This is a genomic window from Bacillus sp. EB106-04-04-XG123, assembly GCF_058791855.1.
Map to the genome: position 1 here is coordinate 123,806 of NZ_JBYTDZ010000006.1, position 57,671 is coordinate 181,476.

Genomic DNA, 57,671 nt, shown 5'->3' on the forward strand with positions numbered 1-57,671 from the left:
CCCGTTGCTCCTGTTGCTCCGGTTACCCCAGTTGCACCTGTTAAACCCGTGGCGCCAGTGGCTCCGGTCGCTCCTGTTACTCCTGTGACGCCGGTGGCTCCGGTCGCTCCTGTACCCGTGACTCCCGTTGCTCCTGTATCACCCGTTACCCCAGTTGCTCCGGTTACTCCTGTTGCTCCCGTTGCTCCTGTATCACCTGTTACCCCAGTTGCCCCGGTTACTCCTGTTGCTCCGGTAATACCTGCGGCGGCCAATAACGTATAGTCTGGGGACGTATCTGGTGTACCTGTTGGTGGTGTTGTATTCACAACATAGGTTCCACCTTCATATGTCACCACTTGACCTACTGGATAGGTTGGGGCTGTAGCTGGGTCAAACGCCAGGATGCCAGTTAATCCTACACCGGTTACTCCGGTCGCACCAGTATCGCCCGTTACCCCAGTTGCTCCGGTGGCTCCTGTTGCTCCGGTTACCCCGGTGGCTCCCGTATCTCCTGTTGCTCCGGTTACTCCTGTGACTCCAGTCGCTCCTGTTGCTCCGGTGGCTCCGGTCGCTCCTGTACCTGTGACTCCAGTTGCTCCTGTATCACCCGTCACCCCAGTTGCTCCGGTTGCTCCAGTTACTCCTGTGACTCCAGTATCACCGGTTACACCAGTTGCACCTGTTACTCCGGTGGCTCCGGTAACACCTGCGGCTGCTAATAACGTATAGTCTGGAGAAGTATCCGGTGTACCTGTTGGAGGCGCTGTATTGACCAGATATGTTCCGCCTTCATATGTCACTACTTGACCTACTGGATAGGTTGGCGCTACTGCTGGATCAAACGCTGCGACTCCGGATAAACCGACTCCAGTCGCTCCAGTCACTCCTGTTGCCCCGGTTTCACCAGTTACCCCTGTTGCACCTGTTGGTCCTGTGACGCCGGTGGCACCAGTTTCTCCTGTCGCTCCTGTGACCCCTGTTGCACCTGTTTCACCGGTGGCTCCCGTACCAGTAGCTCCCGTTGGACCAATTTCCCCCGTCGCTCCCGTAACACCAGTGGCACCGGTTGGACCAATTTCTCCTGTTGCTCCTGTGACGCCAGTGACTCCGGTTGGACCAACCTCTCCCGTTGGTCCTGTCACTCCTGTTGCGCCGGTGGAACCCGTGACTCCTGTACCGGTTGCTCCTGTAACGCCAGTCGCTCCTGCAGCGGCCAATAACGTATAATCTGGTGACGTATCTGGTGTGCCTGTTGGTGGCGCCGTGTTAACAAGGTAGGTTCCTCCTTCATATGTCACCACTTGACCTACTGGATAAGTTGGCGCTACTGCTGGATCAAACGCTGCGACTCCGGATAAACCGACTCCAGTCGCTCCGGTCACTCCTGTTGCCCCTGTTTCACCAGTTACCCCAGTTAAACCTGTTGGTCCTGTGACGCCGGTTGCTCCTGTTTCACCTGTTGCACCGGTTGCTCCTGTACCAGTGGCGCCGGTTGGACCAATTTCCCCCGTTGCTCCTGTGACGCCAGTCGCTCCCGTTTCACCTGTTGCACCGGTTGCTCCTGTGCCGGTGGCGCCGGTTGGACCAATTTCCCCCGTTGCTCCTGTGACGCCAGTCGCTCCCGTTTCACCTGTGGCTCCGGTTGCTCCTGTTCCAGTGGCGCCGGTTGGACCAATTTCCCCCGTTGCTCCTGTGACGCCGGTCGCTCCTGTTTCACCTGTTGCACCGGTTGCTCCTGTGCCGGTGGCGCCCGTAACTCCTGTCGCTCCTGCAGCAGCTAAAAGCGTATAATCTGGGGAAGTATCGGGTGTACCTGTTGGCGATGCTGTGTTTACAAGATACGTCTCGCCTTCATATGTCACCACTTGACCTACTGGATACCCTGGTGCCGCTGCCGCATCAAACGGAACAACTCCAGTTAGACCTACACCGGTAGCGCCGGTTGCCCCAGTCGGACCGGGATCTCCCGTAACACCTGTTGGTCCTGTACCTGTTGCTCCTGCAGCAGCTAAAAGCGTATAGTCCGGTGATGTATCAGGCGTCCCTAATGGCGGTGCTGAATTGACCACATACGTACTGCCATCGTATGTCACCACTTGCCCTACTGGGTAGGCTGGTGCTACTGCTGGATCAAATGCCAGAATGCCTGTTAAACCTACACCTGTTGGACCGATTGGACCTGCTGGACCTGCTGGGCCCGCTGGACCTGCTGCACCCGCCGGACCTGCTGGGCCTCTTCTTCCTCTGCCGCCTGGCGGACCTTGAATCACACAAACACAAGGATCTTTTCCGCAGCAAGGATTTTTCACTGGTTTTCCTGGCTTCCCTGATCTTCCTTTCTTACAACTATCACATTCCCAGCCATCATCCTTATACGCATCATACCAGCTTCCTTTTTGGTAGTGGTCTGTCGAATGAGTTGGATATGTCTTTCCGCATTGTCTACATCTTCTCATAGAATCACCCCCATCCATCGTATTCATCACGACCAAGAAAGGTGTATGTACATTTTTATTTTTATTTAGAAAGATAAAAAGACCTTGCACGCTATGCACAAGGTCTTTCTTTCATTGAAGTCTCATCGTCATTTTTAAATCTTTTCCTACCATACGATAATCAATATCTACCGGACGGATAGCTTCTTTTAATGTTTTCATCCCTTCTCCTTCAAAGAAAGTAGGCGCATCTTTTCCTCCAATGAATAACGGCGCCATATAAATAATGGCTTCGTTCACAAGTGACGCTTCTAAAAAGGACGCGCTCACACTGCCTCCCGCCTCCACAAGTACCGACATGACAGAACGCTTCTTCAGCATGCGTAACACATCATGGATGTCTGTCCGATTTTCTCCGCTTGTGATAAAGACCTGATGTCCTTTTTGCACCAGTTGATGGTATTTTTTTTGATCGTACTTGTTTGAGGTACAAATAATGGTTTCTGCCATATGATCGTTTAAACATTTCGCATGAAGCGGAATCCTTAATGTGGAATCTAAAATGACGCGAATGGGCTGTGTCACGATTGAATCTTTCACAATAAGACCTGCATCATCTTGAATAATGGTTTCGACGCCTGTTACCACAGCATCTGCTTCTTGACGTAATTGCTGCACTTCTTTTCTTGCTTCTGTTCCCGTAATCCATTTGCTTTCTTGATGAGCTGTTGCAATTTTCCCGTCTAACGAAATGGCTGTTTTTAATATGACATATGGAAGATCTGATTGTATGGAATGAAAAAAAGGAAGATTTAAGCTGTCCGCTTCCCGTTTACATATCCCTTCTTCTACTTCTATCCCTGCTTGTTTCAACATCGTGACCCCTTTACCTGCTACAAGCGGATTTGGGTCCCCAGTGGCAATGACCACACGTTTCACCCCGCTCTTTATTATGGCTTCTGAGCAAGGCCCTGTTTTTCCATGATGCGAACAAGGTTCGAGTGTCACATACATATGAGCTCCCTTCGCCTTTTCTCCTGCCATTTGCAGCGCATGAATTTCAGCATGCGGTTCGCCCGCCTTCATGTGAGCACCAATTCCGACGATCTCACCTTTTTTGACTACTACTGCCCCGACAAGCGGATTTGGTGAGGTTTGTCCTTTCATGGCCTTTGCGTTGGCAATCGCTAGCTTCATATAAAAAACATCGTCTTTCATGTAAGTCTCCTTTCCTCTCTTTCAAGGGAAAGAACTCCTTCAGGGAATGAAGGAGTTCTATTCTCATGTGCTATATTTTTTCCATCCGTTTCTTTTCAGATCGATCATAGTAAGGCAAGGAATAAAAAAGTTTATAAGATGCTCGTTGTTTACAAAAACAGCATTTGCGACATTCATATTTATTAATGAGGAGCACATGCGGACAATTGAGTACAGACAGACCTTTTTTCATATGTTCCTTGCAAACACTTATCATGAGAATCCCCCGCTTACATTCTTTTTCTTAATGAGAGATTACTTCTTTCGGAAATTGTTCGAATAAGCGTAGTACTTCGGTATGCGTCCCATCTTCTCGAACGTGATAAATCCCACCGTCGTATGAGCTTGCGTATACATCATTGCCTAATTGTCTAATGGCACTAATTCCATTTTGGGCAATTCTAATTGGGCCGGTGTTGACATCCAGCTCTGGATTCCACACAACGATATAGCCCCAATAATCACCGCTTACGATATACCCAGAGTCTGTGACTGTGACCGATTTAATCGAATACTGGTGTTCGTTATGCTGGTCTAAAATTCTTCCTGTATGCAAATCAAACAATCTTACATTCTTGTCTCGGCTGACAATGGCGATACGGTCTCGTTTACTATCAATAAAGACATCATTCAACAGCTCTGTCGCACCGATGTATTCGGCTTTTAAGGACAAACTCTTTTTATCTAAAAGACAGATGGTTCCTTCAACCGCTGCTGTGATGATATGATCTCCTTCTACCTTTAATGCTTTAACCGCACAATCGTGTGCTTTGGAACGGCCAATTTCCTTTAAGTGTTCTGTTGAAATGACATGTACATAACCGCCGTAAGTTCCAATATAAAATTGACGATCCTCCTCGTGGAAATACACGCTGTTGACCGGACCTGTGTTGAGATCGAACGAAACCATTTGCTGTAATGACTCGTGAACAATATGCACCTGACTTGCATGGTCTCCCCACGCATAATAGCTTCCATCTCGTGCAACAGCTACTCCATTCGTTAAAACACCCGTCGATTTGGCAATTTCAATTCCATTTTTTCTGAATTTTCCATCATCTGATGCGGTAATAATATCACCTGCATCAGTCAGCGCAATATCATTGATAGATGGTGTCGCCATTTCGATCTCATCTGATATGACTTTGCCCTTTTCAATCGACCATTCACAATATGTTTTTCCAAAGCTGGCTCCTAATATTGACTTCTCATCCTCTGTCCAGACAAGCGAGCGCTCCCACTGATATTTATGAGGCAGCAGCGTATCGACTAAATCACCTGTTTCATAATTCCACAGCTTAATTAAATGGTCGTAGCCTGCTGTGAGCAAGTAATTGCCGCTTGGAGAAAAATTCACGCGCTTGACGCCCTGTAAATGGGCTTTGATGATTTTCTTCTCCTGTAAAGTCGCTGCATCGTAAATAATAACGGTGCCATCATCTCTGCCAAGTGCGAATACTTCTTTTTGATTGCTGCCGCTGATGGTATCCAGCTCATAATCAAACGGGCCGATTTCCCCTACAATTTCTCCGGTCTCATACAGCCATACAAGGACGTATCCATCATCACCTGTTGTGTAAGCTTTATCACCATGTATCCATACAGCTAATACATCTTTGCTATGACCATGGAATTCTCTTAAAATAGCACCCGTTTCGATATCCCAGACTAAGCATCTTCTATCTCTGGACACGGATACAAGCAAAGTATCCTGCTTCGCAAAAGCGACGGCTTCTACATCATCCGCATGACCAAACAACGTGCGAATTCGGGTATTTGTGCCTGTATCATATAACTGAATGGTATAGTCTGACGATGCACTCGCTAAATACTTTCCGTTTTCAGAAAGAGATATTGAGTTAATGATATGCTCGTGACTGCCAATAAACGTTCCTTCTCCCGTCGCCCGGTTCCACTGATAAATACAGCGGTCATAGCCGCCAGTATAAACAATTTGGTCGTGCTGAGTTGATAAAACAGATGTAATTGGTCCTCTATGCATAGTTTTACACTCCCACCTTTATATGTTGTTTTTGACGAGTCACTAAACGAAAACCAGTAAATCGAAAAACGGGATCTGGGTGCTTCCCGTGTCTTCTTGCGACTCTGCATAAATCTCCACCTCTTGCGAAGGAGCCGCCTTTTAAAATGTAGTAGTCACTTCCGAGTGTTTCCGTTAAATCATCGACGACCTCGATGCCGCCTTCATATACGTGATATTTGGTGTTGACCCATTCCTCGACGTTGCCCCCCATATCATAAAGACCAAATAAGGATCTGCCCTTTTCGTAATGACGGACAGGCGTCGTTTTTTCAATATTTGATTCGTGCGTATTGCAGTAAGAAGGATCAAACTCATCTCCCCACGGGTATTGATTTCTCGTGTTTCCCCGGGCAGCATACTCCCATTCTTCTTCCGTAGGAATCGACACATCCATCCCCAGTTTCCCGCTTAGCCACTGACAGAACGAGAAGGCTTCCTCAATGTCCATACCCCAAGCTGGATGATCTTTTCCCCCGCCAAGCTCTTCGTTCGTTAAGCTCTCCGGGTATGTCTGGCCTGTTTCATCACAATAGCTTTGATACAGTTCATTGCTGACGACCGTATCTGAGATAAAAAATTCGTTGATATACGGCTGATAGGATGGAAATTCTTTGTACAGCCATTTTTGAAATTTTTTCTCACGACCGTAGGTTGGATTGAGCAGCTTGTCCTTCCAGTATTCTGATGCCTTTTTCATATCTTCTTCATTACTTCCAATCGTTGCATAGCCGCTTGGAATTTGAATCCAATTGATATCAGGTTTCACGCTTTTCTCCCGCCTTCTTTCAATAAACTCGTCTATTGATTAATTAATTTCTTCTCATCGACCATATGCCCTGAGGCTGCTTTTGCCTTTAAATAGGCTTCATTGTAGAGAGAGGCTTCGACCGTATGATCAAACCGCAAAACAGGAAGACCGTAAGCTGCAATAGAATCGACTTTATCTGGATTGTTCGTTAGTAAATGCAATGGTTTCCCTTTGTTTAAATAGTGCAAAACTGCTGCTGCTTCCTCGTAATGCCGATCATCATCCCCGCAGCCGATCAGACGGTTGGCTTCAAAAGTATCCAGCTGCATTTCCTGTAATTTATACGTCAATGCTTTTGCCATCAGCCCAATAGACCGCCCTTCTTGATTGGCCATATACACCAGCATGCCTTTTCCGTAATCGGTGATTTTCTTCAGCGATAATGCAAGCTGTGGACCACAGTCACATTTCAGTGACCCAAACACATCACCTGTTTGGCAGACACTATGGATTCGCACAAGCGGCGGCAGTTCATTTTCAAAGTCGCCAAATAAGAGACAAGAGGAAAAGGTTTGCTGCGCGGTACTCATTTGGACAATCGATTCAATCGTTGGTTTTGTATCCCGTTCAACACGTGCGAAGGCATACCACTTAAATGGCACTTCTTCATGTTGAATGGAAATTGGCAAATTCACAGGCCCCACGAGCAAATAGTGTTTTTCTTGAAAGGTAAAATGATGAATCATTGATTGTAATTCATCTACAAACTTGTTCATTTGTCTCCCCCCTATTCATCACTGCACCCAAATCGACTCCCATAGCGCAGTGATGGAGTGATGAATATGTGTATGCACTCCCTCTGCCTTTGTGCTCCCGCAGAAGGAAATGAATGTGCAGTGTCTCTCATCGCTTTAGACCTTGTCCATTTCCAGTACAAAGGAGCAGAAATCTTGGTTCATATGCTTTTTTTGTCAGAGCAGCAAACGCCCTTGATTGGCAGACGCTCTTTCTTAACTTGAACACCTCTGCTAGCTTTGAATCACTCACCTTTGTACTAGATTTTGACGGCAATGACATGATGCTGGCATATTCCGGCCTTCGCTTGTAATGGTGATATGGATACAAGCTCAAGACCTGATGTACAAATTTTTTCGCCAAGCTGAGAATCTGAAAACGAAAAATGAAAACGGCCATCTTCTCCGATTAATCCTGTTTTCCACTCTTCTCCCCAGACAACAAGTGAAAAGACACCGCCTTCATGAAGTAAAGAAGAGACCTGTTTTAAATAACGTTCATGATCATCAGGATGTTGATGATGAAAGCAGCCATGATCTAAAATCAAATCAAATTGCATCCCGCGTCCCTGATCCATGGACCATGACATAAAATCTTGATGAACAAAGTCGACAGGAACTGTTTCTCTTTTCTGTAACCCTTCCCACTCCTCATGCTCATACAGGTCGATACCGACATATGCGGAAAGCCCGCTTAAATGTTCAAGTGCACGGCCGTTGCCGCACCCGATATCCAGTACAGAAGCAAGTGCATTCTTTTCCCTTGAACGCCATGCCTTTAATGACATCACTGCTGCGTCTGTTAAGGATGGATCAGTGGACCACATATCTGTTCTTTGCTCATAATGCTCTTGGAATGCCATGCGCATCTTTTCTAAATACAAACCACTGTCTTCATGGTACAAAGCCTTTTTCATCATGAAACCTCCTTCAATTCACAATCGCCTTTTCGGGCAAAGGTGGTTTTCAAGCCAAAAACCTTATGTTAAAATGAAAGATGGATTTTTTAGGAAAATCTGTTTGTCTGAAAAAGGAGAGAAGCATCCCACATGTTCACTCTTCTTTTTCAGCATTCATCCTCCTCATATGCAGCCGTTTGAAGGCCGCCTCGCCTCAGCTTGTTCTCTCTTTTTTTCATATGAGTTCACCTCCTTCACCGTTCGATCAACTCACACTCTTTATTGAAACCGCTTTCTCTTTTGTATAAGGACTTAACGCCTTTTGACTATCTCTTGCAGTGTTCATAGTAGAAAAACCAATCTACTGTTTAGAATGACTATCATTTTTTCTTCAAGTACATGATTCTTTGCTTTATTTTAGTAGACCCTTTTGTAACTTAAAGGCGCTTAGGCCTTGGTTTCTGCCACCCCCTTTCACTAAGTATGCTCCGAATAAACTCGCCAGAAATTTAACAACTAATTCCATAATGACTGGAATAAGCCAAATATATTGTTTTTAGTTTATTTTGTCAACAAATTATTTCCTAAACATTAAAATGAATTTTCTAATTGAAAATACAGGTATTTTTCGTGGTTTTTTGACCTTAAAACAATTATTTCTACATAAAAACACAATTTAAACCAATAGAACTAAGAAATTTATCTACTAAATTACACAAGTTTTTTATTTAATTTTAAATCAAAATAGAAAGATACAATAATTATTTCCCGAATGGTTTTTTGTGATATTTCGACTATTTTTTTCTGATTCCCCATGTTTTTCTTTGGTATAGCGGCATTTTCAATTAGAGCGTTTACTATTTATTCCATACTTATGTATTTATTTATTATCATAAAAAAGATATATGTCTCTCCTTCAGACATGGGGGCATGAAAAAAAGCCCCTTACAAAAGTAAGAGGCTTTTTCAGTTGGCGTTTACGCCCAGTTTTTCACTTTTTCATGATCTGTGACAAAGAGAAGCACTTTCCCTTCATCTAAATGTTCTTCAAATGTCTCAGCTTCTTCTTTGGTGAAACCAATTTCATGAATTTTATTGCGGAGCTCATCTCCCTTTTTACTAAAGATGTTCCCAACCGCATGTTTAAGTCCAACTTCTCTTGAGCCTATCGTATTGGCATCTGCATTATTTGCAATACGCTCTGTTCGATCATCGTCATGGGATAGAACATAAATGTCCTCTCTTGCAACACCGATCGATTTTAATTGCTCTACATCTCTTTGAAGTGTTTCATCATTTGAATACTCTCTTACAACAGGTTTCATTTTATATTCCTCCTTTAACGTCTTACGAATCTTTTACCCGTCACTTTTGACATTAAACCTTACAAGAGCACATCCAATTTGCTTAATGAGCATACCATGCCTATCGACTTATTTTTGACAAAAAGCCTGTTAAAATGACTAAATTTTCTGAAATATCGTGTTCATTCCTGTGGATTTGTTGTACAATTCTTATACTGGAGGCTAGAAATGAGGGAGAGCTGATGTATTACTTTTCAGCGGAGCAGCAGTTTAATGCTTGGGTTGTCAGTGATTTGGTGAAACAGCTTTTTCAAAAGTGGAATCCTGAAGAAGCAAATACAAAGCCGCTTACATTGTTTGCCGAACAGCACTTTCGCATCTCCATTGATTATCTCTTTTCCATCATTATTAACATTGGAGATATCGAGTCAATTGAACAAGATCCACAAGACCTGTTGTCCTCATATTTGAATATCCTTTTTCCTTTTGTGACGCGCGATATGATGAAGGCCTCCATGCAAAATGCAAACGAATATTTGTTAAAAGAACGTGATGCGGATGTGTATCAGCTGTTTGGCTGTCTCCCGCCGCTCCTCTCTGTATCTTTTCAGAAAAAGTAGTCCCCTTCGATGAGATGGTGGCTGCTTTTTTGTATGTGTTTTGAAAAGACCGTATGTTTTGAACGAAAAGAAGCATCATGTTAATGTAAATCTAGGCTGTAAGTGAAAGGGAGGATTTGACATGAGTCAACAAAAGCAAATTCAATTAGCCAAACGTCCAAAAGGATTACCTACAAAAGATGTTTTTCATTTTGAAACAGTAGATATACCTGTACCGCAAGATGGAGAGGTCTTGATTCAAACGAAATATGTTTCTGTAGATCCTTATATGAGAGGGCGAATGCAGGATACAAAATCCTATACACCTCCGTTCAAGCTAAATGAAGTGATTCAGGGCGGTGTCGTTGGAGAAGTCGTTGAATCGAAATCGCCTCAATTTGAAAAAGGTGATTTTGTCCTTGGATTCCTTGGCTGGCAAGAATATTCCACTGCCAAAGCTGAATCTCTGACTAAAATTGATCCGTCCATTGCGCCATTGTCCTATTATTTAGGCATTTTGGGGATGCCAGGGCAAACCGCTTACTTTGGCCTGCTTGCGATTGGCCAGCCAAAAGAAGGCGAGACGGTTGTCATTTCTGGAGCCGCAGGTGCCGTTGGTTCCGTTGTGGGGCAAATCGCTAAGATCAAAGGCGCACACGTCGTGGGTATTGCCGGATCTGATGATAAACTCGCTTATTTAAAAGAATTGGGCTTTGATGAAACGATTAATTATAAAACAACGAATGATTTAGATGATGCGATTGCAAAAGCCTGTCCTAACGGCGTTGATGTGTACTTTGACAATGTAGGCGGCGAGATTTCAGATGCGGTGATGAATCATTTGAACCGTTTTGCACGCATTCCAGTATGCGGTGCCATTTCTTCTTATAATATTAGTGCGAGCGAAGATATCGGACCGCGTGTGCAAACAAAACTCATCAAAACAAGCGCATTGATGCAAGGCTTCATCGTTGCCAACTATTCAGATCGTTTTGGAGAGGCAGCGAAGGATCTCGCACAATGGGTAAAAGAAGACAAACTCACATATAAAGAAACAATCATTGAAGGCTTTGATAACATTCCTGATGCATTCCTTGGATTATTCAAAGGGGAAAATGTCGGAAAACAGCTTGTCAAAATTTCATAACAAAAAAGGCCCCTCCATATGGAAGGGTCCTTTTCTTATGCCTGCTTAGGCGCAAGCTGCAGCTGGCCTTGTTTATATACAATTTCTTCAAGCGAAAGATTCAGCTTTTTCGCCATTCTTTTCAGCATTGATTGCTCTTGAGGTGTAACAAGGCTGATAACTGCGCCTTCTTTTCCAGCGCGTCCGGTTCTGCCTGAACGGTGGATGTAGCCCTCTTCATTTGGCATATCTGCATGAATGACATATGGCAGATCATCAATATCGATTCCTCTTGCTGCAATATCTGTTGCAAGGAGGAGCGGGAATTCACGCTGTTCAAATGATTTTAAAATTACAGCACGCTCAGCTTTTTTTGCTTCACTATGAAGGACACCAAGGTCGACATGGTGATACGCTAATTTCTCTGCATAAATGCTTAAGTTCGTAATGTCACGCACAAAAACGAGCGCCTGCATGTCCTCAAGCCGTGATAGCTTTTGCAGTAGTTTCACTTTGTCACGCTGATCACATAACAGATAATAGTGACCCACTTTCTGCGCTTCTTCCTCGCTTCTAGCAATTTTCAATACTTCTGGTTCAGATGTCATTTCTTTGATCAGCTGAACGGTTTCATCTTTCAACGTGGCAGAAAAACAAAGGATTTGTCTTTCTTTTAATGTGGACTTAATGATCGCTTGGATCGTTTTCATATGCTCTGGCACAAGAAGCTGATCTGCTTCGTCTAATACGATCGTTTTGACTTCATGCATTTTCAGTTTCTTGATTTTGATTAATTCTTGTACTCGGCCAGGTGTCGCCACAACGACGTTCGGGTGTTTCTTTAGCTTTTCTTGCTGCTTCTTGATGTTCGCTCCACCAATCAAGGAAACCGCTTTGATGTCTGATCCTTGTTTGAACTCTTGCACGACATCAAAGATTTGCATCACAAGCTCTCTTGAAGGTGCCAAGATTAAGACTTGCGGATGCTTAATATTGACATCAATTTTATTTAAAAGCGGCAGAACATACGCAAGTGTCTTCCCCGTTCCAGTTGGTGATTCTGCGATCACATCACGCTTCTCCGTAATCCACTCTGCTGTTTTTTCTTGTATAGCTGTTGGTTTTTCGAAGCCAGCCGATTGAAAGTTCTCTTGAATAAATGGCTTTGCTTCTTTCAAAAATGCCCAATTTTCCGTCATGTCGATCTCCTTTATCCTCATTCAATCTATCCTTTAGTATCTCAAAATCAGCTTTGAAACGCAATTTTTCTTTTGATGCTTTTATCGAGCCGGACAGTTCGATATAATCATGAGAGGCACTAGCCGTTTTGAATCTATTTGAGGTGTAAAAAATGATATTATCTGTTAAAGATTTAAGTCATGGCTTTGGCGACAGAGCCATTTTCCACGAAGTGTCCTTCCGTTTATTAAAAGGCGAGCATGTCGGCTTAATCGGCGCCAACGGTGAAGGAAAGTCAACGTTTATGAATATTATTACTGGCAAGCTGGAGCCAGATGCAGGAAAAGTCGAATGGGCGAAAAATGTCCGTGTCGGCTACCTTGATCAGCATACCGTGCTAGAAAAGGGAAGAACGATCCGTGAAGTCCTTCAGGATGCATTCCATTATTTATTTTCAATGGAAGCCGCGATGAATGACATTTATGGCAAAATGGGTGAAGCCGATCCTGATGAGCTGGAAAAGCTGTTAGAGGAAGTGGGCGTCATTCAGGATGCACTGACAAACAATGATTTCTATATCATTGATTCTAAAGTCGAGGAGATTGCAAGAGGTCTTGGCTTAACAGATCTCGGGCTGGACCGTGATGTGACGGAGCTCAGCGGCGGTCAGCGTACGAAGGTGCTGCTAGCGAAATTGCTGTTAGAGAAGCCAGAAATTCTCCTTCTCGATGAGCCGACCAACTATTTGGATGAGCAGCATATTGAGTGGCTGAAGCGTTATTTACAAGAATATGAAAATGCGTTTATCCTCATTTCACATGATATTCCGTTTTTAAACAGTGTCATCAACTTGATTTATCATGTTGAAAATCAAGAGCTCACGCGCTATGTTGGGGATTACGACCAATTTAAACAAGTGTACGAAGTCAAAAAGCAGCAGCTCGAAGCAGCCTATAAAAGACAGCAGCAGGAAGTGGCTGAACTAAAGGATTTTGTCGCAAGAAACAAAGCACGTGTCAGCACAAGAAATATGGCGATGTCCCGCCAAAAGAAACTGGATAAGATGGATATGATTGAACTCGCAGCAGAAAAGCCAAAACCAGAATTCCACTTTAAACAAGCACGTACTTCTGGGAAACTGATTTTTGAAACGAAAGATTTGGTCATCGGTTATGATGAACCACTCTCCCGCCCATTGAATTTGAAAATGGAACGCGGGCAAAAAATTGCGTTGTACGGTGCTAACGGTATCGGTAAAACCACGCTACTCCGAAGCCTTCTTGGGGAAATCACACCTATTTCTGGTGAGGTGGAACGTGGAGAATTCTTGCATATTGGCTACTTTGAGCAAGAAGTAAAAGAGCAAAACAGCAATACTTGTATTGAAGAAGTATGGAGCACCTTCCCTTCTTACACGCAATATGAAGTCAGAGCCGCTCTTGCAAAATGCGGATTAACGACAAAACATATTGAAAGCCGCGTGTCTGTTTTAAGCGGTGGAGAAAAAGCAAAGGTCCGTCTTTGCAAGTTGATCAACGAAGAAACCAACTTACTTGTTCTCGATGAGCCGACAAACCACTTAGATGTCGATGCAAAAGAAGAACTAAAACGCGCGTTAAAAGAATATAAAGGCAGCGTCTTATTGATTTCTCACGAACCTGAATTTTATCAAGATGTGGCAACCGAAACTTGGAATTGCGAATCTTGGACAACAAAAGTATTATAACGACAAAAAAGCCTTATATCTTTAGAAGATATGAGGCTTTTTCTAATTAATGACCTGCTTGGATATTCACCAAATGCTTACGTCCAAGGAGCAGGATGATCATGCCTAAGAGAACCACAGCAGCCCCGACATAATAAGGTGTACTTGCTGTATAGGATTCAGCGAGAACTCCGGCAATCCAAGGAGCAATCGCGCCCCCAATAAATCGTACAGCACTGTATGAGGATGAAGCAATTGAACGTTCAACCGGTGCTGATCCCATCACAGCTGTCGTGAGCACTGTATTGATCATACCGAGAATTCCCCCAGCAATGACAATTCCGCAAATGACTACGACAACATGTGACGTAAATACCCCAATGCCAAGTAAAATCAATGCAAACGAAGCAAACAGAACGACAAGCGAGGTCAATGTCCCCAGTTTACGATGAATGACTGGCGCTGAAAAGACAGAGGTCACTGCCAAGAATAGCCCCCATCCAAAAAAGACATATCCAAGTCCATGCTCATCAAGATGGAGCACAAATGGCGAATACGCTAAAAGCACAAAGAAACCGAAATTGTATAAGAAAGCGGCAGATGCCATCGTTAAAAGTCCTTTATATTTTAACGCCCCGACAGCCTCAAATAATTTCACTTTTTTCTGCGGCTTTTGCATAGGTGGAAGCATAAAGGTAATCGCTAAAAGAGCAATAAGCATTAACACGGCAACGCCAAAGAAAGGCCCGCGCCAAGAAATTGTGCCAAGCTCACCGCCAAGCAGCGGTCCAACCGATATCCCAAGACCTAGTGCTGCCTCGTATAAAATAATGGCCTTCGCACTTCCTCCAACTGATACACCAACAATGACAGAGAGTGCAGTTGAAATAAATAAAGCATTCCCAATGCCCCATCCGCCTCTAAAGCCAATTAATTCATTAATCGTTGAAGAAGTACCACCTAAAGCAGAAAAAACAATAATAAAAATGAGTCCAACTAATAACGTCCATTTCGCACCAATCCGACTAGAAATAAAGCCGGTAAAGAACATCACAAAGCCGGTCACAAGTAAGTAGCTTGTAAATAAAAGAGAGACCTGGCTTGGAGATGCGTGTAATTGCGATGCAATGGCTGGCAGGATCGGGTCGACGAGTCCTATTCCCATAAACGAAATCACACACGCAAAGGCAACAGCCCAAACGGCTTTTGGCTGCCTAAGCAGACTTGTACGCTGTTTCAACACTTCTTCTTCCTTCATTCCATCAGAACCTTTCCTTCAAATGTTGACAAAATAAAATAAACACGCAGAGGTGTTTATTTTTGTAATTGCTCAATTGCATGAACCGCTCTTTCTTTCATCGCTTCAAGATCCTTTTTAAAGGATTGAATCGTTTCAAGCTTTTTTGTTATCAATTGATGCTGTATGTTGAGCTGCGCATCAATATCTAAAAGCTTCTCTAATCGCTCCTTCGGATCAAGCGACAGCAAGTAGCCTTCTTTATTCAGCTCTAGCTGCTTTCCGATTTCCATAAACGATTGAAGCTCCTGTAAAGAAAAGCCGAGTACCTCTTTTGCCTGCATCACTTTCTCTAGCTCTTCCATATCGTCCTCTGAGTAAAGTCTGACACCGCCCTCAGTCCGCTTTGGTGCTGATAATAAACCAATCTCTTCATAGAAACGAATCGTCCGTTTTGTCAGTCCGCTTCTTTTCGCCACTTGATCAATTTTCATCCATTCCATCGCCAGTGCCTCCTGCTCATCAATTCATGTTTTATTATACACCTTTATAACCTTAACGTAAACGTCAAAGTTTTAATACTTGATTTATTCCATATGTTATCGCAAAATAAATAGGAATAATTACGATTTACAGGAGGTACCATATGCGCTCATTTCCACCTAAAGTAGAACGGCACCAGCTATTCGGATCTGTACCGCCAAGTCTTGGCACAAAGCCTTGGCAAAAAGAGGACATGTCTGACATTCAAAAAACAGAGCAGGATTTTTATTTTCATCTTGAACAAGTCGGGGTCTGTCGCATGTCCTATCCCATACATATCGTATCTAAAACAGCACCACAGCGCCAAACAACCACTGCTGAATTCTCACTGAGCACATCCCTGCCAGCCCATCAAAAAGGCATTCATATGAGCCGTCTCACTGAACAGCTGCACTCGTTTTATGAGAGCAGCAAGCCGCTTGATGTGAATACCCTAAAAGAATTGACGGCAGCGCTCGCCCGGAAAATGAATCAATCCTCTGCTTCCATTCAAGTTTCCTTTCCATGGTACATGGAAAAACAAAGTCCAGTCACCGGGCAGTCAGGCTTGATGCATGCAACTGTCAAATATGACGTCCATTTTCATGAAAAGGACGGATGGACCTGTCATGTGGGCTGCGATGCACAGGTCACGACATTATGTCCTTGTTCCAAGGAAATCAGTGAATATGGTGCCCATAATCAGCGCGGGTCTGTTTCCATTCAAGTAGAGTTGTTTGAACAAGCAGCGCTCCCTGACGACATCAAGGCCGTTCTTTTACATATCATTGAGTCCAATGCGAGCGCACCGCTTTATCCCGTGCTCAAAAGACCTGATGAAAAGAAAGTGACAGAAGAGGCTTATGAAAATCCGCGCTTTGTAGAAGATATCACAAGATTAATTGCCATTGAATTATATGAGCAGCCATGGATTAAAGGCTTTCAAGTCGAGTGTCGTAATGAGGAATCCATCCACCAGCATGATGCGTATGCCAAATGCTCCTATCAAAAAAACCTGTAGATCGCTCTACAGGTTTTTTATTTCCACATCTTTATTCATTCATTTCCTCAATCATAAGAGATAGTTCTGTCCAGCGGTCCATTGCTTGTTCTAGTTCTTCCGCAACGGCTTTTTGTTCGTCCATCAGCTCTTGAATTTTCCCAAAATCACTGCCTGCCTCTGCAATGCTGGCTTCGAGCTGCTGATGTTTTTCCTCTAATGCTTGTATCCGGTCTTCAATCCCGTCCCATTCAAGCTGGTCTTTATAAGAAAGTTTTTTTCTCTTTTTAGGTGCAGCTTCTACTTGTTTTTCAGCAGGCTTTGTCTCTGTCCGCTTATGCTCTTTTTCCTGTTCCATATAATCGCTGTAAGCACCTTGGAAGTGTGAGATTCGCCCATTTCCTTCAAAGACAAGCAGTCGGTGAACCACTCGGTCTAAGAAATAACGATCATGGGACACTGTGATGACGACGCCAGGGAACTGCTCTAAATAATCCTCTAAAATACTGAGGGTTTCTGTATCAAGGTCGTTCGTCGGCTCATCTAAAAAGAGAACATTCGGCTCTTCCATTAAGACCTTCAATAAATACAATCTGCGGCGTTCTCCCCCTGACAGCTTACGAATATACGTCCGCTGCATCGATCTTGGGAAAAGGAAGCGCTCCAGCATCTGCTCTGCTGTGACAATGGCGCCATCAGACGTCTTGACAATCTCAGCTGTTTCCTTGATGTACTCAATGATGGTTAGTTCATCATTCATTTCCTTGTGATCCTGCGTGTAATAACCAATACGAACAGTTTGTCCAATGGTCAATTGTCCTGAAGTCGGTTCAATCTTACCTGCTAGACAGTTCAGCAGAGTGGTTTTGCCGACTCCATTCGGTCCGATAAATCCGATACGATCGCCTGGCACGACTAAATCTGTAAACCGATCCACAAGGGTCTGACCAGCAAATGAAATCGATAAGTCTTCTGCCTCTATCACTTGTTTTCCCAGGCGGTGAGAGCCGATGGCAAAATCAAGCTCTCCCTTCGCATCAGGCCCTTTTTGATCCTTCAGCTCTTCAACTCTGCCGATACGTGCTTTCTGCTTTGTCGTTCTTGCTTTTGCTCCTCGTCTGAGCCATGCAAGCTCTCGTCTAAGCAAGTTTTGACGCTTTGTTTCTTTCACCTGAGCTTCTGCTTCCCGCTCTGCTCTTTTTTCTAAAAAGACTTCATAATTTCCTTTATACGTATAAAGCTGTCCTTGATTTAACTCATAAATCCGATTGGCCACCCGATTTAAGAAATAACGATCGTGTGTCACGAGGATGACAGCACCGCTGTATTGGCTTAAGTATCCTTCAAGCCATTCAATCGTTGCATTATCAAGATGGTTGGTTGGTTCATCTAAAATCAGCAAACCAGCAGGCTGAATTAAATTTTTAGCAATGGCGACACGTTTTTTCTGTCCGCCTGATAATGCATGTACAGAGCGGCTTACATCTTTCACGCCAAGCTTTGTCAAAATCGTTTTGGCTGAAAGGTTCGCATCCCAAGCATCTTCTTGATCCATTCGATTTTGCATACGCATCAGTGCCTCTTGTTTTGCCTCATTTTGCGGATCATGCTCTAAATCGGCGAGTGCCTTTTCATACGCCTTCATCGTTTGAATCATTGGTGCCGTTCCTGAAAAAATATAGTCAAGAATCGTTTCATTCCCGCTCATTTCAGGATCTTGCTCGAGAAATTCGATATCAAGTGTCCCTGCTTTCGTGATGTCACCTTCCTCAAACGATTCAAGTCCTGCAATGACCTTTAGAAGCGTTGATTTCCCTGTTCCATTTGGTCCAATCAATCCGATGCGTTCCTTTGGTTCTATATGAAAAGAAATATGATCAAACAGCGTTTTCTCGCCATAGGTTTTATATAATCCTTCAACATTCAATAAACTCATTTTATCAGCCCTTACATAGATTCTTTCTTTATTTTAAATCAGCCAGTAGCAGAAAACTAGTTTTAAAAAACCCGCTGCAGAAAAGAATGTTTCCTTTTGATGCTCGATACACTATGAAGAGGTGATCTAAAGATGATAACCATTAGCTTATGTATGATTGTGAAAAATGAAGAGGAGGTGCTGGCGGACTGCCTTTCGTCTGTTCAAGACATTGTGGATGAGATGATCATCGTTGATACAGGATCAACAGATCAAACGAAGGAAATCGCTCATTCCTTTTCAGCAAAAGTGCTGGATTTTGAATGGGTCCAGCATTTTGCAAAAGCACGCAACTTTGCTTTCTCACATGCAGGGAAAGAGTATATTTTATGGCTCGATGCTGACGATGTTCTCCTTGAAGAAGACCGCCAAAAACTGCTTCAGCTCAAGCAGACACTTGATCCCTCGGTGGATGCTGTTTCGATGTTTTATCATGTGGGATTCGATGAAAACGGTCAAGTCAATTTCAAATATAGAAGAAATCGCCTTGTGAAGCGTTCCTTGAACTTTCAGTGGTACGGGGCTGTTCATGAGTTTCTTCAAGTGTATGGAAACATCCTTCCTGCAGATATCGCCGTCACACATCAAAAACGCAAGAAAACAACTGCTGGTGAGCCTGGGCGCAACTTGCGAATTTATGAAGACATGCTGGCAAAAGGAGAGGATATGACGCCCCGCGATCTCTTTTACTTTGCCAATGAATTAAGAGACAACGGTCAGCGTGTCAAAGCGATTCGTTTTTATCATGAATTTTTAAACACAAAACAGTGCTGGATTGAAGATGAAATTCGCACATGCCAATATTTAGCGGACTGCTATTATGCGGAAGGCTATGAGGAAGCAGCCTTATCCTCATTATTACGTTCCTTCTTATATGATCAGCCCCGGCCAGAATTTTGCTGCCGGATCGGGGATCATTTAAAAATACAAAATAAACATCAAGCAGCCATCTTTTGGTATGAGCAGGCGCTGAAGGCTCCTGAAAACGAAACAGCCTTCACACTGACACAATATAAAACGTGGTATCCTCACCTTCAGCTTTGCTACTGTTATTATCAGCTCGGCAACCTGGAACAAGCCAAAATACATCACCGTGCCTCCTCCGCCCATCATCCAACTCATCCAAGTGTGCTGTACAATGAAAAAATATTTGCTGAACAGACATAGATTGTCTGACACCACATCCGCCTTCGATCTCCCGGCGGATGTCTCTTTTTATACACTTCTTCGGTTGTGGCATTTAATGCTTTAGTGATTTAAAGCGTTTTTCAACCAATTGACTAAATTGTTATTTACGCATATACTAACATTCGTCTTACGAAAAGATTTATCCATTAGGAGGTCCACATGAGTTCTTTATTTCGAAAAAAATCTCTCGACCAGCTCATGCTTGAAAGTCAAACGAAGCGGCTAAGTCGTTCATTAAATACGTTTGATTTAATCTTGCTTGGCATTGGCTGTGTGGTCGGGACTGGAATCTTTGTGATTACGGGGGTTGCTGCGGCAAATGATGCAGGACCTGCGATTATTATATCTTTTATTTTAGCTGCGATCGCATGTGCCCTTGCCGCTTTTTGCTACGCTGAATTCTCCTCGTCTATTCCTGTGTCAGGAAGCGTCTATACGTATTCCTACGCAACACTTGGGGAATTTCTCGCCTTTTTAATGGGCTGGGATCTCATGCTTGAATATGTCATTGCCCTCTCTGCTGTGGCAAGTGGATGGTCGTCCTATTTTCAATCACTGCTCAGCGGATTCGGTCTTCACATACCGAAGGCTTTATCAGCTGCACCTGGAGCCGCTGACGGAGCCGTCTTTAACCTTCCAGGCGCACTCATTATTTTGCTCATCACCTTTATCGTCTCAAGAGGCGTCAAAGAAAGCACAAAGCTGAATAACATCATTGTGCTGATCAAAATTGCCATTGTCCTACTCTTTATCATCTCAGGCTTTGCTTACGTCAAACCTGAAAACTGGACACCCTTTATGCCAATGGGCTTTAACGGCGTGATTGCAGGCGCGGCCACCGTCTTTTTTGCTTACCTCGGATTTGATGCGATCGCCAATGCATCTGAAGAGGTCAAAAATCCGCAAAAGGCGATGCCGGTTGGGATTATCGGAGCGCTCGGTGTTTGTACCATTTTATACATTGGGGTTTCCTTTGTCTTAACAGGCATGGTTCACTATACGAAGCTGAATGTCAGTGATCCTGTCGCATTTGCTCTTCAAGTGGTTGGCCTGAATAGTGTGGCGGGTATCATATCAGCTGGTGCTATTATTGGGATTACAACGGTTCTCATTGCCTTGGTATATGCACAGGTTCGCCTAACCTTTGCGATGAGCCGCGATGGGCTTATGCCAAATATTTTCTCAAAGGTTCATCCAAAATCGCAAACGCCCGTTGCCAACACTTGGCTGACAGGTGCAGTCGCAGCGTGTATCGTAGGTTTTGTGAATTTATCGACACTCGCGAATTTAGTCAGCATCGGTACACTGGCAGCCTTCACGGTGATTTCCATTGCGGTCATCATTTTACGGAAAAAACATCCGAATCTTAAAGCAGCATTTAAAGTACCGTTCGTGCCTGTGCTTCCGATTATCAGTGCGATCATTTGTATGACATTGGCTTCCACACTGAAATGGGAGACATGGAGAGCCTTCCTCATCTGGATCGCCATCGGTGTTGTTGTCTATTTCACCTATGCAAGACGAAAAAGCCATCTGAATGAAACAAATTAGAAAAGAGACTCGGGAATTCCCGGTCTCTTTTTTTCTTAAACCACGCTGTTTTTGACTGAATTTGAGTCCACCATATCTGGATCTAACACGCTTGAAATCGGAATGACAAGCGGTGAACAATCTCCATTGTCCTCACCAAAACCTTGATTCAATTTCATCGAGAGAAAATAATCAATCTGCTGATAAGGTCCTAGCGTCAGTGATGCACCCCGATCCATTGCATTGATTTTAAAAGCACCGACATTGACGACTGAAGGTGAGAATAACATCACACGTCACTTCCTTTGAATGGGTTTAGCTGCTGGTGAAAAAGAGGCAGGTGAGTCCACTTGATCTCGATCATCTACATGGCTTTTTGTACCGACAAAACCGCTGGCATCTCCAAAATTCTGTCCGTAACCCTGATTTTTTTTATCTGAGTTTTGCCACTCTGCTAACAAATTTTGTCCGACATTCACCGCCGACGCATTTTCAAAGGAATTAATTTTTAACATGAAAATATTAATATTGATATACGGAGTTGGTTGAACCACAGATAAACCTCCTTTTTATAGGTATATGCAAGCACCCATCAAGTATGTTAACGGGAGGTCTTCACATGGACTTCGAAAAAATGAAACAGTGGATGGATATTGCCCAGCAAATGCATGGAGATGATTTTTGGAAAATGATCTTCGACGATGAGCAAAGATCCCCCTTTATGGCAAACGGTCCATCTCCATTTACATTCACACAGCAGGATCAGCGGGGATCAGATGCGTCGTTTCCACCAATCGACATGGTGGAAACTCCTACAGAAATTCAATACTTAATTTACTTGCCTGGCTACCGAAAGGAAGATGTTCAGGTGTTATCATATGGTGAATATTTGGTTGTGAAAGGACAGCGTTTTTCCTTTTTTAACGAGCAGGACTTTCGCCAAAAGCAAGGGAAGTATGGTCCGTTTGAAAAGAAAATCCGCCTTCCAGAAATGATTCTTGGTCAAATGAATGCTGCCTTTAAAGACGGTGTACTTTACATCCGCCTGCAAAAGGATGAAGGAAAAGCGACTGCTATCATCATAGATGACGAATATTGATACTCACTGCGTCTATTTGATCACGATCATCAATTGTTTCAATTGGCAGGATCGTGATCACGCCATCAGCATTCTGTTCCCCAAATCCATTGTTTCGTTTGATCGTACTGCAATGATTGCGAACAAACGTCGAGCCAAACGTCATGGATGATCCTGTGCCAATCGAATTCGTTTTCATATGGGCAATGTGAATCTGAGTAGGCAGCATACACTTCTCCCCTTTCTTGTCATCTCTATAAGTATATACCGGGCAGCTTTTCCATAGACTAGAGCAAGGCGGAAGAAAAGGTTGTGGTCTACTTGAAACATTTCATTCAATCACTCTTTAAAAAAACTGAATCCAGTCCATCCCCATCTGTCGTTGAGCTAGAAAAAAGACTCGCCGCTCTTGAGCAAAAAATGTCTGCACCAGCTCCTCCTGTGTCAGAGGATACACATATTCATATCGAATCCCTGCACGTGGACAAAATTGATTACCATTTAGAGTTTGGGGAGCTTTCTATTGACCAGCTTCAAGGCAGGCTCAATATTGGGGCAACCTATTACACGCCAAAGGAAACGCGCATCAAAAAATCCACACAAACACCGAAGCCAAAAGAAACAAAAACACCGGTCGTCTCAATTCGATCAAAGCCTTCTTCTTAAGGCGCTCGGCTTTTTAGTACAATCGGGCCAGCATCAGGAACATGCAAATTGAAAACGATAAGGCAAGTCCAAAATAAAAAGCTCCACTTCTCTACTAATCAAAATAGAGAAATTGAGCTTTTTCAGTTACTTCATTTATTTATTGAATTCATCAACCTGAAGAAATATTCAGATTGATGTGTCTTATTCAGGTTATACCAAGAATGTAAGGTATCTGGTGTAAATACTTCTATTTTTTTCAGCACTTCCATTGCAAATTCTAAAGGGGCTATTCCAGATGCAGTAACTAAATTCGCATCAGATACCGCAGGTGCCAACTCATAGAACTTCTCTCCTTTATAGTTAGGACATACCATTTTAGTATATTCTAAGTTATTACTTGTATGCCTTCTAGTATTTAAGTATCCCCTATTCGCGAGCCCCTCAGTTGCACCACAAATTGCAGCAACAATAGTGCCCAGCTCTAAAGCTTGGCCAACTCTTTCCAAGATAGGTTGGTGAATGTCTTCACCCCAAGTCGTACCTCCTGGTAAAATGAAAAGATCTTTGTTCTCAAGGTTACATTCTTCAAGGGAAATATCTGGTTTTATACTCAAACCTCCCATAGTCGTCTTCATTTCTTTATTAACTCCTACTGTAATGACTCTTAAAGGTGCTAAATCTTTTTTGAAATATCTACCTGAGTTTAGTTCAGCAATTAAATATCCATATTCCCAGTCAGACATCGTATCAAATACATATAGATAAGCTTTTTGTGTTTGCATCCAATCACGCTCCAATCACAGTTGATATAGCGATTATAAAATAACTTCCCTGACAGTTAGCGTCAGGGAAGTTATCATACTTGGTGAAATTTGATTAAATCCGACAAAACTTCAATCATTCTTTTTTTAAGACTAATTGGCTCAACCACTTTAATAGATTTATTGTAAGGTAAAAGTAGATAAGGTACATATGTATGTATCATATCTTTTGGAAGAAGAAAAACTGCTTGATGTGAATTCCGTTCTTGTAAATAATGTCCTAAAAACCAATGTTGGCAAATATCAGCCAATACATTTTTATCCCCATGAATCACCAAAGAAATAATCTCTTCCTTATCTTTTAAAGTTGGTAGGAGACTATTTATAAAAAAGTCACGTGCTGAAAAGTTTTCTTGCTGGTCAAACTGATTTTCAGTCACCATTAGATTTTCAATTCGATCTACTCTAAAACTGCGCATATCATTTCTAAGATGACAAAATCCAATCACATACCACTTATTATTCCAATAGATCATTCTGTATGGATCGACACATCTATGATGTAATTGCTTTTCTCCACTTTTATGGTAAAGAATTTCCACCGTGTTTTTGGCCGCTATTGCCTTTTCCAACTTTTTCAAAGAAGGTTCCAAAGAGATTGAACTGGTTCGACTTATTACTTCAAGACTAGTTATATGTTGGTTTACCTTTGTTTCTTGCTCTTGATTTGAGTGTTTACTAAGTTTTGAAATGGCTCTTTGTAGCGCTTCACCTCCATAATATCCCGCTTCTTCTGCAAAAACAGCAGCGTGAAATAGTGAAATTTGCTCCTCAAAATCAAAAAATAGAGGAGCCTCTATAAAATTGTTCATTAAACTATATCCACCGTTATGACCTGGTTCTGAAATGATAGGTACACCACTCGTTGAAAGTGTATCAATATAACGATAAACAGTTCTTATATTCATCTCTAACTTATCTGAAATTTGTTTTGCAGTTATTTTTTTATCTGAGCGAAGCATCCATAGAATGGCTAACAGGTTGTCAACTTTAGGCATATAATACCTCCTTTATATGAGATTTATTTATACAATATCCGGAACAACTATTCATTTCCGGCAGCTTTCTATATATTGAAGCTCTACACACATTTGATTTAAAATGATATGTTCCTCTTGATTAAGCTTTACTTCATCACGGCACTTCTTTAGCTGACCTATAAGCTTTTTTAAGTTTATTCGGTTCATGCTGTCGCATACGGATAAGATCACGTTCTAATTGGTTTACCCCGCCATAACCGTAAATTAAGAATTAGTTGTAGGGCATTATCTTCTAATATCTAGCCACATATTTTTTAAGAATTTTAAATTTGTCTTTTTACTGTGAATCATACAAGGCTAGGTCTGTACCTTAAATGATTTTACCTTTTTCCTCAATAGAGAAGTTAAATTTTTTTAATAAAATCGGGTATCCTAAACGACAAATCACAGCTCGTTTTTCTTATCTATTTCGCTAGGTTTCTATGAGAAACTATACAAATCAAGACCAATCACTGTAAAATATAGAGGATCTAATCAAAAATTGAGGTGTTTTCATTGTATACGGATCAACGAAAATCATTTTGGAAACAGAAAAAAGTCATCATCCCTCTTCTTAGCATCATCGTAGTTGCTGCTGCTTTCTTTTTCTTAAAAGATACTCTTTTCTCTAAGGAAAAAGAAGCTTTAAAAGCCGCTCAAAACTTTACGGAACATATGAAGAAGAAAGACTTTACGAAGCTGGCAGATGAGGTGACAAGTGCATCTTTGAAAGCCAATGACTTTTCAAAAAAACAACTAGCCGAAAAATACGACAATATTTTCAACGGTATTGGTGCTTATGACCTGAACATTTCAAAGCTCAACGTTGAAAAACAGGACAAAGGAAATGGGTATCAATTTTCCTATGATGTAACGATGAAAACGTCTCTTGGCAAGCTGCATAAGCTGTCTTACAAGGGCGTTCTTTCCGAAGAGGACGACAAGTGGAAAGTGGACTGGAAGCCAAATCTCATCTTCCCGCAAATGGAGAAAGGAGATACCATCAAGGTCAAAGCTGACCCTGCTGTCCGCGGAAACATTGTCGACCGAAAAGGACGTACACTGGCAGAAACAACTGGTGGAAACGCACTTGGCGTCATCCCAGGAAAGCTCGGAACAGGAGAAGAAAAAGAACGCAATATCAAAAAGATCAGCAAAGCTTTTGATATAGAGGAAGAACTAATCAACAATCAATTGAAACAAGCATGGGTCACAGACGACACGTTTGTCCCGCTCAAATCGATGTTAAAACAAAAACCGATTCCAAAGGACGTAAATGGCGTTACCTATCAAACGAAGGAAATGCGCTACTATCCATATAACAAAGCCGCCGCTCATCTCACCGGGTATGTCGGAAAAGCAAATGCGGATGATATCAAAAGAAATCCAGCATTAAAGGCAGATCAAATCATCGGCAAAACCGGCCTTGAATTTACATTTGACAAAAACTTACGCGGACAAGATGGCGGAAGCATTCTCATCGTCCATGATGAAACAGGCATTGAAGAAACATTGCAAAAATCAGATCGAAAAGATGGAAAAACAGTGAAGCTGACGATTGATGCTTCTTTACAGAAAAAAGCCTATGATCAGTTGAAAGGCGAAAAAGGGGCCGTCACGATCATGAATCCATCATCAGGCGATCTATTAGCGCTTGTCAGCACCCCTTCCTACGATGTCAATCTCATGACAAACGGGATTACACCTAAGCAATATCAGGCATACAGTGAAAATCCAGACCTTCCATTCCAAGCTCGATATGCGAGCCGGTATGCGCCAGGGTCCACATTCAAAACCATTACAGCCGCCATTGGGCTGGAAACAGGTGTCACAAAGCCTGACAAAGTGCGTACCATTCACGGACTGAAATGGCAAAAGGATCAATCTTGGGGAAATTATCGCATCACACGGGTTCACGATAAAGAAAAAGTAAATATGGTCGATGCCCTTGTGTACTCAGACAATATTTATTTTGGACAGGAAGCACTCGAAATCGGCAAAGACACCTACGAGCAAAAAGTGAAAGCATTTGGGTTTGGCGAAGACTTACACATGCCATTTACAATGAAGCCTGCACAAGTATCGAACGATGGCATTCAATCGGATATCCTACTGGCTGACTCGGCGTATGGCCAAGGCGAATTACTCATGTCACCAATTGAACAAGTACATGCCTATTCTCCATTTGCCACAGGAGGCAAGCTTGTCTACCCTCGAGTGATTCAAGATGAAAAAACAGCATCACCAAAACAAATCATCAAAGAAGGCACGGCAAACACAGTGAAAGACGCATTGACTAAGGTCGTGACCAGTCCAAACGGAACAGCCCACTCCTTACAAATCGAAGGAGCGGATATTGCCGCTAAAACGGGTACGGCAGAATTAAAGAGCAAACAAGGTGCAACAGACGGCACTGAAAATGGATTTTTACTTGCGTTTAATCCTAAAAAAGAAGATTACGTCCTCGTCGGCATGATCGAAGGTGTGAAAAACCGCGGCGGCAGTGGACTTGTCGTTCAAAAAATGAAGCCTGTGATTGCTTCTTTTTACAAATAACTCTTTAGAGACACAAGCTCAATCAAGCGCTTGTGTCTCTTTTTTTCTAAATCATGACAATTTGCTATTGTTTTATAGTTCACCTTATGAATAAAATGAGAAGAATGCAAAAATCAGAAAACAGATAAATGAAGGGAGGAAGTCTCATTGGCCATTGCTGCTCGTACAAAGGATAAACCTCAACATTCTGTTACCGGCTCAACGGTTTATCCCATCCTATTGATTATTGGTATTTGTCATATGCTGAACGACACATTGCAAGCCGTTATTCCTGCGATGTTCCCTATTTTGGAACGCTCAATGGGGCTGACCTTTACACAATTAGGGCTGATTGCCTTTACATTAAATATGGTCTCCTCCGTGATGCAGCCTGCTATTGGTTGGTACACAGATAAACGGCCGATGCCTTATGCACTTCCGATTGCTTTATTTTCAAGTGCTGTCGGTATATTCGGACTCGCGTTTGCTCCATCTTTTGCAACCATTTTGCTTTGCGTTGTCTTTATCGGACTTGGCTCTGCTATCTTCCATCCAGAGGGCTCCCGTGTTGCCAACATGGCAGCTGGTCCAAGACGAGGACTTGCACAGTCCATTTATCAAGTAGGCGGTAATACAGGTCAAGCCTTTGCCCCGCTTATCGCTGCATTAATGCTCGTACCGCTCGGTCAGACAGGCGTGGCTTGGTTTACGATTGTTGGAATGATAGCGGTCGGTTTCCTTCTTTATATTTCAAGATGGTATGCCGGAAGGCTTCAAACCATTCGGGCCCAAGCGAAAAAAACACCTGCAAAAGCTGCTAGATCTGATATTCATCGTAAATCAGCACTCATTGCACTTGGCATTATCGTCTTTCTCATCTTTGCCCGCTCTTGGTATGGAAATGCCATTTCGAATTTCTATGCGTTTTATGCGATTGAACAATACGGTTTGACGATTAAAGAATCACAGACTTATATTTTCTTATTTCTCATTCTAGGTGCAATTGGGACATTTTTAGGCGGGCCGCTTGCAGACCGCTTTGGCAAGAAAAACGTGATTTTAGTTTCCTTATTGGCATCCTTCCCGCTTGCCCTGCTGCTGCCATTTGCCGGACCCGTTTTTGCTTATGTTTTACTCGGGCTGATTGGGCTCATTTTGACATCAAGCTTCTCTGTCACCGTGGTTTATGCCCAAGAACTATTTCCCGGGAAAATTGGCACAATGTCTGGTTTAACTGTTGGGCTTGCGTTTGGTATGGGTGCAATCGGATCGGTTGCCCTCGGTTCATTCATTGATGCCTTTGGCTTAACGCCTACCATGCTCGGTGTTGCCTTTTTACCGATATTAGGCATCCTAGCCTTCTTACTTCCTAGCGACCAAACCATCTCCAAATGGAATGAATCATAAAAGGAAAAACCGCTCAAATCAATATGAGCGGTTTTTTTCACATCTCATAGAAATGTGTATCAGGAACATGCTTCTTTGCAATAAACCCTTGCTTAAATTCTGGAAATACCTTTTGCACCTGTTTGATTTTTCGATGAATCAAGTCAGCATAAGGAATATACAGGTGATCCACAAGCTTTTGTTCTGTCATATAGTAATACCAATTCAGATTAAAGGTCTTCTCATCAATGATCGTAAAGGCAGAAAAATGATAGAACAAAAGTGGACATTCGTCGAGATACATATCCCCTTTTACAACTGAAAGCTTGTAGTTTTCAATGTTCCAAATCGCCGCATTGGCTCCTTTAGATGTAACGATATGAACCCCTTCAAAATCATCAACCCATCTTTCCACATATCGCTGATCTCCATACGTCTTTTTTTCTGTATCCATTTCTACTGTACAATGTGCAAGACAGTTTTCTTTCCATTGCGTGACTGCCTGTTTGGCAACATCTGTGTTACGACAGCCTACAAACCCAGTATTAAAACGGCCAGACAACTCGTAATAACGATAGAACCGCTCGGAATTCATATGATCCGTTAAAAATAAATGAGCGCTTGGATTCTCTGCAAAAATCGCCTCTGGATCATGATAAAAATACAAATCTGTATCCAGATGGGCAAGATAATCCGCATCTGAGGACTCAAGAATTTTGAGCAGAAAAGCAGGCTTTAACGTCCAGCAATACTCATGGAACGTTCGATCTTCTTTTGCCTTTCGCAGCGTGTCATCTTCAATGTCCTCAAGCTGTTCATATTGAACATGCGGGTGAGGGAACTCCCTTAACACCTTATAAGCCAAAGGGTCTGCACATAAAACCGACAGCTTGAATGCATGGGCGTTTTTCTCAAGCGAATGAATCAGCGCCAAAAGCTTAAAGACATGGGTATTCGACACAATGGTTGTAAAGTGATAAGACGCCATTTACAACACATCCACTTGGAACAAATCAACGCGTAACAGCTCTTTCGTCAGCCCTTGAATGGCTTCTACAAGTACCGTGCAGCCATACTCCTGCCGTGCAAGCTGCGCCGCTTCTGCCAGCTTTTTCAAAGGAACATGCTTGGCTGTCAGCATATCTTTTTTATCCCGTTTGATGCCTACATTCCGCTCTGTGATCAAATGAATCAGTTCTAAAAAATAAGATAACAGGTCATCAAATGCTGGATTCTCACGCAGCTGCCGAACTTCTTTCACAATATCATTTGTCACAGTATGAGAAAACGGACCAGAGAAAGCCAAATGGACATCAATGGAATCAATATTGTTGTACTTCTCACACATATACAAAATGTTGTATTTGATGTCATCAAACGACGTTAAATTACTTGGATGCTCTTGATGCACGCTCATGATATCCTCTCGCAATTCAAAGGAGAGACCAAGCTGATGCAGACGAATCCCTAAATCATAATCCTCAAATCCGTACCGAACGATATTTTCATCAAACATCCCTAGTGCCATGACATGCTTACGTTTGACAGAGGAGTTATTTGTAATAAAAAATCGCCATGGCAGCTCATAAGAACCTAAATCATAGTGGTACGTATCTAAAATGTCTTTCAGGATATCTATAAACTCAGACTGCAAATCGAAACTTTTCTCAAGAAATGCACCATTTTCGACTTCTTCCAATGATAAAAGAGGCGTTTTGTCCTCCATTTTCCGTTTATACAGCCCTTGCTTTTTCAACCGCTTCATATGATCCTTATCAAAAGCTGTGTAAAAATAGCGATAAATCCGCTTCCAGCACACACCGCAAATAACGAGATCCTCCCTGTCAGCATGGGCCTCTGCATGCTTTTCAATAAATCTCGGTTCTGCCAGCATATCACTGTCATGGAAAATGAGCAGATCTCCCTCCGCCTCGCGAATGGCATGATTACGCCCCTTTGCAATCCCTTGATTGACAGGAATACGCACCTTTTTAAACGGAAAGTTCACTTCAATGTTCTCGAGCATTTCCATCGTGCCATCTGTTGAGCCATTATCGGCAACAATGACCTCAAATGGAATATCTGTTGCCTGAAGTGTTAAGGAAAAAAGGCTTCCTTCTAAACGCTCTTTGGCATTATAGCTTGGAATAATGACGCTTACCTTTGGCTTTTCGTTCATGCGTCATCCTCCTCCCGTTTGGCATAGCCGTTAAACAGCGGATCGACCTGCTCCACAGATTCAATCACATGGCGAAGCACTTCCCGATAGGCTTCTTGGAAAAACGGCAGGTCATTTCGGCCTTTTTCATGAATTTGCTGCATCTCATCCTTGCTCACAATCCGAAAGCCGCTGAAATGATAGCAAATGAGCGGGTGCCCATCCTCCAGGAGAATACGTCCATTCTCCTCCCGATAAGAATGCTGCCCATAGTTCCAATGACCAATATTCACGCCTTTTGTCTCAATATCTTCTACATTGTCAAACAGCCTCGGCATATGATCCAGATATCCTTGATCGCCAAACTTGCCTTCTCCCGGTGCATTTTTACATTCTTTTAAGCATTCTTCTTTCCACCAGCTGAGGCATTTTCGTCCGGCTTCATCTCCTTTAAAATGCAGAAAGCCTGAATTATAGCGGCCTAAAAGCTTCTGTAGCATCTTCACTTCCTCAGCATCAAAGCTTGGAATGACAATATCCCCTCTTGAGATTAAAACAGAGGCATTCGGCTGATGTTGAAAAATAACCTGAGGGCTCTCATAAAAGAATAAATCCGCATCAAGATAAGTCACGCTCTCTGCCTGCTCCTCTTCAAATAACCACTCAATCCAAATCGGCTTTAAGGTCCAGCAATATTCCGATGCATCCCGTTCCTCTTTTTTCTCTAGCAGTTCTGGTGTCTCGAGCTCCCGTACATGAACAAGATCCACATGCGGGAAATTCATTTGATGAAGCAAATCAAATGCAGCATCATCCATACATAACGTCTTGATGACAGCATCATCTTCTACTTGCTTCAACGATAAGAAAAACGCAATGGCTTGATAAAGTCTTCCACTTGAAAGAACCGTACAATATATGCTGTTCATCTTTTTACACCTCTATTTTTGAAAGAATTCGCGGTACCATTCAATCGTCTTCTCTAAACCTTCATCAATGGAGTAGTCAGGCTTCCAATCAAGCAGCTTTCTCGCTTTCTCTGCCGACAAATATTGATGCTTAATCTCATGTGTTCCTTGGTTCAAAATACGAGGCTTCAGCTCACTTCCCATTGCCTTTAAAATCTTATCCACAAGGTCAAGCACTGTCAGCTGAATTTCGTTACTAAAGTTAAAGGCTTCTCCCGCCAGCCCTTTTTCCTCCATCTTCTCAGCTAGCAGCAAATAAGCCTTCACTGCATCTTCAATGTAGAAGTAATCACGAATAAATGTCCCGTCACTTCTAATTTCCGGCGCCTTTCCTTCTAACACAAGCTGAATGGTTTGCGGAATGATTCTGTTGAAATTCAAATCTCCGCCTCCGTATAAATTACCGCAGCGTGTAATACAAACCGGAAGACCATATGTGTTGTAGTACGTATGAGAAATGAGATCTGCACAGCTCTTCGAGACATCATACGGATGTTTCCCGTTTAATGGCATGTCTTCATCATATGGAAGCTGCTCTTGATCACCGTATGCTTTGTCACTTGATGCCACGATCACTCGTTTGATCAGCGGCTGTCTTCTGCAAGCCTCCAGCACATTCCATGTCCCTAAGATATTCGCTTCAAATGTAGAAACAGGATGTCTATTTGCGACCCCCACAATGGCTTGGGCAGCCAAATGGAAGACGGTATCAATTTCATATTCTCCTAACGCACGTTCAATCGTTTGCATATCCTCTAATGCGCCTTGCACCACATTCATTTTTTCAAACTGACTGCCTTGATATAAATTCGATCGAGGCACCTGATCACGCACAAGTCCAGTCACGTTTGCCCCTTGATCAATCAATTCCTTGACGAGATAGCTTCCTAACAGCCCTGTACATCCAGTTACAAATACGTTCTTTCCATTCCAAAATCCGCTCATTCTGTCACCAAACCTTCCATGGTTGTTTTCCATCTGTCCACATGTCGTTGATTTCCTTCAGGTTTTTATACGTATCAATTGCTGTCCAAAATCCGTGATGCTCATAAACGGCAAGCTCTCCATCATCCGCCAGGCTTTGAAGAGGCTCCGCTTCAAACACGCATTGATCATCGTCTGTCAAATAATCAAATACCTTTGGAGACAACACAAAAAATCCTCCATTGATCATCCCGATACTGTCTGTCTTCTCAGAGAAGGATTGTGCCATCCCGTTATACACCTTCAGTGTCCCGTACTGGGACTTCTTTTCAATGCCTGTGACAGTCGCAGCTGCACCAAGATCCTGATGACGTTTCAGCAAATGAAACATATTGATATTGGCCAGTCCATCACCATACGTCATCATAAAGGTCTCATCACCGATGTAATCCTGTGCCTGCTTTAAACGTCCGCCTGTCATCGTATCTTCACCTGTATCTAAAAAGGTGATTTTCCAGTTCTCCGATTTCCCTAATAGCTTCATTTCTCCTGTCGCCATATCGAGCTGCATGCTGTGGTGCTGCCAGTCGTAGTTCACAAAGTACTCTTTGATCTTCTCTCCTTTATAACCAAGCAATAGGATAAATTCGTCTACACCGTAATACTGATAGATTTTCATAATATGCCATAGAATAGGCCGATCTCCGATCATAGCAAGTGGTTTAGGAAGCGCTTGTGTGACCTCACTCATTCTCGTTCCCTTTCCTCCGCAGAGAATGACTGCTTTCATCTTCTCCCCTCATCTCTCTATGAAGATTTTTGATTAAAACCCTATCTTTATGCGGAAAATCAGTACATGTACCCTCATACTTTGTCCGACATCAGGTTTTGAATCTACTCTATTCATATGTCGAAATGAGAGAGTGTGCCACCTAGCATTTAACTATTTTTACAAATAAAAAAAGAGCGAGATTCATATTCTCGCTCTTTCAAAGTTTAAATTGTATATTTTCAGGGTAGATGGTATGATAAACATGTGCATAACCAGCACAAACAGCCTCTTTCTATAAAGAGACTACTAGATTGAATGAATTCAAGTGGCAGCTTGCTTCATTCTCAATATGAATCACGGAGGTGAATTCCCATGGCACAAAACGTTCTTTGTGAAGTGAACTCTTGCCGTTTCTGGGCTGAAAACAGCTGTACCGCTTCTACCATTAAAATTGGTAAAAACACGATGACTGAAGTGACTCGCAATACTGAAACTGATTGCGAAACATTTGAAACAAAATAATCTATTTTTCTCTGAGATGAAGGAACTGGCAGGTTCCTTCTTTTCTTTTATCATTCTATCAAGAATGATAATTATTATCAAGTGTTTTTCAATAAACATTTCTCGGGAAATAATGACACGATATTTCTCCATTCGTTGACGATTTTCACTCCTTTTTCTATACTCAACATATCCGAAGAAGAAAAAGTGGTGACCAATCAATGGATTTTACGATACGTTTTCTATCATTCTTTGTTGTCGAAATCGAAGGCAAAGATGAACAAGCAAATAAACGATTTAAACATTATCAAACACTAGATCAAGAGGAATTTGAACAAAGTGAGCTGAAGGACTTTTTAGACGGCGAGCTGAAAAAAATCGTCAAACGAAAAGTGGACAGACACCCTAAATCTGAACAAGTACCGACCAAAATTGGCCGATTTATTGTAGAACCCGGTCATGAGCTCGATTCAAACCCAAACTACAACCTATTTCATCAAACGAGATTTGCAGATACAAAAGAATTGTTTAATGAATGCAGTGAACAGTTTGTTCGCACATATTTAGATACAAGTGCTGTCAGAGGCGGCGTTTTTTTAGTGGCTTCTGCCGTTCCTAAAAAGTATTTCGACGATTCCTTTGTCTTTATTATGAAATGCGATTTCGAGCAGAAAGTGGCTTCTATCGCTGATACATCTACCTTGATCAGAAAAGTCGAAATGGCCATTACGACAAAAAACATGAAATCAATTCAATACCCGTTTATGCCAGAAGAGGGCATGACTGAAGAAGCTGAAGTGAAAATTCACCAATCCTCACACGCTCGTTATTTTGAGGACTTTTTGAAGTTCGTCGAATACGGTGAATCCATGCCTGAAATCATGAAATCACAGGTCATGAATATGGTACAGGAACAGGTTTTTGAAACATTACAGGATGAAAGTGAAGAATTAAAGCAGTTTGAAGAGGATCTTGAAATATGGGAAGCGAGTGAAAAACGAGAAATTAGAGAAACACTCGATACAGAGCAGGTCACACAAGCAGCCTCCCATATTGTTGAACAAACTCCTGATATCACAATGAAAATGTGTCTAGGCGAGACGGAAATCAAAGGTCTTCTTGCAGACTTTGGCCACTCGATCCATATTGCAAAGCTCAACAATCGATATGTCGTGCTCGTTGAAGCAGATCAAATCGTCTTCGAAAAAGGAAGCACACCTGTTGAGTTTCATAAACCAAATGGGTTAAAAGAGGTGGTCAGCCAGCTGACGCAAAAAGCCTATGATTCAGATGTAGAATAAGAAACCATGACTGCCTCTTGCATTCAGCGCAAGAGGCAGTTTTTTTATGAGACCTGAATTATTATGCTGGATCAGAAGAAACATGCAGCTCCCTGCCTCTTGCCCACATGCTGACAAGCAATAAGCTTATGATGAGCATCAGCCAAAAGACGCTGCTTGATCCAAAAAACTGAATCATCGTATATCCGAACAAGGGTCCTAAAGCTGCTCCCATATCTTGAACAAAGGAATAGCTTGCGAGGAAGCGGTTTTTATCGGTTTGAGCAGAGGCTTTTTGAAAGGCAAGCGTATCCGTTAATGTCGTTAAGACTGTTGACAGCAGCTGGATCAAAAGCAGCATCACAAGAAACCAGCCGCTTACCTTCAGCATGACCGCCAGAAGACTGAGACCTCCAAATGAAAGAAACATCCAGCAAAGCGTTCGTTCCTTCATCACAAGGCAATCAAACCATCTGCCTGTTTTCGGTGCTACAAATGGTTCCCACCCCCATCTGAGCGCTTGAATGATTCCACTTAAAGCAGAAGCTCCGATGACAAAGCCGAACAGAGCAAATTCACCATCACCAATCCTTGCTTCAATGACATGACTGAGTGTTGATGCGAATAACCCTTGTATCACAAGTGCGATCAGCATACCTGTCATTAATACTTTTACAACATCTCGTGCAAGCCACCGCTGTTTGATGACTTGATACACCTGCCCCTCTTCTCCCTTTTCAATCTCATCCAAAGAAACATAAAAAATGACCCCTAGTAATGTGAGTAAACCAAAAACAAGTGTCATGGACTGGAAGCCGATCAGGCTGGCAAATATTCCGCCAAATAACATGCCAAATAAACTGCCCAGCCGGTAAAGCCCATTGTAAATGCCCGTATAATGCCCCTGTGAGCCTTCGTCCATCTCAGCAATTAACCTCATTCCACTCATACGCAATAACGTCCATGCCAGCCCCCAAGCGCAGCGGCAAATCAGCAGCAGCCAAAAACCGCTCACACCATATAGCATCGTGGTTACTGATGCAATCAATATAGCGATCAATACACCTGTTTTCATTGGGACAAACCGATAGAGCCACCAAACGACAGGCGTTAGCGGGATGCGGATGAATCGGTTGATGGACAGTAGCAGCCCAACCTCCCAAATAGATGATAAACCAATCTCTTTCCAATAGATCGGAAGAACAATATAAAGCATTGAATCCCCAATCAGTGCAAATGCTGTGATAAGCGATATTGACACCACTTGCTTTTGACGATGATCCATTTTCCCTTCCCCCTTCGCTATCTTTACAATAAGGGATGCCTTATAATAAATCTAATGAATGTTTTTGATTGAACCATCAAAATAATTGATAGGTGGTGCAAAGTTGAATTTACATGCCCTTCGAATTTTTGCAAAGGTCGCAGAAACAAAAAGTGTTACACAAACAGCAGACGTGCTATCTTTGACACAGCCAGCTGTGACGGCTCAGCTTAGAAGCATTGAAAGTGAGATCGGGTTCCGTCTTTTTAAACGAAATGGCAGAGGGATTACACTTACGGAAATGGGGAAAATTCTATACCCTTATGCCAGGCAAGTGTTCGAGGCTGAAAAGGAAGTAGAATATCAGATTGCACTTTTACAAAACGGAAAAAAGGGGCGGCTCCGCATCGCTTCTACCTATGTACCACTCAACTTTTTACTGCCTGATTGGCTCGCTGCTTTTAAAACATCTTCATCTGAAACGGAAATTGAATTAAAAAGTGGAAACTCCGCTCAGGTTTTAGAAAGCCTGCTTCAATATGAATCAGATGTGGCCATCGCTGTGATCGAGGATTTGCACCATGAAGAGATTCTCACCTCTCATTTAACGAATTTAAGCTATGATTTTATTGTCCCGGCAGACCATCCATTGAACGGAAAAACCGTCCCGCTAGAGCGCCTGAGCCAGGAGCCTTTTTTGATGCGTGAAGAAGGCAGTTCCACAAGAGATAAACTTTTTTCTCTTTTTACCTCGAAAGGGATCAAAAAACCGACCGTGGACTTGCAGTTCAGCGGTGTTCATGAAGCGATACAAATGATCAAAGCTGGATATGGTATCACACTTGTTCCCCGTGATGCGGTTCAAGGCAGTCTCAAGCGAAAAGAAATTGGGCGCGTGTACATCGAAGACATTGAAATTGTCAGACCAGTTGTTGTGTGCAAACGGGCGAATGATCTTGAAGAAAATAGAACCGTGGATGCCTTCCTACAAATGAAAGGTATCGATCAATTCACTACGCCTGCTGCCAATTAAAAAAGTGCCTGCTCCAAAAACAGGCACTTTTTTTATTCGGCTGGCTGCACGATGTCAAATGGTACAGCTTTTGAGGCTTTCACTAATTGTTCTGGTGTGATGAGGATTTCATTTCCCCATTCTCCTGCTCCAACCCCTAATATCTCTTCCTCTAATAATGAAGCTTCAATGATCGTGCGGAATCCTTCTGGCTGCCAGCAAAACGGCGGAATCGAACCAATTCGATAGCCCGTCACTTCAAGAACCTTCTCCGGTGAAGCCATTTTAATATTACGGGAGCCGGCCGCTTTCTTTAGTTTCCCTGACTTAATATGCTGGTCAGCGCCAACCATCACAAGCAGCTGCTCCCCTTCTCCTGTTTCAAAGATCAATGTTTTGATCATTTGTCTTTCACGAAAACCAAGGGCTGCCGCTACATTTGCTGCTCCTTTTTCTGTTTCGGCAGAAAATGTTTTGATCTCATATGGGATGCCATGTTTGTCCAAAAAGTCATGTGCTGGTAATTTTCTCAAGTGATTGAACCCCTTTCCTTACAATGTCCTTCATTTAGCTTATCACAATCTTCTCATCCTTAAGATGTATTTTTCAATGGAAAGCCTCTGAACCCTTCATCACCATGCTATACTAAACATGTTTTTGAAAAGGAGCCGGTTTAATATGGGAAACAAGTTTTGGTGTTATACAAGCAGTAAAAGCCTTCTCATGTTGAGTGATATTTTATTTGTCATGACGATCACGTTTGTCATTTATCAAGATACACAATCTGTTGCCTATGCGGCTGTCTTTCCACTGATCAGAACGATATGCCAGCTATTGGCTGGGCTTTTCTCTCCTGTTTTAACTGATTACTATCAAGCTGGCCGCCTATTGAAATGGGTCCCGCTTTTACGTCTTGGGATGCTCGTCGTGTTTACAGCCCAATTTCATTTCTTTCAGCAGCATATGGTCTGGCTGTTTAGTGCACTCATTTTGATTTCCCTCACAGGCGGGTTCATCAGTCCTTTAATGCAGGCGATCATGCCGATGCTTGTGCCAGCAAATCAGCTTGTGAAAGCAAACAGTACAGCGTCTATATTTCATCAAATGGTTCAAATCGCCGGCTATTCGTTCACTGGAATGCTCGTCCTATGGATCGGGCCATTTTATTTAATGTGGATCACTTGTGTCATGATTGTGTTGTCTTACCTATTTTTCATCCCTGTCTTTCCTCTTCTCAAGCAAGAAGAGACGGTTCGAAAAGCAAATAAGACGAACAGCTTCAAAGATGGCTGGACGATCATTTGGACAAATAAAACGGTGCGCACCCTGACCTTTATGGATGTTTGTGAAAATATTGCGGGTGCTGTATGGATCGGGGCAATTACGCTTGCCTTTGTCACACAAGATTTAAAGCAAGGTGAGGAATGGTGGGGCTTTATCAATGCCGCTTATTATATCGGCACCATTCTAGGCGGTCTCTTAGCTGCATGGATGAGTCAATTTATTCAAAAACAGCTTCTTCCCTTTATGGCAGCTGGGTCATTCATTTATGCAGTGCTGACTATTGTCTATTCACTGAACAGCCTGCCATGGCTTGCTTTGCTGCTTTGTATTTTAATGGGGCCTGCTTATCAAATTCGTGATGTTTCGCAGCAAACCATTCTTCAAACGGAAACACCTGTCCAAGATTTATCAAAGGTGTACTCGGCTCATTACGTCCTTTCTTCTGTATCTGTCGGTTTATCTATTTTCTTTGTTGGATTGATTGCGGATGCATATGGGGCGAGGTCTGTGTATTTGCTAGGCGGTCTGTTTGTGCTCGTCTGTTCTGGTATTGCCATCATTTCTTTTATGAAGCAGAAAAAAGAGAGCAGCTGATTCATGCAGCGGCTCTTTTACTTTTCTTTTAACATCGCGAACATGTCACGGGCCATTGCTTCTAAAATATACACAACTGGCGTCTGTGTGGTGATATTGGCTCTGTGGACCCGCTCATCTGTGACGTAGTAGGCAATATTTAAATCTGAAATGCGCGAAATCGTGCAGTGCTGGTTATTCGTAATACTAATGATTGTGCTGCCTTCCCTTTTTAACTTTGAAATATGATCGATCGTAATACTGTTCTCCCCTGAGACAGACAGCACAATGGTGACACTATTGTCTAAATACTGCATATTCATCGGAAAAAATGGATCATTGATGTAAAATGAAAATTTCTCAAGACTTGAAAAGTACCTCGCCCCATACTGCGCCAAAATGCCAGAACTGCCAGTCCCGATAAACAGCACATTTTTTGCCTCAGCAATGAGTTTCGCTGCCTCCTTAATTTTCCCCTCAAAGTCTCCCTTTAATGTTCGTTCAATAAATTCATATAGAAAGTGCTGTGTGCTTTTTAAAGAAGGTGTCTGCTCTGATTCTAAATACATTTTGAGCTTCACTTTAAACTCTGAAAAGCCTTCACAATTTACTTTTCGACAAAAACGAAGGACAGACGAGGTGGAAATATGTGCAGCATCTGCAAGGTCTCGAATTCTCATGTATACGACCTTTTCACTGTTTTCCATGATATATCGATATAAAGCGCTTTCTAGTTCATTAAAGCTGGAAATGACCTCACTTGAAAACATCTGACTTCCCCTTTCTCCAACAAAATGTCACAAGGTGTTTCTTTTATGTAACAAATCTCTAAATAGGGCACCCTTGCCTAAAGACGCTGAAGTCATTTACGCATGAGATGCTCTCACGATAAGCTATAGATGTACAAAATAAAAAAGACTTTTCTCTATTATAACATTGCGCGTTACATTATTCGGAGGTGCAGAGCATGGCAAAAGGATTAAAGGTTGTCACAATTGGCGGAGGATCAAGCTATACACCAGAGCTTGTCGAAGGATTCATTAAACGGTACGATGAATTTCCGATTAGCGAGCTTTGGCTCGTTGATATTGAAGCGGGCAAAGAAAAGCTTGAGATCGTCGGAAATCTTGCAAAACGCATGGTCAAAAAAGCAGGACTTCCAATCGAGGTTCATTTAACATTAGATCGTAGAAAAGCGCTTGTAGATGCTGATTTTGTTACAACACAATTCCGTGTCGGACTTCTTGAAGCACGTATGAAGGATGAACGCATTCCTTTAAAATATGATGTCATTGGTCAAGAAACAAATGGTCCAGGGGGTCTATTCAAAGGACTTCGCACCATTCCTGTCATTCTTGATATTGTCAAAGATATTGAAGAGCTTTGCCCGAATGCATGGCTTGTGAATTTCACAAATCCAGCTGGTATGGTCACTGAAGCCGTACTTCGTTATTCAAACCATCGAAAAGTCGTTGGCTTATGCAACGTGCCAATCGGCATTCGCATGGGAATCGCCAAAGGGCTTGATGTCGACGCAAGCAGAGTCGAAGTCAGCTTTGCTGGATTAAACCATATGGTCTTTGGACTCAATGTATTCTTAGACGGCAAAAGCATCATGGATCAAGTGATCGAAGACATGGCCGATCCAAACTCCAGCATGTCGATGAACAACATTCAAGCGATTCCGTGGGATGCTGATTTCTTAAAAGGGCTTGGCGTTATTCCTTGTCCATATCACCGCTACTACTACAAAACAAGTGATATGCTGGCTGAGGAAAAGAAAGCAGCAGCAAACGAAGGAACTCGTGCAGAAGTCGTTCGCGCATTAGAAAATGATCTGTTCGAGCTTTACAAAGACCCTGATCTAGACATCAAGCCGCCACAGCTTGAAAAACGAGGCGGTGCCTACTACAGTGATGCAGCTTGTAACTTAATTGCATCCATTTATAACGATAAACATGACATTCAGCCTGTCAACACGATTAACAATGGCGCCATCAGTGACATTCCAAATGATTCTGCCGTTGAACTCAACTGCGTTATCACAAAAGACGGTCCTAAACCAATCGCTGTTGGTGAAATGCCGGTCGCTGTCAAAGGACTCATTTCTCAAATTAAATCCTTTGAACGTGTAGCCGCTGAAGCAGCTGTGACAGGCGATTACAACACAGCCCTTGTCGCAATGACCATCAACCCGCTTGTCCCATCAGATGCTGTTGCAAAAAGCATCCTAGATGAAATGCTAGAAGCACACAAAGAATATTTGCCACAGTTCTTCAATAAAGTAGAAGCATAAAAAAGAAGCCGCACTTTTCGAAAGTGCGGTTTTTCTTATTTGGCTGTAAATAGCCGGTCCATCTGTGGGCGATCATAATCTAATAGCCAGTGCTGTAAGCCTTCATAGACTGGTCTTAAACGCTCTGGCTCTGCTGCAATGAGATCACAGCCTCGATCATCATATAAATGAAAAATCATTTTTTTCGAGACATTCATTAGGTAAATTTCATATCTAAGCTTCCCCTTCAAAATTTGATTCGGTGCATAAAAGTCCTCCTGGCAGATCGCATGGAGAAGCGGACGCAATCGAATGTCTTGCAGCTGGCATTTGAGTGTAAATCTCTCTAATGTCAGTGAATCTTCTATTTCTGGACGTACATAAGTCAAAAGCTCGTGGCGCAATCTGTTCCTTACTTGCCGATGCACATATTTTTGATAGACAAGGAGCTTTCGCTTCGTTAATTCAAGTTCATGATCTGTATACACATCCGTCACAAGCAGCATCTCGTCTTCTGGATCAAAAGCATATTTCACAATCTCTAAAGCACGATCTCCCGCTTTTTCTAATACAATCGATTCTTTTCCTAATGACCAATCTGCCAATTCAAACCGAAGCCCAATAGGCCACTCATAAAAAAGAGGCGGCGTGAGGGAAAGATGAGGAAAATGACTTTTTAAAAAGCTATTTGTTTGATCGCTCATGTCATGTCCTTCCATTGATTTTATTTCTTATTTTACCGTTGAAACATACAGGAAAACAATTGGAAATTAACTGTCATTTCTTATATGATAGAAAGAGATGGAGGTGTGACCAATTGAAAAAATGGTTTTTACAGGTGTTCCTCACCGCATTGATCACGATGTGGATACAGACTGGACTTGATCAGGCGAACATCATTCATATCACCAATGTATGGGTCGATGCCAGCAGCTGGATCCTGATCTTCTTTGTGATCTACGCACTTTTTGAATGGACAGCTCACGTCTTAGCAAAACAGAAAACCGCTCATCGCTGAACATCTCTTTTCATAGAGATGTTTTTTCCTGAAACTTTTCTTGCACAAGTTCATGAATGACGCCCATTCCTGCCTGACTTCCAGCTGCTGCTGCGAGAACTAACTGAGCAGGACCGCCTAAATTATCACCACATGCAAAGACACCACTGACGGTTGTACGTCCAAGAATATCTGTTTCAATCCCTGCATTCTTCGTCATTTGACAGCCAAGCTTTTCAGCAAATGGGGCTGACTGCTTGAATTCACTTGCGACAAAACCGCCTTCCCTTTTTACTGTCTCCCCATTTGCAAGCTGGAGAGAGCGCAGCTCACCATTGTCATGATCAATCGATACAATAGGCACATCAATGACTTGAATAGAATGCTCCGTCAGAAGTGACTTGTCCTCTTCAGCCAAACCGTGCCCATTCGTAAACACGATCAAATCCTTTGTCCAATTGGATAGAAGCTTAGCCATATGCAAGGCTCTCTGATTCTCCGCAATAAGGGCAAGCGCTTTATCCTTTAATTCCCATCCATCACAGAAAGGGCAGCTAAACAACGTTTTTCCATACACATCATGAATTCCTTCGATCTCTGGCAATATATCCTGAAGTCCAGTTGCCAAGATGATTTTTTTCGCTTCGAATGTATCCCCTTCGTGTGTCAGTAACGTAAAGAATTCCTCTCGCTTTTGTATATCATTAATTCTACTTCGTTTGATTTGGATATTAGGGTATTTTTGAAGATCTGCCTCTCCGGCTTGTCTGATCTCAAACGGTGTCATTCCATCGTTTGTAATAAATCCATGTGATTCCTGAGTCACTCGATTTCTTGGCAGCTCGTCATCAAATACAATGACCTGCTTTCTGCCCCGGCCCACAACAAGTGCTGCACTTAATCCGGCTGGCCCGCCTCCGATAATCGCACAATCTAATAACATATCAATCTCTCCTTTTTATTCAAGACTTTAAAGACTATTAATATCTATAATTAGTTCAAAAAAATCACATCTTGAAAAATGGATTTTTTTCTGTCTGCTCAATTTGGTTCGCAATATCAATTAACCGTTTTTGACTTAATGTCTCCTGCATTTTCGTTTCCACATCCTGCATGACTTGTTCAATCAAACAGCCATCATGAGGCATGAAGGAGTCATGCTCTAAAGAGCAGCGAAATAAATTCGTTTGTCCTTCTACAGCCTGAATGACATCTAAAAACGAAATGTCTTCCTTTCGTTTGATAAGGGTGTATCCTCCCTTTGCACCAGGTGTTGATTCAATCAATCCCGCCTTCACAAGCTTTGTTAAAATTTTGGATAAATAGGTTGGTGAAAGATCTTGCATCTTAGCAAGTGGCTCAACTCCAATCGCTTTACCCTTTGGCGCAAGAGTTAAAAACACCATCGTATGCAGCGCATAGTTGGTCGCTTTAGAATATTTCATAAGGAAGCTCCTTTCTATCTATTATAGACCTTTTATATCTGTAATTTATCATAGATGATTCAAGAGAAAAAAGCAAGTACTGTGGATCTGCTCCTCTTTTCATTCCACATTTCACATTTCCTTCCGATAATAGAAGTAAGCACGGAATAAAGTTTTGCTTGAAAACGAGAAGGAGTGAAGAAAAATGTCAGATCAACAGCACAATGCAGCACACGAAGAAGAAGAGGAATTTAACGTATACGACATGCTACCGCCCGCAGGTACAATCATCGGAGAAGCAACAGAAGAAGAAATGGAAGCCGCAGCAGCACTAGAAGTGAGACATGTCGCGTTCATGCGCCTTCAAGATATGTACATTCAATTTGACGGCTCGTCTTACAAAGATTTATTAAAAGACTTCCAAGAATTCGAATTGGATTCCACAAAATTCTGGAGAGCCATTGCTAGACGTCTTCAAATTCCATACGAATGGCCAATCCGAATCGACCACGCAAACGGCCCTATTTATATTGGTGAAACTGAGGATAGCCGTGAGGTTGAGGAGAGTGCGGAGTAAGGAATGACGGGCCCCTTTTGGTAAGGGTCTTTTCGTCTCCATCACAATAAATAAGCAATATGAGCGCTGTCACGCCCATATTGCTTATTCTCCTGTTATGTTAGCTCTGGCCAAAATGCTTGATTTGCCACAATTAAGTCGTCTAAAATATCTTTTGCTACTTTTGCACTCGGCACCGTTTTCGATAATGTGATGGCCTGCCATAGTTTTTGATAGGACCCTTCTTCAAATGCTTCTACTACTAATTTTTCTACGCCAACTTGCTGCTCCATGAGACTTTTTTGAAATATAGGAATGTCTCCAACTACTAATTTTTCTGGACCATTGCTGCCAACGATACAAGGAATTTCGACCATTGCTGTTGGGTCAAAGTTTCTAATGGCGCCATTGTTCTCTACAATCATCAGCATCCGTTCTTTTTTATTAAAAGCAATGGCTCTTGCCAAATCAACGATATAGGAAGCGTGCTCATCAATGGTCAGCTTTGTTTCCTTTGCAGTTCCTTTATCAATGATGGCCTGACACTCACTAAAAACAAAAGCTTCCCGTCCCTCCATGACTTCATTGGCACGTGTGAATTCTATATTGGAATGTGCTACTTCTTCATCTGGAAATAGATAGTATTTCAAATACGTATTAGGGACCGTTTTTGGATCAAGCGCTTGAATATCTTTGGCCTTTTTTAATGTGCTGTTCCAGCTCTTCTGCTGTTCTAGTTCAGAAGTTCCATCTGTTGCATAACCATGCTGACTTACATGCTTAATCACCTCAGGCATTAAGCTATTTCCTGATTTATCTCGAATATCTGTCCACCAGCCAAAGTGATTCAAACCATAGTAATCTACTTCTAGTTCTTTCCGTGAAGATAAGCCTAAATTTTTTGCAATTAATTCTTCGATGCCAATTGGCATATCACATATGTTTAAAATCTTAGAATTCGGTCTTAGCTTACGTGTTGCCTCTGCTACTATCGCTGCAGGGTTCGAATAGTTTAACATCCAAGCTTCAGGTGAGTATTTTTCCATATAATCGACAAGTTCTAATACACCTGGAATGGACCGCATTCCGTAAGCTATCCCGCCTGGACCGCATGTTTCCTGTCCGACGACTCCATGCTTCAATGGAATTTTCTCATCTAATTCACGCATTGCATATTTTCCGACACGAATATGTGCCATTACAAAATCGACTTGAGTAAACGCTTCTTCTGGATCCGTGCTTGCAAGTAATTGCACTTCTGGTGCTCGTTCTTTTAACATAATCTCACATGCATCTGCAATCGTCTTTTGTCTATTTTCATCATTATCATAGAGTTTAATTGTATGAATTGGGAACTCATCTAAATAGTCTAACAGCATCAAAATGATTCCCGGTGTAAATGTACTTCCGCCTCCAGCGATGGTAATATTAAATCTTTTCATGATATCCAGCTCCTTTTTCAATCTAATGAAAGTTTAGTCTCAAAGGACTCTCTTACTTGCGGTACACTTAAGCCAACAATGATTTGAATGCTTTGACCACTCTTAGCCATGCCGTGTGCCAGTTTATTCTCTGTAAAGTAGTCCCTATCTTTCACCAAGCTAGGGTCAATCACTGTAATACGCAGACGCGTGGCACAGTTTGTCACATCTTTAATGTTTTCTTTACCGCCAAGGCCTTCTAAGAAATAAACGGCTTTCTCTTCATACTCTGATGCATAAACGGGTGATTCCTTTTTGTCATGACCTTTTTTATGACTCTCATAATCTTGTTTTGTATATAGCCTCGTCTCCTCCTCATCTTTTCGTCCTGGTAATGGAATATCAAATTTCACAATCATCCATCTAAATATGACAAAATACAATGCAGTAAAGAGAAGCCCAATCATCGCTTGGATCAGATAAATCCCTCCATGATTTGAGGAGAGCGGAATCCAGTTCAATGCAGCTATTTCAATCAGCCCGGAACCCATCATTCCGACAACACCAAACATATTCATGATTGTCACCATGGTCGCTCCAAGAAGTGCATGTATCACAAATAAATAAGGCGCGAGAAATAGAAACGTAAATTCAAGCGGTTCTGTAATTCCCGCAAATATGGCTGTCAATGTGGCGGGTAATACCAAAGCCAAAACCTTTTTTCTATTTTCCTTCGGTGTAGAAAAATACATGGCTAGAGCTATCCCTAAACAGCCGAACATCTTAATGTTCCCATGTAATAAAAATCCGTATGGATAAAGATCCTTCAAATCGGAAGTTGAGGACGCAAATTCATTTAAGTGAGCAATCCAATATGGTTTTAACCCTCCATTTACAGCCGCTGGACCAAACTCAAAAGGTGTATAAATAAAATGGTGAAGTCCTGTTGGAATTAACACCCTTTCCAAGAAATGAAACAGCCAGACACCAATATAACCAGACTGTGCCATGAACCCTTGGAGAGATTGAATCCCCTGCTGAACATAGGGCCATACAAAAGCAACGATAAAAGCAATAGGAATCATCACAAAGAATCCGATGATGACAACAAATACAAGCCCCTGGAAAATCCCAAGCATTTCAGGCAGCTTTTGATCATAAAAACGATTATGGATCCAAATGACAATTCCAGATATCATCACCGCACCAATGATACTTGTATCCAGCGTAGGTATACCCGCAATTTCTTTTACTCCCGCTACATTCTCAACACCTTGCGATAAATCAACACCAAAAGTAGACGGCCAAAGTGTCAAAATAGCATGAATATAATTGTTAAATACGAGATAAATCATCAAAGCTGCGAGCGTCGCACGGGCTTGCGCTTTTTTTGCAAGTGAGATGGGCAATCCAATCACAAAGGCTAATTCCATATGATTGAAAATCGTCCATCCTCCGCTTTCAATCAGTGTCCAAACCTTATACCACATCGTACCTTCTGCAGCCATTTCCCCCATAATCGCTGGATTCTTACATAAAGTCGCGAGGCCGACAACAATACCAAAAAACGCGAATAAAAGTACAGGAACTACCATAGCACTGCCAAACCGCTTGATTGCATTCATAAGCATTACCCCTTTGCTTGATCCATAACACCACTGTAAAGGTAGCGCTTACAAAAACCAATAGGTTTGACGTATTTAGAAATCAAGTTGTAACATTAGATTATATTTTCACAGGAAGAAAATATTTTCATGTTGGAGGGCACATCGCATGATACTGGACAAGCTGGTTAATGAATACTTCGAAGATTTAAATAAGAATGACCTGCACATTATTAAAACGATCCATGATCATCTTGAAGAAATGAAGACAATGAAAATTCAGGACCTTGCCCGTTATGCTCATACTTCCATTTCATCCATCCATCGGCTTGCCAAGAAAATAGGGTTCGACGGCTACAGTGACTTAAAGTCTTATGTGAAATTAAATGCTTTCACTCAAGAGACAACACAAGATTTAATGCAGCTGCTCGATCAAGATATCCGGCAGACAAGAAAATATATGGAGCAGCTGGACTTTCATCAATTAAATCAACTGATAGATCGCGCACCGTATATTTATATTTATGGTACAGGAACTGCACAGCTCGATTTGGCCAATGATGTACAGCGGCAGCTATGGTCACTGCATAAAAAATCTCAAGTATTACGAAGCAAGCGGGACTTAACAGATGGAATCATTGAATTTGGTGAGGATGACCTTTTATTTATCATTTCTTTATCGGGTGAATCGAAGAATTTAGATGAAATCATTCAATTGGTGAAAACGAGACATATCAAATTTATCAGCATGACCACATTAAGGAATAACCTCCTTGCACAAAATGCCATGTTTAACATCTATGTAAGCAGCACCCCGTTTCACTTATATAACAAAGTGGACAACTCCAGCTTTCTGCCATTTTACATTGTGGCAGATATTATCGTCAGAAAATTTAGTGAGTGGAAAGTGAACCAATTGAATAATAGGACTTAAACATAACAGGTACAGTTTTGGAGAGAGATTCAATGTTGCTTCGCAAAAAAAAGAGAGACTCTTTTGTCTCTCTCAAAAAACACTGTATAACAGCGGATGTAATGAAATATATCTACTTGCGGCCGCCTTTTCCTATTCAGCAGTATAATGCCCAGCAAGCAGTTCATCAAACGAATCCGCTAATTTGAAATCCGTCTCATATTCTAGATCAAAGTAATGAACCGGCGGATGTTCCTTTGTTTCTCTGTAATCCAATGCAATCCACGTATGACCATCCCCACAAATGAGCACAAGTCCCTCAGGCAATTCCCATTCTTCTATTAAATAATCACTATCCATAATGCCTTCATTTTTGGCAATTCCTCTTAAATGATCAAATGACACATGATCCTCTGCCCATCCATTCGGCTGATCCGTGGGAAAAGCGTTATGCAGGGTATACCCGCCATTTTGTTCGAGAATCAGTTTTTTATATGTATCCGGCAAGATGACGCCTAGCTTCTTTTCCGCTTTTGCAATGCCTTTCTCATTGATTTTCTTAAATGTTTCTTCGCTTTCACTGTCTTTATCCCAAAATGGTTTCAAATGAAATACCTCCAATTGTTATTTCTATCTCATTTTACCATTTAAGAGAACTAGTTTAATAGTCCTATTTAATAAAAAAAGAGAAGGGTTCGCCCCCTCCTCTTGTTGGTCATGATTGTTCTTGATTTCTCGCTTCAAATTCATCCAGCATGGCACGCACTTCATCTGTTGATGATGTATTCATTAATTGATTTCTTAAGAAACTCGCTCCTCTGAATCCTTTTACATAAATCTTAAAGAAACGGTGCAGTGCCTTGAATGGACGCAAGCCTAGTGATGAGTATTGATCATGGAGATCAAGATGTAACCTTAACAGACCGAGCAGTTCATCACTTGTATGCTCCTTCGGCTCTTTTTCAAAAGCAAATGGGTTATGGAAAATCCCGCGCCCAATCATCACTCCGTCCACTCCATACTGTTCAGCGAGCTTTAAGCCTGTTTGACGATCAGGAATATCACCATTGATTGTCAAAAGAGTATCAGGGGCTACTTCATCACGAAGTTTTTTAATCTCAGGAATGAGCTCCCAATGCGCATCCACCTGGCTCATTTCCTTTCTTGTGCGAAGGTGGATCGATAAATTCACAATATCTTGCTCCAAAATGTGTCGAAGCCACCCGCGCCATTCATCGACCTCAGTAAAACCAAGTCTTGTTTTCACGCTGACAGGTAATCCCCCAGCTTTTGCTGCTTGAATCAGCTCTGCAGCAACATCTGGACGAAGAATTAAGCCGCTGCCCTTCCCGTTTTGCGTGACATTTGGAACAGGACAGCCCATATTAATATCAAGCCCCTGAAATCCTAATTCCGCCATTCCAATACTCATTTGTCTAAAGTTCTCAGGCTTGTCTCCCCAAATATGAGCAACAATCGGCTGCTCATCCTCTGTAAACGTTAAACGCCCCTTCACACTTTGAATACCATCAGGGTGGCAATAACTCTCACTATTCGTAAACTCTGTAAAAAACACATCCGGTCTCGCCGCCTCACTCACAACATGACGAAACACAACATCTGTCACTTCTTCCATTGGTGCTAATATAAAAAATGGCCGCGGTAAATCACGCCAGAAATTTTTACTCATCTTTCATCCAATTCCTCTCATGACATAGCGCCTAAAGGGCATGTCCTTCTATAAAGTCTTTCAGCAATTTTTATCATTATATACTTTAATATGAACCGGGCAAAATTGCAAAAAAGGTCATTTGGTAATGAATTGTGGGGGGAAAATATTGATTCCACTTCCAAATATCATTTTTTAGTGCCGATTGAACATACAAAAATAAAAACACCCCAATATCGATGTTTTTCACGAAATCGGGATGTCTCAATACATTACTAATTAATCACAAGACTTGCTACACATTCCACATGTGAGGTATGCGGAAACATATCCACAGGCTGCACTTCCTCCGTCACATACCCGCCATCTTCAAGAATGCGCAAATCACGAGCAAGCGTCCCTGGGTTACAGGAGACGTAAACAACACGGTTTGGTTTCATTTTTAAAATCGTGTCAAGCAGTGCTTCGTCGCAGCCTTTTCTTGGCGGATCGACGACGAGGGTGTCTGCTTTGATGCCTTCTTTGTACCAGTTTGGGATGACGGTTTCTGCTTCGCCGACTGCGAATTCGACGTTATTGATTCCGTTTAAGGCAGCATTGCGTTTTGCATCTTCAATTGCTTCTGGAACAATTTCAACCCCATATACTCTGCCTGCTTTTTGTGCGAGAAATAAGGAAATCGTACCGATTCCGCAGTAGGCATCGATAACAGTTTCTTCGCCTTGCAGCTCGGCATATTCAAGCGCTTTGTCATAAAGCACCTTTGTTTGGGCTGGGTTCACTTGATAAAACGAGCGGGCTGAAATGGCAAATTTGATGTCGCCAATCGTGTCATAAATGTATTCTTCGCCCCATAAAATGGTTGTTTCGTCTCCGAAAATGACATTTGTTTTCTTTGAATTCACGTTTTGTACAATTGACCGAACGTGTGGGAAGCGTGCTATAATCTGCTCAATCACCTGCTGCTTTTGCGGAAAGTCAGCCGTTCTAGTAACAAACACAACCATCATTTCACCTGTTGCAATACCGTAGCGAACCATCACATGACGCAGCCAGCCTTTGTGCCGCTCTTCGTTATATGCTTTGATGCCAAACGCATTGCATATGTCTTTTACTGCCTGTACCACTTCGTCGTTTTCTGACTGCTGAATCAAACATTTTTCCATATCAATGATTTCATGGGTACGCTGTTGATAAAATCCTGCAACAAGTCCGCCTTCGCGTTCGCCAACTGGCACTTGCGCTTTGTTTCGGTAATTCCAAGGGTCTTCCATGCCGAGTACAGGATGAACTTTTACACGGCTCATATCAAGCTTGCCGATCCGCTCTAAAACGTCCTTTACTTGTTTTTGTTTAAATAGCAGCTGGCCTTCATAGCTCATATGCTGAATTTGACAGCCGCCGCACTGCTTGTAAATGGGACATGGCGCATCTTGCCTGTGCTGACTTTCCTTTGTCAGCTCCATGAGTCGTCCAAAAGCAAATCCTTTTTTGACTCGTGTGACTTTGATTTGCCCTTGTTCATCAGGAAGGGCATTTGGTACAAAGACAGGGAATCCTTCAATTTTTGCTACACCTGCACCTTCATGCGTTAAGTCTTCGAAGGTTACATTGTAGTATTCATTCTTTTGAACAGGCGGTTTCATTTTCACCAATTTTATCACCTCATTTGCAAAGAAAAACTTGGCCGCCATAAGGAACCAAGTTCAGTCTTCACCCTATTTTTTCAGCTGTTTCTTTTGGCACAATAAATTCAATATGGCGATACAGGTTTTCAAATTCACCTGGCAGCATGCCGCCGTATTCACCATCTAAATTCAATTGCATTTTATCTTTTACATCTACCTTTACGCGATTCGCTTTTGCGTAGATGACATTGTTATCATGAATATGCTCGCCTCTGAGAGCAAGGCTGACTACTCGAATGGCTTCTGCTAGATTGACCTTCTTTAGAATAATCAGGTCAAACATCCCATCATCTAAAATGGAATCTGGCGCTAGTTTTTCAAAGCCGCCTACTGAGTTTGTGAGTGAAACAAGGAACAGCATGATTTCTCCATGAAACAATTTGCCGTCATATTCAATTTCGACTTCTGTCGGGCGGATAGATGGAAGCATCTCCATACCTTTCAAATAATAAGCAAGCTGTCCAAGCATGGTCTTCAGCTTACTAGGCACCTCATAGGTGAGCTCTGTTAACCGGCCGCCGCCAGCAATATTAATAAAATAATGGCCATTGACTTTACCGATATCAAGCGGCTTCGCTACACCCTCAATAATGGCATCTGTCGCTTTTAAAACACCTTCTCGTGGAATTCCAAGTGCTCTTGCGAAATCATTTGTCGTTCCAACTGGAATAATTCCGAGTTTTGGTCTTTTTTCAAGCGGTGCTAGTCCGTTGACGACTTCATTGATCGTGCCGTCTCCACCTGCTGCTACAATTAAATCAAAATCTCTCTGTGCGGCCTTTTCTGCTGCTTGTGTGGCATCTCCTGCACATGTCGTCGCATGACAAGAAGTTTCATAGCCAGCTTGTTCAAATTTTTGCAAAACCTGCGGTAAATTCTTCTTGAAGAGTTCACGCCCAGATGTCGGATTGTATATAATTCGAGCACGTTTCATTCATCATCATCCTATATTCATTATGCAATCTATTTTCACCACTAACAACCTTTAATTATACTATGAGATTTGAAAATGGCAACAAAACAACTACCTAATATGTAAAATCTCCAAGTACATTTCCCTCAGTAAGAAAGCATTCTGATAAGATAAAAGAAAACGCTGTAAAGGATGATATGCGATGAAAAAGCCTGTCTATTTTAATCATGACGGCGGTGTTGATGACCTCGTCTCTTTATTTCTTCTCCTTCAAATGGAACATCTGAAAGTCATCGGAATGTCTGTGATTCCTGCTGATTGTTATTTAGAGCCTGCGCTCAGTGCATCTCAAAAAATCATTGATCGATTCAGCCCTTATGAAATTGAAGTCGCTGCTTCAACTTCTAGAGGCGTCAATCCATTTCCGAAGGAGTGGCGTATGCATGCTTTCTATGTAGATGCTCTGCCAATTTTAAATGAAAAAGGCAATGTTGATACAAAGGTGTCCAAGCTGCCAGCACACCTTCATCTGATTGAAACAGTTAAGAAGGCAAAAGAACCTGTCACCCTGCTCTTTACTGGTCCGCTCACAGATCTTGCACGAGCTTTAGAAGAAGATCCTTCAATCTCTAACAAAATTGAGAAATTGGTGTGGATGGGTGGCACGTTCCTTGAAAAAGGCAATGTTGAAGAACCCGAGCATGACGGGACAGCAGAATGGAATGCATTTTGGGATCCTTATGCTGTAAGCACTGTCTTTCAGGAACCGTTTCCTATTGAAATGGTCGCACTTGAAAGTACAAATCAAGTCCCGCTTACACTTGATGTACGTCAGCGCTGGGCTTCTCTTCGTTCTCATATTGGAATAGATTTTATCGGTCAGTGCTACGCCTTTTGTCCGCCGCTCATTCATCATGAAACCAATTCGACGTATTACTTATGGGATGTGCTGACGACCATTACTCTTGCTTCTACATCATTTACCCGTTCAAAAGAAGTGAATGCGATCGTTTATACCGAGACACCAAAGCAAGGACGGACAGAAGAGCATCCAGATGGAAAATCAATTCAAGTGATTGACCATGTCGATCGTGATGCCTTTTTCCACGCATTTGAAGAACTTATGAGAAAAGCTGTTTGCCAGATTTCAAAATAAAAAAAGCCCCGCCAATGAGCGGGGCTTCCTCTTATTCTTCTTCTGCGTACTTTTTCTTACGTTTAAACTTGCTTAACATTTCATACACGATTGGAACGATGACCAATGTGAGAAGTGTAGAACTTGTTAAACCGCCAATTACGGTAACACCAAGTCCTTTTGATACGATCTGGCTTCCGCCTTCAAATCCTAATGCGAGTGGCAGCAGTGCACCAATCGTTGCAAGTGCCGTCATTAAGATTGGACGTAATCTTGTTGTACCTGCTTCAAGTAACGCTTCTCTTGTTGAGAGACCTTCTTGTTCTTTATGAATCACGCGGTCAATCAAGACAATGGCATTTGTTACAACGATACCGATCAGCATGAGCAATCCAATCATGGCATTTAAGCTGATGGTTTCTTTTGCTATAAACAATCCAGCGAGAGCGCCAATAACCGTAAATGGAAGTGAGAAGAGAATTGCAAATGGTGCAAGACCTCCGCCAAATGTGATGACGAGAACGAGATACACAATGGCAATCGCTGCAAGCATTGCAAGGCCAAGCTGTGTAAAGGATTCTTGGATATCCGCACTTACGCCGCCTGTGTCAATCGTTACGCCAGATTTCAGATCAAGCTTGTCAACTTTCTTCTGAACATCTTGTGTCACACTTGAGACGTCGTCTGTTGTCATGTCACCAGACACTTCTGCGTAGATTTTTCCATCACGTTTTGTCACCGTATTTGCTGTCGTCCCATCTTTTACTTTGACGACATCACCAATTCGGACTTCTTGCCCTGTTGGTGTGGTGATCTTTTTATTTTCTAAATCTTTTTTGCTCTTATATTCATCTTTTTCCGTTTGAAGCTTCACATCAAGTTCTTTGCCGTCCTCTGTGACTTTTGTCAGTGTTGTTTCACTATTTTGAGGTGCAATCGCTTGAGCGATTTGTGAAGCAGTTAGACCTAGTTTCGCCAGTTTTTCTTGATCTGCATTAAACGTATATTCGTCGTATTTCTCAGATAAGCTTGTGCTGACATTTTTCAGGTTTTTCTCATCTTTTAAAATGTTCTCAACATCTTTTACTGTGCCTTCAATATCGCTTGCTTTGTCACCGTACACATAGTACGTCACAGTATTGCTGGCGCCAGCAGATGAGAAGTCTTGTGATTTCCATTCCCCTTTAGACGCTTTGTCTTGCAGGGCTTTGACTACACGATCTTTTTCTTTATCAAAATTCGGTGTGTCCTCGTCATATTGTACGAAGAATAATGCACCGTTAGAGTTACCGCCAACACTTGCTGTCATGGCATTTGAAGAGCCAAGTGAATACTGAACTGTATTGACATGGTCACGTTTCATCAAATATTCTTCAGCTTTTTTCGTTTCATCAATTGCTTGCTCTCTCGTTTGTCCAGGTTCAGGTGTATATGTCACCATGGCCGTTTTCTCTGCTTCCTGTGGTAAGAAGCTGACACCGACAAGTGGTGCTAAGAATAAGCTTCCGACAAGCATAAGAATGGCAATTCCTGATGTGATCCATTTATGGTTGAGTGTCCAATTAAGTACACGTCTATAACCGCCAGCAAGCTTGCTTGGTTTATGTTCTTTTACCTTTTTCGCTGTGCCGTACAGGTTCTTTTTAAATAGAGTGTGTGCCATCATTGGAACAATTGTAATGGCGACAAGCAGTGAAGCAAGTAACGCAAACACAATGGTTAAAGCAAATGGGATGAATAGTTCACCAATCATTCCACCTACTAATGCTAACGGTAAGAATACCGCAATTGTCACAATCGTTGAAGACATGATTGGGATAAACATTTCTTTGGTGGCTTCTCTGACGAGTGCCTTGCCTTTTAACGGTTCATCCTTTAACGCCATTCGTCGATAGATATTTTCTATGACCACTATCGAGTCATCGACAACACGCCCGATGGCAACGGTCATAGCACCAAGTGTCATGATATTTAACGTGATATCTAGCTGATTTAATAGTAAGACAGCAATCAACAGAGATAACGGAATGGAGATGACCGAGATTAATGTTGATTTGATATCTCGCAGGAACAAGAGAATAATAATGATCGCAAAGATTGCTCCGATGATCGCCTTGTTCAGCATTGTGCTGACAGACTCTTTAATCGGCTCTGCTTGATCATATGTGGTGCTTACTTTGATTCCTTTGTTATCTTTTTTGAATTTCTCAAGCTCTTTTGTCACTTCTTCTGCAACACTCACTGTGTTGGCATCAGAGCCTTTGACAATTTGCAGACCGATACTGTCTTTCCCATTCGTTCTAGAGATCGATTCTGCCTCTTTGACGACTTTAATATCTGCAATCTCAGACAGCTTGATCGTTGGCAGCTCTACAGATTGACTGCTTGCTGCACCTGTTTGCTGCTGTGCTGCTGCTTGCTGCTGACTTGCACTTCCCGCCTGCTGCTCGGCACCTTGCGCACCTGCGCTGCTAGATGGTGCTCCCGCTCCAGCGCTTCCCGCACCGCCGCCTGCACTTGGTGTAACAGGGATTCGCATGTTTTTCAAATCTTTGACGCTTAAAATATTGCCGTCCACGACAACTGATTTTTGTTTGTTGCCAAATGTGTATAGACCTAATGGTACATTCACATCAGAGCCTTTGATCATGTTTTGGACGGTTTCTTCATCTAAACCGTATTCCTTTAGTTTCTTTTCTTTAAACGAAAATTCTACTTCTTTGATTTGCTGTCCTGAAGCTTCCACAGAAGAGACGCCGTCTAACCCTTGAAGTGAAGGAACGAGGTCATTTTCTACTTTTTGTGTAAGGTCTTGTAATGATTCTTTATCACCTGAGACACTAAGGGCTAGGATTGGAATCGCATTAATACTAAAGCGTGCGATTTTAGGTTTTTCTGCATTTTCAGGGAAATCGATATTGCTAATCGCATCTTCAATTTCCTTTTTTGCTTCATCCATGTCTTTGCTGTAATCGTACTCGATTTGAATGGATGATGCATTTTCAAAAGAATTAGAAGTGACCACGTTGACCCCATTGAGGTTTTGAATCGACTTTTCAATTGGATCTGTCACCTTATCTGATACTTCGTCCGGCGTTGCGCCAGGGTACGTTGTAGAAACCGTAATGACTGGAGTGTTGATATTCGGGATTGATTCTTGTTTCATATTCAATCCGGCATATAGACCAGCAACTGTTACGATAATCGTCATGAGCCATACAGCGAACTTATTCTTTAATACAAAATTGATGATCGAATTCATTATATCCTCCATTTTCCTTTATGTATTGACTGACTGGTCATTCTATATCATAATAAACGGTGATATA

At 42.3% G+C, this 57,671-nt stretch carries 52 protein-coding genes and 1 pseudogene; 19 read left to right on the plus strand and 34 right to left on the minus strand.

Annotation, left to right across the window (positions count from 1 at the left end; genetic code table 11):
• The 7 genes from AC3WTB_RS17615 to AC3WTB_RS17645 form a co-directional block, all read right to left on the minus strand.
• A partial coding sequence (locus tag AC3WTB_RS17615) for a beta strand repeat-containing protein (protein ID WP_492334034.1) occupies window positions 1-2,438 on the minus strand: 2,438 nt, incomplete at its 3' end.
• A 111-nt stretch (window positions 2,439-2,549) separates the two neighbouring features.
• Complete coding sequence (gene ribD, locus AC3WTB_RS17620; protein ID WP_492334035.1) at window positions 2,550-3,635, minus strand: bifunctional diaminohydroxyphosphoribosylaminopyrimidine deaminase/5-amino-6-(5-phosphoribosylamino)uracil reductase RibD; 1,086 nt, start codon at window positions 3,633-3,635, stop codon at window positions 2,550-2,552.
• 283 nt (window positions 3,636-3,918) lie between these two features.
• Window positions 3,919-5,676 (minus strand): WD40 repeat domain-containing protein, encoded by a 1,758-nt coding sequence (locus AC3WTB_RS17625; RefSeq protein WP_224930704.1) that lies wholly within the window; start codon window positions 5,674-5,676, stop codon window positions 3,919-3,921.
• 4 nt (window positions 5,677-5,680) lie between these two features.
• Complete coding sequence (locus tag AC3WTB_RS17630) at window positions 5,681-6,484, minus strand: formylglycine-generating enzyme family protein (protein ID WP_039177089.1); 804 nt, start codon at window positions 6,482-6,484, stop codon at window positions 5,681-5,683.
• A gap of 32 nt (window positions 6,485-6,516) precedes the next feature.
• A complete protein-coding gene (locus AC3WTB_RS17635) occupies window positions 6,517-7,242 on the minus strand; it encodes a GTP cyclohydrolase II (RefSeq protein ID WP_492334036.1) in 726 nt (241 codons plus the stop codon).
• Between the two features lie 278 nt (window positions 7,243-7,520).
• Window positions 7,521-8,177: a class I SAM-dependent methyltransferase gene (locus tag AC3WTB_RS17640; RefSeq protein ID WP_492334037.1), complete on the minus strand. Its 657-nt coding sequence runs from the start codon at window positions 8,175-8,177 to the stop codon at window positions 7,521-7,523.
• Window positions 8,178-9,136: 959 nt separating this feature from the next.
• Window positions 9,137-9,484: a YflT domain-containing protein gene (locus AC3WTB_RS17645; RefSeq protein WP_039177084.1), complete on the minus strand. Its 348-nt coding sequence runs from the start codon at window positions 9,482-9,484 to the stop codon at window positions 9,137-9,139.
• Between the two features lie 221 nt (window positions 9,485-9,705).
• Here AC3WTB_RS17645 and AC3WTB_RS17650 point away from each other — a divergent pair, with 221 nt between their 5' ends.
• Entirely contained in the window at window positions 9,706-10,083 is a 378-nt protein-coding gene (locus AC3WTB_RS17650; RefSeq protein ID WP_039177083.1) for a YfmB family protein, read from the plus strand.
• Window positions 10,084-10,204: 121 nt separating this feature from the next.
• Window positions 10,205-11,209 carry an NADP-dependent oxidoreductase gene (locus AC3WTB_RS17655; RefSeq protein ID WP_041108604.1) on the plus strand — a complete coding sequence of 335 codons (1,005 nt, stop codon included), beginning with the start codon at window positions 10,205-10,207 and terminating at the stop codon, window positions 11,207-11,209.
• A 35-nt stretch (window positions 11,210-11,244) separates the two neighbouring features.
• On the opposite strand, the gene AC3WTB_RS17660 is transcribed toward AC3WTB_RS17655, so the two are convergent.
• Window positions 11,245-12,387, minus strand: coding sequence for a DEAD/DEAH box helicase (locus AC3WTB_RS17660; RefSeq protein ID WP_492334038.1), 1,143 nt, complete (start codon window positions 12,385-12,387; stop codon window positions 11,245-11,247).
• A gap of 152 nt (window positions 12,388-12,539) precedes the next feature.
• Here AC3WTB_RS17660 and AC3WTB_RS17665 point away from each other — a divergent pair, with 152 nt between their 5' ends.
• Entirely contained in the window at window positions 12,540-14,093 is a 1,554-nt protein-coding gene (locus AC3WTB_RS17665; RefSeq protein ID WP_025092670.1) for an ABC-F family ATP-binding cassette domain-containing protein, read from the plus strand.
• 46 nt (window positions 14,094-14,139) lie between these two features.
• Here the strand turns inward: AC3WTB_RS17665 and AC3WTB_RS17670 are convergent, their stop codons facing one another.
• On the minus strand, window positions 14,140-15,330 hold the full coding sequence (locus AC3WTB_RS17670; protein ID WP_059376773.1) for an MFS transporter: 1,191 nt from the start codon (window positions 15,328-15,330) through the stop codon (window positions 14,140-14,142).
• Between the two features lie 56 nt (window positions 15,331-15,386).
• Window positions 15,387-15,812 carry a MerR family transcriptional regulator gene (locus AC3WTB_RS17675; RefSeq protein WP_492334039.1) on the minus strand — a complete coding sequence of 142 codons (426 nt, stop codon included), beginning with the start codon at window positions 15,810-15,812 and terminating at the stop codon, window positions 15,387-15,389.
• Window positions 15,813-15,955: 143 nt separating this feature from the next.
• Between AC3WTB_RS17675 and folE2 the strand changes: the two genes are divergently transcribed.
• Window positions 15,956-16,852: a GTP cyclohydrolase FolE2 gene (gene folE2 / locus AC3WTB_RS17680; RefSeq protein ID WP_492334040.1), complete on the plus strand. Its 897-nt coding sequence runs from the start codon at window positions 15,956-15,958 to the stop codon at window positions 16,850-16,852.
• Between the two features lie 31 nt (window positions 16,853-16,883).
• Here the strand turns inward: folE2 and AC3WTB_RS17685 are convergent, their stop codons facing one another.
• Window positions 16,884-18,767, minus strand: a complete 1,884-nt coding sequence (locus AC3WTB_RS17685; protein WP_492334041.1) for an ABC-F family ATP-binding cassette domain-containing protein — start codon at window positions 18,765-18,767, stop codon at window positions 16,884-16,886.
• Between the two features lie 132 nt (window positions 18,768-18,899).
• Here AC3WTB_RS17685 and AC3WTB_RS17690 point away from each other — a divergent pair, with 132 nt between their 5' ends.
• Together AC3WTB_RS17690 and bcaP are read left to right on the plus strand one after the other, a co-directional pair.
• Complete coding sequence (locus tag AC3WTB_RS17690) at window positions 18,900-19,973, plus strand: tetratricopeptide repeat-containing glycosyltransferase family 2 protein (protein WP_492334042.1); 1,074 nt, start codon at window positions 18,900-18,902, stop codon at window positions 19,971-19,973.
• 180 nt (window positions 19,974-20,153) lie between these two features.
• Window positions 20,154-21,545 (plus strand): branched-chain amino acid transporter BcaP, encoded by a 1,392-nt coding sequence (bcaP, locus tag AC3WTB_RS17695; protein WP_144495476.1) that lies wholly within the window; start codon window positions 20,154-20,156, stop codon window positions 21,543-21,545.
• A gap of 35 nt (window positions 21,546-21,580) precedes the next feature.
• Here the strand turns inward: bcaP and AC3WTB_RS17700 are convergent, their stop codons facing one another.
• Window positions 21,581-21,814, minus strand: a complete 234-nt coding sequence (locus AC3WTB_RS17700; protein WP_024424583.1) for a hypothetical protein — start codon at window positions 21,812-21,814, stop codon at window positions 21,581-21,583.
• Between the two features lie 6 nt (window positions 21,815-21,820).
• On the minus strand, window positions 21,821-22,078 hold the full coding sequence (locus tag AC3WTB_RS17705; protein ID WP_003213975.1) for a hypothetical protein: 258 nt from the start codon (window positions 22,076-22,078) through the stop codon (window positions 21,821-21,823).
• A gap of 65 nt (window positions 22,079-22,143) precedes the next feature.
• On the opposite strand from AC3WTB_RS17705, the gene AC3WTB_RS17710 reads away from it, so the two are divergent.
• Window positions 22,144-22,623, plus strand: a complete 480-nt coding sequence (locus tag AC3WTB_RS17710) for an Hsp20/alpha crystallin family protein (RefSeq protein WP_039177065.1) — start codon at window positions 22,144-22,146, stop codon at window positions 22,621-22,623.
• On the opposite strand, the gene AC3WTB_RS17715 is transcribed toward AC3WTB_RS17710, so the two are convergent.
• The gene (locus tag AC3WTB_RS17715; RefSeq protein WP_039177063.1) at window positions 22,604-22,831 is read right to left on the minus strand and encodes a hypothetical protein; all 228 of its coding nucleotides are present in this window, start codon (window positions 22,829-22,831) and stop codon (window positions 22,604-22,606) included. The two genes, AC3WTB_RS17710 and AC3WTB_RS17715, sit on opposite strands and share 20 nt — an antisense overlap.
• Before the next feature lie 92 nt (window positions 22,832-22,923).
• Here AC3WTB_RS17715 and AC3WTB_RS17720 point away from each other — a divergent pair, with 92 nt between their 5' ends.
• Window positions 22,924-23,268 (plus strand): hypothetical protein, encoded by a 345-nt coding sequence (locus tag AC3WTB_RS17720; RefSeq protein WP_492334043.1) that lies wholly within the window; start codon window positions 22,924-22,926, stop codon window positions 23,266-23,268.
• A 131-nt stretch (window positions 23,269-23,399) separates the two neighbouring features.
• On the opposite strand, the gene AC3WTB_RS17725 is transcribed toward AC3WTB_RS17720, so the two are convergent.
• The gene (locus tag AC3WTB_RS17725) at window positions 23,400-24,032 is read right to left on the minus strand and encodes a type 1 glutamine amidotransferase family protein (RefSeq protein ID WP_377972239.1); all 633 of its coding nucleotides are present in this window, start codon (window positions 24,030-24,032) and stop codon (window positions 23,400-23,402) included.
• Between the two features lie 74 nt (window positions 24,033-24,106).
• The gene (locus tag AC3WTB_RS17730; protein ID WP_039177059.1) at window positions 24,107-25,069 is read right to left on the minus strand and encodes a helix-turn-helix transcriptional regulator; all 963 of its coding nucleotides are present in this window, start codon (window positions 25,067-25,069) and stop codon (window positions 24,107-24,109) included.
• 537 nt (window positions 25,070-25,606) lie between these two features.
• Here AC3WTB_RS17730 and pbp4 point away from each other — a divergent pair.
• Together pbp4 and AC3WTB_RS17740 are read left to right on the plus strand one after the other, a co-directional pair.
• On the plus strand, window positions 25,607-27,646 hold the full coding sequence (pbp4, locus tag AC3WTB_RS17735; protein WP_458209869.1) for a penicillin-binding protein PBP4(5): 2,040 nt from the start codon (window positions 25,607-25,609) through the stop codon (window positions 27,644-27,646).
• A gap of 147 nt (window positions 27,647-27,793) precedes the next feature.
• On the plus strand, window positions 27,794-29,032 hold the full coding sequence (locus tag AC3WTB_RS17740; protein WP_039177054.1) for an MFS transporter: 1,239 nt from the start codon (window positions 27,794-27,796) through the stop codon (window positions 29,030-29,032).
• Window positions 29,033-29,069: 37 nt separating this feature from the next.
• Here the strand turns inward: AC3WTB_RS17740 and AC3WTB_RS17745 are convergent, their stop codons facing one another.
• The 5 genes from AC3WTB_RS17745 to rfbF are packed head-to-tail and all read right to left on the minus strand — an operon-like array spanning window position 29,070 to window position 33,851.
• Window positions 29,070-29,999 (minus strand): putative nucleotide-diphospho-sugar transferase, encoded by a 930-nt coding sequence (locus AC3WTB_RS17745; RefSeq protein ID WP_492334044.1) that lies wholly within the window; start codon window positions 29,997-29,999, stop codon window positions 29,070-29,072.
• Window positions 30,000-31,190: a glycosyltransferase family 2 protein gene (locus tag AC3WTB_RS17750; RefSeq protein WP_492334045.1), complete on the minus strand. Its 1,191-nt coding sequence runs from the start codon at window positions 31,188-31,190 to the stop codon at window positions 30,000-30,002.
• Window positions 31,187-32,098 (minus strand): putative nucleotide-diphospho-sugar transferase, encoded by a 912-nt coding sequence (locus AC3WTB_RS17755; protein ID WP_064497701.1) that lies wholly within the window; start codon window positions 32,096-32,098, stop codon window positions 31,187-31,189. The genes AC3WTB_RS17750 and AC3WTB_RS17755 overlap by 4 nt, the downstream gene beginning before the upstream one ends.
• A 12-nt stretch (window positions 32,099-32,110) precedes the next feature.
• Window positions 32,111-33,082, minus strand: a complete 972-nt coding sequence (locus tag AC3WTB_RS17760) for a GDP-mannose 4,6-dehydratase (protein ID WP_039177044.1) — start codon at window positions 33,080-33,082, stop codon at window positions 32,111-32,113.
• A 4-nt stretch (window positions 33,083-33,086) separates the two neighbouring features.
• Entirely contained in the window at window positions 33,087-33,851 is a 765-nt protein-coding gene (gene rfbF, locus AC3WTB_RS17765) for a glucose-1-phosphate cytidylyltransferase (RefSeq protein WP_492334046.1), read from the minus strand.
• Window positions 33,852-34,205: 354 nt separating this feature from the next.
• Here rfbF and AC3WTB_RS17770 point away from each other — a divergent pair, with 354 nt between their 5' ends.
• Entirely contained in the window at window positions 34,206-34,355 is a 150-nt protein-coding gene (locus AC3WTB_RS17770; protein ID WP_072367870.1) for a DUF1540 domain-containing protein, read from the plus strand.
• 200 nt (window positions 34,356-34,555) lie between these two features.
• Window positions 34,556-35,635 carry a DUF3900 domain-containing protein gene (locus AC3WTB_RS17775; protein ID WP_492334047.1) on the plus strand — a complete coding sequence of 360 codons (1,080 nt, stop codon included), beginning with the start codon at window positions 34,556-34,558 and terminating at the stop codon, window positions 35,633-35,635.
• 61 nt (window positions 35,636-35,696) lie between these two features.
• Here AC3WTB_RS17775 and AC3WTB_RS17780 read toward each other — a convergent pair whose 3' ends face one another.
• Window positions 35,697-36,899, minus strand: coding sequence for an MFS transporter (locus AC3WTB_RS17780; protein ID WP_492334048.1), 1,203 nt, complete (start codon window positions 36,897-36,899; stop codon window positions 35,697-35,699).
• 103 nt (window positions 36,900-37,002) lie between these two features.
• Between AC3WTB_RS17780 and AC3WTB_RS17785 the strand changes: the two genes are divergently transcribed.
• Entirely contained in the window at window positions 37,003-37,911 is a 909-nt protein-coding gene (locus AC3WTB_RS17785; protein ID WP_492334049.1) for a LysR family transcriptional regulator, read from the plus strand.
• A gap of 32 nt (window positions 37,912-37,943) precedes the next feature.
• Here the strand turns inward: AC3WTB_RS17785 and AC3WTB_RS17790 are convergent, their stop codons facing one another.
• Window positions 37,944-38,423 carry an aminoacyl-tRNA deacylase gene (locus AC3WTB_RS17790; RefSeq protein WP_039177033.1) on the minus strand — a complete coding sequence of 160 codons (480 nt, stop codon included), beginning with the start codon at window positions 38,421-38,423 and terminating at the stop codon, window positions 37,944-37,946.
• A 145-nt stretch (window positions 38,424-38,568) separates the two neighbouring features.
• Here AC3WTB_RS17790 and AC3WTB_RS17795 point away from each other — a divergent pair, with 145 nt between their 5' ends.
• Window positions 38,569-39,768, plus strand: a complete 1,200-nt coding sequence (locus AC3WTB_RS17795) for an MFS transporter (protein ID WP_492334050.1) — start codon at window positions 38,569-38,571, stop codon at window positions 39,766-39,768.
• A gap of 17 nt (window positions 39,769-39,785) precedes the next feature.
• On the opposite strand, the gene AC3WTB_RS17800 is transcribed toward AC3WTB_RS17795, so the two are convergent.
• A complete protein-coding gene (locus AC3WTB_RS17800) occupies window positions 39,786-40,517 on the minus strand; it encodes a MurR/RpiR family transcriptional regulator (RefSeq protein ID WP_039177027.1) in 732 nt (243 codons plus the stop codon).
• A gap of 197 nt (window positions 40,518-40,714) precedes the next feature.
• On the opposite strand from AC3WTB_RS17800, the gene AC3WTB_RS17805 reads away from it, so the two are divergent.
• Window positions 40,715-42,043, plus strand: coding sequence for a 6-phospho-beta-glucosidase (locus AC3WTB_RS17805; protein ID WP_039177025.1), 1,329 nt, complete (start codon window positions 40,715-40,717; stop codon window positions 42,041-42,043).
• Between the two features lie 35 nt (window positions 42,044-42,078).
• On the opposite strand, the gene AC3WTB_RS17810 is transcribed toward AC3WTB_RS17805, so the two are convergent.
• Window positions 42,079-42,726, minus strand: a complete 648-nt coding sequence (locus AC3WTB_RS17810) for a DUF3885 domain-containing protein (protein WP_251181356.1) — start codon at window positions 42,724-42,726, stop codon at window positions 42,079-42,081.
• Window positions 42,727-42,839: 113 nt separating this feature from the next.
• Between AC3WTB_RS17810 and AC3WTB_RS17815 the strand changes: the two genes are divergently transcribed.
• The gene (locus AC3WTB_RS17815; RefSeq protein ID WP_064497696.1) at window positions 42,840-43,040 is read left to right on the plus strand and encodes a hypothetical protein; all 201 of its coding nucleotides are present in this window, start codon (window positions 42,840-42,842) and stop codon (window positions 43,038-43,040) included.
• Window positions 43,041-43,050: 10 nt separating this feature from the next.
• Here AC3WTB_RS17815 and AC3WTB_RS17820 read toward each other — a convergent pair whose 3' ends face one another.
• Complete coding sequence (locus tag AC3WTB_RS17820) at window positions 43,051-43,962, minus strand: NAD(P)/FAD-dependent oxidoreductase (protein WP_492334051.1); 912 nt, start codon at window positions 43,960-43,962, stop codon at window positions 43,051-43,053.
• A gap of 64 nt (window positions 43,963-44,026) precedes the next feature.
• Window positions 44,027-44,464, minus strand: a complete 438-nt coding sequence (locus tag AC3WTB_RS17825; protein WP_107164025.1) for an Rrf2 family transcriptional regulator — start codon at window positions 44,462-44,464, stop codon at window positions 44,027-44,029.
• A 184-nt stretch (window positions 44,465-44,648) separates the two neighbouring features.
• On the opposite strand from AC3WTB_RS17825, the gene AC3WTB_RS17830 reads away from it, so the two are divergent.
• Window positions 44,649-45,020, plus strand: coding sequence for a hypothetical protein (locus AC3WTB_RS17830; protein ID WP_039177014.1), 372 nt, complete (start codon window positions 44,649-44,651; stop codon window positions 45,018-45,020).
• 95 nt (window positions 45,021-45,115) lie between these two features.
• Here the strand turns inward: AC3WTB_RS17830 and AC3WTB_RS17835 are convergent, their stop codons facing one another.
• Both AC3WTB_RS17835 and AC3WTB_RS17840 read right to left on the minus strand, forming a co-directional pair.
• On the minus strand, window positions 45,116-46,441 hold the full coding sequence (locus AC3WTB_RS17835; protein WP_492334052.1) for a 6-phospho-alpha-glucosidase: 1,326 nt from the start codon (window positions 46,439-46,441) through the stop codon (window positions 45,116-45,118).
• Window positions 46,442-46,458: 17 nt separating this feature from the next.
• Window positions 46,459-48,045, minus strand: coding sequence for an alpha-glucoside-specific PTS transporter subunit IIBC (locus tag AC3WTB_RS17840; RefSeq protein ID WP_064497693.1), 1,587 nt, complete (start codon window positions 48,043-48,045; stop codon window positions 46,459-46,461).
• Window positions 48,046-48,193: 148 nt separating this feature from the next.
• Here AC3WTB_RS17840 and AC3WTB_RS17845 point away from each other — a divergent pair, with 148 nt between their 5' ends.
• On the plus strand, window positions 48,194-48,958 hold the full coding sequence (locus tag AC3WTB_RS17845; protein ID WP_390275597.1) for a MurR/RpiR family transcriptional regulator: 765 nt from the start codon (window positions 48,194-48,196) through the stop codon (window positions 48,956-48,958).
• A gap of 135 nt (window positions 48,959-49,093) precedes the next feature.
• Here the strand turns inward: AC3WTB_RS17845 and AC3WTB_RS17850 are convergent.
• The 4 genes and pseudogenes from AC3WTB_RS17850 to AC3WTB_RS17865 all read right to left on the minus strand — a co-directional run.
• A pseudogene (locus tag AC3WTB_RS17850) lies at window positions 49,094-49,543 on the minus strand (SMI1/KNR4 family protein); the annotation flags it as partial.
• 109 nt (window positions 49,544-49,652) lie between these two features.
• Window positions 49,653-50,627: a tRNA dihydrouridine synthase gene (locus tag AC3WTB_RS17855; protein WP_017366774.1), complete on the minus strand. Its 975-nt coding sequence runs from the start codon at window positions 50,625-50,627 to the stop codon at window positions 49,653-49,655.
• Window positions 50,628-50,881: 254 nt separating this feature from the next.
• Window positions 50,882-52,258 (minus strand): 23S rRNA (uracil(1939)-C(5))-methyltransferase RlmD, encoded by a 1,377-nt coding sequence (gene rlmD, locus AC3WTB_RS17860; RefSeq protein WP_492334053.1) that lies wholly within the window; start codon window positions 52,256-52,258, stop codon window positions 50,882-50,884.
• A 61-nt stretch (window positions 52,259-52,319) separates the two neighbouring features.
• Window positions 52,320-53,228, minus strand: a complete 909-nt coding sequence (locus tag AC3WTB_RS17865; RefSeq protein ID WP_039177003.1) for a diacylglycerol kinase — start codon at window positions 53,226-53,228, stop codon at window positions 52,320-52,322.
• 181 nt (window positions 53,229-53,409) lie between these two features.
• Here AC3WTB_RS17865 and AC3WTB_RS17870 point away from each other — a divergent pair, with 181 nt between their 5' ends.
• Complete coding sequence (locus AC3WTB_RS17870) at window positions 53,410-54,363, plus strand: nucleoside hydrolase (RefSeq protein ID WP_212040349.1); 954 nt, start codon at window positions 53,410-53,412, stop codon at window positions 54,361-54,363.
• A 31-nt stretch (window positions 54,364-54,394) separates the two neighbouring features.
• Here AC3WTB_RS17870 and AC3WTB_RS17875 read toward each other — a convergent pair whose 3' ends face one another.
• The gene (locus AC3WTB_RS17875) at window positions 54,395-57,604 is read right to left on the minus strand and encodes an efflux RND transporter permease subunit (protein WP_492334054.1); all 3,210 of its coding nucleotides are present in this window, start codon (window positions 57,602-57,604) and stop codon (window positions 54,395-54,397) included.
• Window positions 57,605-57,671 lie beyond the last annotated feature (67 nt).

What these genes read in the sequence shown, in the direction of transcription:
- ribD (WP_492334035.1), bottom strand. Translation starts at nt 3,635, where the DNA reads ATGAAAGACGATGTTTTTTATATGAAGCTAGCGATTGCCAACGCAAAG.
- AC3WTB_RS17625 (WP_224930704.1), bottom strand. Translation starts at nt 5,676, where the DNA reads ATGCATAGAGGACCAATTACATCTGTTTTATCAACTCAGCACGACCAA.
- AC3WTB_RS17635 (WP_492334036.1), bottom strand. Translation starts at nt 7,242, where the DNA reads ATGAACAAGTTTGTAGATGAATTACAATCAATGATTCATCATTTTACC.
- AC3WTB_RS17640 (WP_492334037.1), bottom strand. Translation starts at nt 8,177, where the DNA reads ATGAAAAAGGCTTTGTACCATGAAGACAGTGGTTTGTATTTAGAAAAG.
- AC3WTB_RS17645 (WP_039177084.1), bottom strand. Translation starts at nt 9,484, where the DNA reads ATGAAACCTGTTGTAAGAGAGTATTCAAATGATGAAACACTTCAAAGA.
- AC3WTB_RS17650 (WP_039177083.1), top strand. Translation starts at nt 9,706, where the DNA reads ATGTATTACTTTTCAGCGGAGCAGCAGTTTAATGCTTGGGTTGTCAGT.
- AC3WTB_RS17655 (WP_041108604.1), top strand. Translation starts at nt 10,205, where the DNA reads ATGAGTCAACAAAAGCAAATTCAATTAGCCAAACGTCCAAAAGGATTA.
- AC3WTB_RS17660 (WP_492334038.1), bottom strand. Translation starts at nt 12,387, where the DNA reads ATGACGGAAAATTGGGCATTTTTGAAAGAAGCAAAGCCATTTATTCAA.
- AC3WTB_RS17665 (WP_025092670.1), top strand. Translation starts at nt 12,540, where the DNA reads ATGATATTATCTGTTAAAGATTTAAGTCATGGCTTTGGCGACAGAGCC.
- AC3WTB_RS17670 (WP_059376773.1), bottom strand. Translation starts at nt 15,330, where the DNA reads ATGAAGGAAGAAGAAGTGTTGAAACAGCGTACAAGTCTGCTTAGGCAG.
- AC3WTB_RS17675 (WP_492334039.1), bottom strand. Translation starts at nt 15,812, where the DNA reads ATGGAATGGATGAAAATTGATCAAGTGGCGAAAAGAAGCGGACTGACA.
- folE2 (WP_492334040.1), top strand. Translation starts at nt 15,956, where the DNA reads ATGCGCTCATTTCCACCTAAAGTAGAACGGCACCAGCTATTCGGATCT.
- AC3WTB_RS17685 (WP_492334041.1), bottom strand. Translation starts at nt 18,767, where the DNA reads ATGAGTTTATTGAATGTTGAAGGATTATATAAAACCTATGGCGAGAAA.
- AC3WTB_RS17690 (WP_492334042.1), top strand. Translation starts at nt 18,900, where the DNA reads ATGATAACCATTAGCTTATGTATGATTGTGAAAAATGAAGAGGAGGTG.
- bcaP (WP_144495476.1), top strand. Translation starts at nt 20,154, where the DNA reads ATGAGTTCTTTATTTCGAAAAAAATCTCTCGACCAGCTCATGCTTGAA.
- AC3WTB_RS17700 (WP_024424583.1), bottom strand. Translation starts at nt 21,814, where the DNA reads ATGTTATTCTCACCTTCAGTCGTCAATGTCGGTGCTTTTAAAATCAAT.
- AC3WTB_RS17710 (WP_039177065.1), top strand. Translation starts at nt 22,144, where the DNA reads ATGGACTTCGAAAAAATGAAACAGTGGATGGATATTGCCCAGCAAATG.
- AC3WTB_RS17715 (WP_039177063.1), bottom strand. Translation starts at nt 22,831, where the DNA reads ATGCTGCCTACTCAGATTCACATTGCCCATATGAAAACGAATTCGATT.
- AC3WTB_RS17725 (WP_377972239.1), bottom strand. Translation starts at nt 24,032, where the DNA reads ATGCAAACACAAAAAGCTTATCTATATGTATTTGATACGATGTCTGAC.
- AC3WTB_RS17730 (WP_039177059.1), bottom strand. Translation starts at nt 25,069, where the DNA reads ATGCCTAAAGTTGACAACCTGTTAGCCATTCTATGGATGCTTCGCTCA.
- AC3WTB_RS17745 (WP_492334044.1), bottom strand. Translation starts at nt 29,999, where the DNA reads ATGGCGTCTTATCACTTTACAACCATTGTGTCGAATACCCATGTCTTT.
- AC3WTB_RS17750 (WP_492334045.1), bottom strand. Translation starts at nt 31,190, where the DNA reads ATGAACGAAAAGCCAAAGGTAAGCGTCATTATTCCAAGCTATAATGCC.
- AC3WTB_RS17755 (WP_064497701.1), bottom strand. Translation starts at nt 32,098, where the DNA reads ATGAACAGCATATATTGTACGGTTCTTTCAAGTGGAAGACTTTATCAA.
- AC3WTB_RS17760 (WP_039177044.1), bottom strand. Translation starts at nt 33,082, where the DNA reads ATGAGCGGATTTTGGAATGGAAAGAACGTATTTGTAACTGGATGTACA.
- rfbF (WP_492334046.1), bottom strand. Translation starts at nt 33,851, where the DNA reads ATGAAAGCAGTCATTCTCTGCGGAGGAAAGGGAACGAGAATGAGTGAG.
- AC3WTB_RS17770 (WP_072367870.1), top strand. Translation starts at nt 34,206, where the DNA reads ATGGCACAAAACGTTCTTTGTGAAGTGAACTCTTGCCGTTTCTGGGCT.
- AC3WTB_RS17775 (WP_492334047.1), top strand. Translation starts at nt 34,556, where the DNA reads ATGGATTTTACGATACGTTTTCTATCATTCTTTGTTGTCGAAATCGAA.
- AC3WTB_RS17780 (WP_492334048.1), bottom strand. Translation starts at nt 36,899, where the DNA reads ATGGATCATCGTCAAAAGCAAGTGGTGTCAATATCGCTTATCACAGCA.
- AC3WTB_RS17795 (WP_492334050.1), top strand. Translation starts at nt 38,569, where the DNA reads ATGGGAAACAAGTTTTGGTGTTATACAAGCAGTAAAAGCCTTCTCATG.
- AC3WTB_RS17800 (WP_039177027.1), bottom strand. Translation starts at nt 40,517, where the DNA reads ATGTTTTCAAGTGAGGTCATTTCCAGCTTTAATGAACTAGAAAGCGCT.
- AC3WTB_RS17805 (WP_039177025.1), top strand. Translation starts at nt 40,715, where the DNA reads ATGGCAAAAGGATTAAAGGTTGTCACAATTGGCGGAGGATCAAGCTAT.
- AC3WTB_RS17810 (WP_251181356.1), bottom strand. Translation starts at nt 42,726, where the DNA reads ATGAGCGATCAAACAAATAGCTTTTTAAAAAGTCATTTTCCTCATCTT.
- AC3WTB_RS17820 (WP_492334051.1), bottom strand. Translation starts at nt 43,962, where the DNA reads ATGTTATTAGATTGTGCGATTATCGGAGGCGGGCCAGCCGGATTAAGT.
- AC3WTB_RS17825 (WP_107164025.1), bottom strand. Translation starts at nt 44,464, where the DNA reads ATGAAATATTCTAAAGCGACCAACTATGCGCTGCATACGATGGTGTTT.
- AC3WTB_RS17830 (WP_039177014.1), top strand. Translation starts at nt 44,649, where the DNA reads ATGTCAGATCAACAGCACAATGCAGCACACGAAGAAGAAGAGGAATTT.
- AC3WTB_RS17835 (WP_492334052.1), bottom strand. Translation starts at nt 46,441, where the DNA reads ATGAAAAGATTTAATATTACCATCGCTGGAGGCGGAAGTACATTTACA.
- AC3WTB_RS17840 (WP_064497693.1), bottom strand. Translation starts at nt 48,045, where the DNA reads ATGAATGCAATCAAGCGGTTTGGCAGTGCTATGGTAGTTCCTGTACTT.
- AC3WTB_RS17845 (WP_390275597.1), top strand. Translation starts at nt 48,194, where the DNA reads ATGATACTGGACAAGCTGGTTAATGAATACTTCGAAGATTTAAATAAG.
- AC3WTB_RS17855 (WP_017366774.1), bottom strand. Translation starts at nt 50,627, where the DNA reads ATGAGTAAAAATTTCTGGCGTGATTTACCGCGGCCATTTTTTATATTA.
- AC3WTB_RS17865 (WP_039177003.1), bottom strand. Translation starts at nt 53,228, where the DNA reads ATGAAACGTGCTCGAATTATATACAATCCGACATCTGGGCGTGAACTC.
- AC3WTB_RS17870 (WP_212040349.1), top strand. Translation starts at nt 53,410, where the DNA reads ATGAAAAAGCCTGTCTATTTTAATCATGACGGCGGTGTTGATGACCTC.
- AC3WTB_RS17875 (WP_492334054.1), bottom strand. Translation starts at nt 57,604, where the DNA reads ATGAATTCGATCATCAATTTTGTATTAAAGAATAAGTTCGCTGTATGG.